Source organism: Microbacterium sp. UBA1097 (assembly GCF_002313585.1).
GTDB lineage: Bacteria > Actinomycetota > Actinomycetes > Actinomycetales > Microbacteriaceae > Microbacterium.
This window is the reverse complement of sequence record NZ_DCBW01000051.1, coordinates 1-46937: the sequence shown is the minus strand read 5'-3', so window position 1 is coordinate 46937 and position 46937 is coordinate 1. Positions and strand designations below refer to the sequence as shown.

Here is a 46937-nt window from a genome sequence, read left to right as displayed (position 1 = left end):
GCGCTCACGACTCCAAATACTCAGTGGCAGACCCGCCCGCTGGAGGCGTTGTATCCGGTGATCTATCTCGACGCGATCATCGTGAAGATCCGTGATGGCGGGCACGTGCGCAACAAGGCCGCGCATATCGCCGTGGGCGTCGACATGGACGGGATCAAGCACGTCCTCGGGATCTGGGTTCAGGCCACCGAGGGATCGAAGTTCTGGGCATCGGTTTGCGCGGAGCTTGCCAACCGCGGCGTCCGTGACGTGCTCATCGTCTGCACCGACGGGCTCACCGGATTCCCCGAGGCCGTCGCGGCGACCTGGCCGCAAGCGACCGTGCAGACCTGCGTGGTCCACCTGATCCGCGCAGCGATGCGGTTCGTGAGCTACAAAGACCGCAAAGCCGTCGCGGCCGCGCTGAAACCCATCTACACCGCGGTGAACGACGACGCCGCCCTGGAAGCGCTCGAGGCATTCAATGACTCCGACGTCGGCCGACGCTACCCCTCGGCGGTGAAGACGTTCCAGGACGCCTGGGACCGATTCACACCGTTTCTGGCGTTCCCGCCCGAGCTGCGCCGCGTGATCTATACCACCAACGCGATCGAGTCGCTGAACTATCAACTGCGGAAAGTCACGAAATCGCGGGGGCACTTCCCGAACGACGCCGCCGCGGTCAAGCTGCTCTGGCTGGCGATCTGCGACATCGAGGACAAACGCGCCCGAGAACGCGAGAAGGAACGCGGACGCCCCGCGAATCAGAGGAAAGCCTCCGGCCGGCTCATCGAGGGCAACACCACGACGAACTGGAAACAAGCCCTCGAACAACTCGCACTCGCCTACCCCGACCGCATCACCCCCTACCTCTAACCACCAACACCGAACCGCTTACACAGACAACTTGACAAGCCCGGTGCCGATCCAGATCCCGTCGACCAGCACAGCGTGGTAGATCGTTTCGACCGGCCCCAGCCGTGGGGTCAGATCCCAGCACCACGCGCTGTGACGGCGGAAGGAGCGTCCTGAGGCGGTCCCGTCGGTCTCGGCCTGCGTGTTCGTCCCAACCAGCCAGGTCACGAACCGGCGCAGCTGTTCACGGGCGGTGAGGTCCGGGCGGCGCCGGACCGACGACGCCCCGCATAACGGGCACCGCCACCGTTGCGTCCCCGACGGGTGCCGTCCGTTCTTGACGAGCTTCGTGCCGCATACCAGACAGGTGGTCGAGTTCGACGGAAGGCCCACGAGTAAGCCTCGCAGACCATACCAATCCCCGATTCACCACGTAATCACGCGGCTAGATCGAGACCTCATCCACTCTTTTTGGCCTATAACCCACCTTCTCTAGAACCAGGTGATGGGGATGATCACCGTCAGTCCGAGGCCGAGCAGGAAGATGCCGCTGCTCACGCCGATGAGGACCCACTGGGCGCGGCGGTTTTGGATCACCGCGGCAATACCGAGGAGGAACAGCGAGATCGCCATCAGGACCGTGTTCAACGTCAATCGATCGCTGTACTGATTGGCTTCGTCGCCTCGAGCGAGCAGAGTTTCAGCCTCGGCATCCGTCTCCGACCATCCTCCGAAGAGCGCTTCAAGGTAGTCCTCCGAACCCTGCGGGTCGGTGTAGGTCGTTGGGTCTGCCTCGTTCTCGGCCTGGGCCCACGTGATCGCGGCGTCCAGGTCGTCTGAGACGCTCGTGAAGTACAGCTGGTCGTACTTCTCCGATGCCGTGGCAGCGAGGTTCGGGTCTGCGCTGCCCATCTCGATCTGATACTCGAAGAGGCGTGTCAGGGTCTCGGCATCCTGCACGTACTGCTGGTTGGCTTCGAGGTAGAGCGACTCGGCCTCGGTCTGGGCTGCACCGCCACGCGAGTACGCGGCGGCTTGTTGGCCGCCGTACAACGCCGCTTGGAAAGAAACGTACGCAGTCGCTACCGAAACGACGCCGAGGAGGATGACGATCAGCAGTTGCAGATCGTCGAGAAACGATCGGCGGGGTGCCGGGATCGCATCGGGAGAGTCGGGCATGAGCGAGATCGTACTGCCTCTGGGAGGCCGCTCAGAATAGGCGGGTGGGGTGGCGAAACGCGCTCAGCTGTAGACCGAGGTAATGCCCAAATACTCCTCGAGCGACAGCCCGCTGTTGTACACCGCCGTCGCGGTGTCGACGCCGAGGTAGCGCAGGTGCCAGGGCTCCCAGATGTATCCGGTCACGCCCTCTTTGCCCTGCGGATAGCGCACGATGAAACCGAATCGGTGCGCGTTGGCGGCGACCCATTGACCCTCGGGTGTGTAGCCGAACGCTTCCGTGATGGTGTTCAGATCGAACGCGAGGCCCGACTGGTGCTCGCTGTGCCCGGGCCGCGCCGAATAGCGGTCAGCGGCAGCCGAACCGTCGCGGGACGCATAGCTGTTGTAGACCTTGACCTGCGTCGCGTACGAGCGGAACCCGCTCGCGATCCAGAGGTTGTGGCCCACGGATGCCGCTTCCGCCCGCATCCGCTCGAACGCGGCGAGCGTGTCGCCGGTGAGCCCGTTCCCGTACCAGCTGGGGAGGCGATAGGTCTTGTTGACGATCAGGATGCCGTTGATGTACGTGGGCTGAACGCCGTCGTCCCCGCCGCCACTGTTGCCCCGCGCCTGCGCAGCCTCAGCTGCGGCTTGCGAGTCTTGGACCGCGGTCCATGATTGCTGGTACGCCCCGATCCGCTGCGACGCGCTACCAGCCGCCGGGTCGCCGAGCGCGGCGACCGCGGCAGCGTACGCATCCTTGGTCTCCTGCGAGGCAAGACTCGGCACCTCGACCGCTGCGCCGTGAGCTGCTGCCGACGCGACGACGGCGTCGATGTCGGCCAACGCCGCAGTGGTGGCGGCTTCCAGCTCCGAGGTCGACCGCTCGGATGTCTCGGCGGTCTCGGACAGGTGGGCCGCGTCGTCGGTGAGCGATTGCGCCTGCGCGAGCTGAGCCTCTCGGCCGTCGGGTACGTCTGGCGTCGAGCGCGGGTCGGGTGCCGTTGTCGTAGCCGTCACCTCACCCGGCGCGGCGATGGTCAGCAGCCCCGCTGCGACCAGTGCATCCAACGATGCTCGCAGCGTGTCGAGCGTCGCCGAATCCTGCAGCATCTCGGCGTTCGTGACCTCGATGACCGTCGATGCTTCAGCTGCCGCAGCGATGGCTTCTGTCTGGGCAGCGCTGAACGCGGCGGACGATTCGTCTACCGCATCTGCGGAGGCCACCCACTCGGCGAGCGCGTCATCGAATGCAGCGCGGGCCTTGGCGTTGTCGGTCGTGATCGTCCCGACGACGCCAGCCGTCGTGAACACTGCCGCGAAGCCGAGGAACGTCCGGCGCGCGATCGCTCGGTCTTTGCGGCTTGCCCCCATGAAGACAAGGGTAGTGCGCGTGAGAGCGGGTACCGTGAACACGTGAGTTCGGCACGTCGCCATCGATTCCGCGGGGTACGCCGCGGAGAATCCACGGGCACGCTCGCGCCTGTGGCACGCACGGGTATCGCGACGGCAGCTGTGGCCTGCTTCGTGCTCGGCGGTCTCGGCCTCGCGTCCGCGGCAGATGCGTCGAGCTCGCCATCCGTGGCCGCGCAAGCGCCGGCAGGCGAGGTTGTCGTCGTCCCCGGTACAGCCGAGGGCGTCACCGCCCGAGCCACAGCGGCCGTTGCGGCGATGAGTCTCAGCGAGCGCGCCGCGAGCGTGATCATGGGGCACATCTCGACGACCGACCCCGGCGTGCTTCGCGACTACATGTCGACTACCGGCGTCGGCGGCTTCATCCTCATGGGTGCGAACATCCCGGGCTCCGAAGACCAATTACGAGGGATCACCGCGGCGCTCACGGTAGACCCGGCGGTTCCACCGTTACTGGGAATCGATCAGGAAGGTGGGGATGTGTCGCGCCTGCCGTGGGACGACTTCCCGTCGTCGATCACGCTCAAGAATGAGCCGCCAGAGGCTACGGAACTCGCGTTCGCCGGGCGCGGCGCACTCGTGCAGCGCGCGGGAATCTCGGTCAACTTCGGCATCGTCGCCGACATCACCGACGACACCAGCATGTTCATCTACCGCCGAGCGCTCGGGACAACGCCCGAAAGTGGCGCCTCACATGTTGGTGCTGCAGTGGTCGGCGAGGAACCTGAGTCGCTGTCGACCCTCAAGCACTTCCCGGGCCACGGCGCAGCCCCCGGAGATTCGCACCGCGGCATCCCGTCGACGACAAAGACATATGACCAGTGGCGTCAGACGGACGCCGTTCCCTTCGCGGCAGGCATCGACGCCGGCGCCCCGTTACTCATGTTCGGGCACCTCGCGTACACATCGGTCGACGAGAAGCCCGCGACCCTGTCGAGCGAATGGCACCGCATCGCGCGCGAAGAACTCGGCTTCGATGGCGTCGCCATCACGGATGACCTGGGGATGCTCGAGGCGTCGGGCCTGCGCGAGTACCAGGATCCCGTCGCCAACGCGGTAGCCGCGCTGGCCGCGGGGAACGACATGTTGCTCTCGGTGCTCGGAACCGACGCGCAGACCGCCGCACAGCTGACGGCGGGAATCGTCGCGGCGGTGGAATCCGGTGCACTTCCCGCGGCGCGGCTGGACGAAGCCGCCGTGCGGGTGATGACGATGCGACTGCAGGCGGCGGGTGCCGGTCGCGGGCTTGTGCCCTGCTCGTCGTGCGCGCCCGTGTCGTGATCCCCGTCGTCAGGGCAGCGGAGGCCCGGGAACGGGTTCGATCAGCGCGGGGGAGTTGTTCCGGACGTTGCCGACGTCGGCGCTGACGGGATACGCCTCCAGCGTGTCTGCCACCGTGGCTGCAGCATCGACTGCGGCATCCAAGATGTCTCGCGGATAGTCGACAGTGGGATCGAGCCAGGCATCGGCGTGATCGGGACCCATGAAGACGGGCATCCTGGCGTGGAGCGAGCCGAGTCCACCGGCGGAGGCGCGGGTGAGGATCGTGAACGAGAGCACCCACCGGTCGTCTGCGTCTTCGGCCTTTGACGGGTCCTTCCACCATTCGTAGAGCCCGGCGAACAGCAGCGGGGCGCCGTCGGCGGGGTGGATGAAGTACGGGGTCTTTCCGGCGTCAGTGCGATGCCACTCGTAGTAGCCGGTCACGGGGACGATCGCGCGTCGCTTCTCGAGGGCAGCGCGGAACATCGGCTTATCTTCGAGCTCCTCGGAGCGAGCATTGAACGCCCGCGCCCCGATCGAGAGGTCCTTCGCCCAGCCGGGAACGAGGCCCCAGCGCGCAGCTTCCAGCCGCCGAACCGGGGGTTCGGACTTCGCCGAATCGAGCACGACGGCAGCCTTGTCGGTGGGAGCGACGTTGAAGGACGGTCCGGGCAGGTTATCGCCGACGAGGTCGACCCGCAGCATCCCGACGAGTTCGGTTCCAACGCTTGCAACCACGAACCGTCCGCACATGCGGCAAGCCTACGCGGGGGATACCCCAGCGTCCTGGAGGCGATCGAGCAGGCCCGCACCGTCGGATGCCGTAACCCACGGTACTTCGGCAGCCGAGTGGTCGTTCACCGCGGTTCGGCCGCCAGCGAGCACGGCTTCGGCGGGGGAGAGGCGGCGGATCGCGACTGCTGCCACGTGGCCCGGGTTCTCGCTCGCGAAAGCCGTGTAGATCGCATCGTCGTGCTGCCCGTCGTCGCCCACGAGCAACCAGCGGATGTCGGGGAACTCCTCGGCGAGGCGCTGCAGACTGTGCTCCTTGTGGGCTCGTCCGCTTCGGAACCATCGGTCATGGGTGGGGCCCCAGTCCGTGAGCAGCAGCGCTCCTGGCGGGAAGAGGTGGCGTCGCATGAATCGCACCAGCGTCGGCGCGACGTTCCATGCCCCCGTCGACAGGTACACGACGGGAGAGCCGGGGTTCTCGCGCGCAAGCCGCTCGAGCAGCACCGCCATGCCCGGAACCGGCTGTCTGGCGTGTTCGTCGACGACGAAGGAGTTCCATGCCGCAAGAAGTGGACGCGGCAGTGCTGTGACCATCACGGTGTCGTCGACATCCGAGATGATGCCGAAGCGCGCGTCCGGTGCGACGACGAATACCCGTGATTCAACGGGAGCGCTGTCTTCGACCGTCATCGTGAACGTCTGCCAGCCCGGCGGAAGCGTGGCGTCGAGAACGACATCCACGACGCCGCCCCGGTCTGCTGCCACGGTGTGAGTCTTGCCTGCGACGGTTATCTGCACGCTGGCGAAGCCGACCGGAACCGCCAGAAAGCTGCGCCAACCTCGAACCGAGGCATACTCGCCGCCGCCGCGCGGTTTACGCGGCGGAACGATCAGTACTCGTCCGAGAACCCGGATCCAGCCATCGCCGCCGTACCCCGCGAACGGGGTCACCGTCGGCTTGTGGCCGCGCGCGCGGGCACGTCGCTCCCGCCAGGTGTGGAATCGTCGCTCAAGCCGTGCGAGCCACAGGATCTTGGGGGGCGCGGGGGTTTCCTCCGGTCCGGGCACCCGTTCAGTCTGTCATGCCATCGGCAGCCGGGTTCCGTGTGGCGTCGCCGACGGGACTGCTCTCGTCATCCGCATCCATGTGCCGCCGCTCGATGCGATGCAGCACCTTCTTGCCCAGGTAGATGGCCAGGATGAACAGCGCGATCGCTCCGACGAAGATGTACCCGGCGTAGTGGGCACTGTCGGCGAGGTCGCGGTAGGTTCCCGCCGCGGCCGACGAGACCGACACGTAGATCGTCGCCCACAGGATGCATGCCGGCGCTGTCCACGCGAGGAACCGCCGGTAGGGGTACCCGGTCATTCCGACCGTGAGTGGAACGAGAGAATGCAACACCGGGAGGAACCTACTGAGGAAGATCGCGATCCCGCCGCGTCGATTGACATACAGCTCGGCTCGGATCCACGCACGCTCGCCGATGCGGGCGCCGAGGCGGGAATATCGGATGCGCGGACCGAGGAAGCGCCCGAGCCAGAATCCGATGCTCTCGCCGATGAGGGCGCCGATCACGACGGCGACGCCGAGCGCGACACCCTCCCACGGGCCGGCGACGGCGGTCCCAGCAATGATCACGATCGTGTCGCCCGGAACGACAAGTCCGACCAAGACGCTGGTCTCGAGCATGATCGCAAGGCCAGCCACGAGTGTGCGCACTACCGGATCGACTGCCTGCACCGTATCCAGCAGCCATGTGAGCCACTCGTTCATTCTTGAAGCGTAGAGCCGCCGACAGCGTTTAGCCTGTGAGGCGTGACCACGCCGCAGTCGATCGTTCCGTTAGCGGCATGGCTCGACCCAGAGCGAGTCTTCTGTGGATGGGCTGATCGCTTCGAGAATGCGTTCTGGTTGGATGCCGGACCCGGTGCGACCTCAGCGCGGAGTTGGGTCGGTATCGGTGAGTCAGTCGCCTCAACCGTCGTCGAACAGGTGGTCGTGCGGGGAAGTGTTGCCGAAGACGATTCGCGCTCGGATGAGCGCGGTCCGAGGCCGGGCGGATGGGTCGGATGGTTCGCGTACGACGGCGGGGCCCGGCGAGCCGGCGCGCCGACTCTCTCGGACTCGGATGACGAGACCCGATGGATGCGGGTGCGCGCTGTCGTCGAGTTCGACCACGCGACGTCCCGCGCGACGGTATTCGCGGGAGGCGACGCTCGAGAACTCGCCACCGAACTCGCTGCACTGCCGCATCCGGGTGCTGTCGGGGAGCCGACGCCGGTCGTCGCGTCCTCGCGGCACGACGCGGCCACGTACGCGGCTCTGATTGAGCAGTGCCGCGAGCAGATCCGCCAGGGAAACGCGTACCAGCTGTGTCTCACGACGCGATTCGAGGTGGAAGGTGCCGTCGATGCGGTGGCAGCCTACCGACGCCTTCGACGGGGCGTCAGCGCTCACCATGGCGGTTTCGTGCGGATCGCCGACCGCGCGCTGCTGAGCGCGAGTCCCGAGCAGTTCCTCGACGTCGACCGCGGCCGGGTGCGCACTCACCCGATCAAGGGCACCCGTCCCCGCTCTGCCGACTCCGTGATCGATGCCGAACTCGCCGAAGACCTGCGCACCGACGTCAAAGAGCGCGCGGAGAACGTCATGATCGTCGATCTGATGCGCAACGACCTCTCGCGCATCTGTGAGATCGGAAGCGTGACTGTCGAGCGGCTCTTCGATGTCGAGTCCTACCCGGCAGTACATCAGCTCGTGAGCACGGTTGCCGGCAACCTGTTTCCGGGCCTGGAGGTGGGCGAACTCCTGGGCGCGACATTTCCTGCCGGCAGTATGACCGGCGCGCCGAAGCTCTCGGCGATGTCCATCCTGCAGCGGCTGGAGGGCGCGCCGCGTGGCATCTTCGCCGGATGCTTCGGATGGGTCTCACTCCAGGGGGATCTGGATCTGGCAATGGTCATTCGCTCAATCGTCGTTGAGAACGGCCGCGCGTACGTCGGAGCCGGCGGCGGTATCACCTGGCTGTCGCATCCGCCGTCCGAGGTTGCGGAGGTCGTCGTGAAAGCCCGCGGACCGCTGGCGGCTCTTGGCGCATCCGTGCCGTCCGGTTGGACGATGGTCGCCCCGGACGCGTGATTCCAGGCATCCGGTAGCCTGGATGCTGCGCTTTCGCGTGTCTTCCCTGCATCCCGATTGGTACCCGTTACGTGAGTCAAATGGCCCCTACCGACACCGTTGCCGCCCACGGTCCCGAAGGCGGGTATGACCCGCAGGCGGTCCAGGCCAAGTGGCAGGAGCGCTGGGCGGCGGCCGACCCGTTCCGCGCTGGTGGAGCCGACGACACGCGCCCGCGCAAGTACGTGCTCGCGATGTTCCCGTATCCGTCGGGTGACCTGCACATGGGCCACGCCGAGAACTACCTCTACTCCGACATCGTCGCCCGCAGCTGGCGGCACCGCGGCTACAACGTGCTCAACCCCATCGGGTGGGACTCGTTCGGTCTGCCGGCCGAGAACGCCGCGATCAAACGTGGCGCTGACCCGCGCGAGTGGACGTACGCGAACATCGACCAGCAGAAGGCAGGCTTCCGTTCCTACGGGGTCTCATTCGACTGGAACCGGGTGCTGCACACCAGCGACCCTGAGTACTACCAGTGGAACCAGTGGCTGTTCCAGCGGCTCTTCGAGCGCGGTCTGGCCTACCGCAAAGAGAGCCCGGTCAACTGGTGCCCGGTCGACCAGACGGTGCTGGCGAACGAGCAGGTCGTGGATGGCCACTGCGAGCGATGCGGCGCCGAGGTCATCAAGAAGAAGCTCACGCAGTGGTACTTCCGCATCACTGATTACGCCGATCGTCTGCTCGACGACCTGAACCAGCTTGAGGGCTTCTGGCCCCACAAGGTCATCCAGATGCAGCGCAACTGGATCGGCCGTTCAGTGGGCGCCGACATCGACTTCGAGATCGAGGGTCGCGACGAGAAGGTCACGGTCTTTTCCACGCGCCCCGACACGCTGTACGGCGCAACGTTCATGGTGGTCGCACCCGACAGCGATCTGGCTGCAGAGTTGGCATCCGGGTCGACGCCGGATGTGCAGAGCGCCTTCCGGGACTACCTCGAGACCGTGCAGAAGCAGACCGAGATCGAGCGTCAGAACACTGATCGCCCCAAGACCGGGGTTTTCTTGGACCGCTACGCCGTCAACCCGATCAACGGCGAGCGCCTGCCGATCTGGGCCGCCGACTACGTGCTGGCCGACTACGGCCACGGCGCGGTGATGGCCGTGCCGGCGCACGATCAGCGCGACCTCGACTTTGCACGGGAGTTCGGCCTACCCATCCGCGTTGTTGTGGACACGACCGCACCCGCCACGGGTGCCATCCCGGTCATCGGGGAGGACGGTCCGCTCTCGGAGGATGCCGATGACATCGAGTCCATCGATCCCGCGAAGACGGGGGTGGCGCTCAGCGGTGAAGGACGTCTGATCAACTCCGGGTCGCTGGATGGCCTGAGCAAGCGGAACGCCATCGCGCGGATCACCGAGATTCTTGAGACTGCGGGCACGGGGCGCGCCTCGAAGTCGTATCGCCTCCGCGACTGGCTCATCTCTCGCCAGCGCTTCTGGGGTACGCCGATCCCGATGGTGCACACCGAGGACGGTCGTATCGTCCCGGTCCCCGAGGACGAGCTGCCCGTCAGGCTCCCCGACGCTCACGGCCTCGACCTGGCGCCCAAGGGTACGTCCCCGCTCGGGGGCGCTTCCGAGTGGATGGCTACCACCGACCCTGAGACCGGTGATCCAGCCCTTCGCGACCCCGACACGATGGACACGTTCGTCGACAGCTCGTGGTACTTCCTGCGCTTCCTGTCACCGGGCAACGACTCGGTTGCTTTCGACCCCGCAGAGGCGCAGCGCTGGGCGCCGGTGGACTTCTACATCGGGGGTGTGGAGCACGCCATCCTGCACCTGCTGTACGCGCGCTTCATCACCAAGGTCCTGTTCGACATGGGACTCGTCGACTTCACCGAGCCGTTCTCGAGCCTGATCAATCAGGGCATGGTGATTCTCGGCGGCTCCAAGATGTCCAAGAGCAAGGGCAACCTCGTGCTCTTCCACGAGGAGCTCGCGACGCACGGTGCCGATGCGCTGCGCGTGGCTCTTGCCTTCGCGGGCCCCGTCGAGGACGACAAAGACTGGGCCGATGTCTCCACGACGGGTGCGCAGAAGTTCCTCTCTCGCGCGTGGCGCATCGCGCAAGAGGTCACGAGCGAGCCGGATGTCGTCTGGGCGGAGGGTGATGTCGCGTTGCGCCGAATCACCCACCGCCTCTGGGCGGAGGCTCCGGGCCTCGTCGAGCAGACGAAGTTCAATGTCGTCGTTGCGCGGCTGATGGAGCTGGTCAACGCGATCCGCAGAACCATCGACACCGGTGCGGGCCCCGCAGACCCGGCGGTGCGGGAAGCAGCCGAGGCTGTGGCGATGATCCTCGACCTGTTCGCCCCGCACACCGCTGAAGAGATGTGGGAAGCGCTCGGCTACGAGCCGTTCGTCGGGCTCGTCGGGTGGCGTCAGGCCGATCCGACGCTGCTGGTCGAAGACACGGTCACGGCGGTCGTGCAGATCGACGGCAAGGTACGTGCGACGCTCGAGGTCTCTGCCAAGATCGACGGCGCCGACCTGGAGGCTCTCGCTCGCGCCGACGAACGGGTGCTCCGCTCGCTCGCCGGACGCGACATCACACGGGCCATCGTTCGCGCTCCGAAGGTCGTCAGCTTCAGCACGAGCTGACGCCTTCCTCCCCACGGGAGGTCTGCGAGAGCTTCTGCACCGCTTCGGTCCCCCCGTCGCTCGGTGACTGAGTCATCGCCATAGCGTCGCGATGTGGGTGGGCTTGCGCGCGAGGAGCGACGTCGCTGGGGCGTCGGTGCTGTCGTCATCCTCGCCCTTGGCGGTCTTGCGATCGCGGTGATCGTGGGGATCGTTCGGGGTGCCGGATCCGCTCAGTCATTGGCCCCAGCGCCGGTGACGGTGGCCACGGCGTCCACCTCGCTCTATGTCCACGTCTCGGGAGCTGTGAACGCTCCAGGGCTGTACGTTCTGCACGCCGATGCGAGGGTCGTCGATGCGGTGGCTGCGGCAGGAGGACTCGCCGAGGATGCCGAGGCTACCGGGGTCAATCTTGCGCGCCCCGTATCGGATGGGGAGCAGGTGATCGTGCCGCGCGTGGGGGAGGCACCGGCAGCTGGACCTGCCGGTGTCACGGCCGACGGCCGGGTGAACCTGAACAGCGCGGATGAAGGAGCGCTCGACACGCTCCCGGGCGTGGGGCCAGCCATTGCCGGACGGATCATCGAGTGGCGGGAGGCGAACGGGCGGTTCGCGAGCGTCGATGATCTGTTGTCGGTCTCTGGGATCGGACCCAAGATGCTCGAGTCCCTTCGTGATCTCGTCACGGTGTGAGCGGGCCGCCCTGTGCTGAGCGGAGGGCGGCGATGGCGTGCCGCGCGGCTCGTGCCGGCCGCGGTGGTGGCATGGGCGACGGCTTTCGTGCTGGTGAACGCTCCTGCGCTCGCGCCGATGGCGGTCATGGCCCTGGCGGCGGCCGGCGTCGGTGGGGGAGTTGTGCTCGGTGCGATCTCGCGACCGCGCTCCTCGACCGTGGCCGCGGAGGCCGGCGGCGGCTATCGGCGCGCACCGGGGACGGTGGGCATTCTGTCTGTTGTCGTTGTGGCTGTCGCGGCGGGCGCTGCTGTCGGCATCCATGTTGCGTTGGCGCAGCCGGGGCGGGATGCCGCGCTCGAAGCCTTCGGAAGCGGCTCGCGTGTCGTCGAGGTCGAGGCGATCGTCAGCGGCAAGGTCGAGCCGCGCGCGGGCGGCCAGCGCGCGTTCGATGCGTCGATCCGACTCATCGGGGCTGATGGAGGTGCGATCTCCGGCTGGACTGACGCGGCAGTACGCGTGTCGGGCGAGCAGGTCAGCAGCGGGCTGGATGTGGGCGCACGTGCACGGATGAATGGAACGAGCAGGCCGGCGTATCCGGGAGATCGTGCCGTTGTTCAGATCCTGGCGCACGAGATAGAGGTCGTCGAACCACCCACCGGCATCCTGCGCATCGCAGCCGACCTCCGGCAGTCGCTGGTCCGAGCCGCCGCGGGTCTGCCCGGCGGCGGGGGAGAGCTCGTTCCTGGACTCGCGGTGGGTGATACCTCAGCGGTCAGCTCCCAGACGGATGCCGACATGAAGGCATCCTCGCTATCCCACCTCACCGCAGTGTCGGGCGCAAACTGTGCGCTCGTCGTGGGGATCGCATTCGTCGTTGCGGCTGGACTCGGGGCTGGGCGCCGGGTCCGCGTCGTTTCCGGTCTCGGTGCGCTTGTCGGCTTCGTCATCCTCGTCACGCCCGAGCCCAGCGTCGTCCGCGCCGCGATGATGGCCGGAATCGCCATGCTCGCCGTCCTGCTCGGTCGCGCTGGCGCGGGGGTCGCGCTGCTGAGCGCGGCCGTGGTCCTGCTCCTGCTCTTCGACCCCTGGTTGGCGGGCTCACTGGGGTTCGCGCTTTCCGTGGCTGCCACGGCGGCGCTTCTGACGCTGGCCCGACCGCTTGCATCGGGGCTGACGCGTGCCATGCCGGCACCGCTGGCGCTTGCCCTCTCCGTGCCGCTTGCCGCCCAGCTGGCGTGCGGACCGCTGCTGGTGCTGATCGACCCAACGGTGCCCCTCTGGGGTGTGCCGGCGAACCTTCTCGCCGCGCCCGCCGCCCCCGCAGCGACGGTGCTGGGGCTTGCCGCGTGCCTGGCCGCGCCGTTCCCGGTGCTGCAGAGCGGCCTGGCAGCACTCGCGTGGCTCCCGGCAGCCTGGATCGCCGGGATCGCGGATGTCGCGAGCGGGTTGCCCTTCGCACGCGTTCCTTGGGTGAGCGGACTCGTGGGCGCTCTCTCACTCGCTGTGGTGGGCGGACTCGTCGCCCTCGCGCTCGGCCTACCCGCACAGAGCCCCCGGTCCGCCCGCATCCGTCGTGGCTCGGCGCTGCTGCTCGCAGCTCTCGTCACCGTCTGGACCTCCACGACCGTTGTCACCACGATCACGCAGCGGTGGGGCATCCCCGGCGAGTGGTCGATTCTGATGTGTGATGTGGGCCAGGGAGACGCGGTGCTCGTGCGCAGCGAGGGCGCGACGGCGCTCATCGACACGGGTCACGACCCCGCGCTGGTGAGCGCATGCCTCGACCGGGTCGGCGTCACACGCCTCGACTTGCTCGTCCTGACGCACTTCGACAAAGACCACGTCGGCGGCACCGAGGCGGTGATCGGGCGCGCCGAAACCGTGCTGCACGGTCCGACCGACGGAAGCGCCGACGAACGGCTCTTGGAAGAGCTCGCGGCAGCTGGAGCGCAGGTGGTGTCGGGTCAAGCGGGGATGACGGGAACGCTCGGTGGCGCCCACTGGAGCGTGCTCTGGCCGCGTGCCACGGCGCTGTTCGCTGCGGGTAATGACTCGTCGGTGACCGTGAGTATCGAAGGCGGTGGCGTCCCACGATCGCTCTTCCTCGGCGATCTCTCCGCGGATCCGCAGCGGATGCTGCGCGCGAGTGTCAGCGGCGTCGTTGAGGTCGTCAAGGTGTCCCACCACGGCAGCGCTGATCAGGATCCTGGTCTCTACGAGCAGATCGCGCCGCGCGTCGCGCTCATCGGTGTGGGAGCCGACAACACCTACGGTCACCCCACCACGACGACGATCGCAATGCTGCAGGGCAGTGCCGTCGGGCGCACCGACCAGGACGGGATCGTGGCGGTCGTCGGAGAGGGCGACACCCTCGCTCTATGGCGGGAGCGGGCGGCGTCTGTCGTGGGTGGCGGCTAGGCTTTCGGCATGGCTGCACCCCGTCGCTCGAGTTCCTCGAAGTCGGCGATCCGGCAGGTACCGTGGCGTGATCCGCGTCCTGCTCCCATCGTGCTGGTCTCGGGTCCCGAAGACGTCTGCGCAGAGCGTGCGATTGCGGGTCTGCGTGACTACGTCCGCGCAGAGGACCCCGCCGTCGAGGTGACTGATCTGCGTGCCGACGACTACGTGGCGGGAACGCTGCTCACCGTCACGTCGCCGTCGCTGTTCGGTGAGCCTCGGCTCGTGCGCGTCTTCGGAGTCGAGAAGGCATCCGACTCGTTCCTCACCGAAGCCGTGGCCTACCTCGAGTCGCCCCAGGAAGGCGCAACCGTCGTTTTGCGCCACACGGGCGCGAGCGTGCGAGGCAAGAAGCTGCTCGACGCGATCCGGAGCGGAAAGGCTGATGCTGTCGAGATCGCCTGCCCCGCGGTCAAGCGCGATAGCGACCGCTACGACTTCGCCGCTGCCGAGTTCTCTTCCGCGAACAAGCGGATCGCGCCTGCCGCCCTCCGTGCGCTCGTCTCGGCGTTCTCCGACGACCTCACCGAGCTCGCCGCGGCATGCCAGCAACTCATCGCGGATGTCGATGGTGATGTGACCGACGAGATCGTGCGGCGCTATTACGGCGGACGCGTCGAAACCACAGCCTTTGCCGTGGCAGACACTGCCATCGCGGGACGCTACGGCGAGGCGCTCATTACGCTGCGGCACGCTTTGGCCAGCGGAGCTGACCCGGTGCCGCTTGTCGCGGCGATCGCGTCGAAGCTGCGGACGATGGCGCGTGTTGCCGGCCTGCGCGAGTCCTCTGCCGCGATCGCGGCCCGGATCGGGGTGAAGGACTGGCAGGTTGACCGTGCCCGCCGGGATCTCACCGGCTGGAACGAGGAATCTCTGGGCCGAGCCATCCAAGCTGCGGCGCGAGCGGATGCCGAGGTCAAGGGTGCCTCGCGTGACCCGATCTTCGCTCTTGAGCGACTCGTCACCGTGGTCGCGACGCGCAGCGAGTTCGGGAGCTGACGCCCAGAACGACAAAGCCCGCCCCGAAGGGCGGGCTTTGCATGAAGCGTGAGGCTTAGAGAGCCGCGACCTGCTTCGAGATCGCCGACTTGCGGTTTGCAGCCTGGTTGGCGTGGATGACGCCCTTGCTGACTGCCTTGTCGAGCTTCTTGGTCGCCGTGGCCAGAGCCTTCTCGGCGGCGGCCTTGTCGCCGGCGGCGATGGCCTCGCGGGTGCGACGCACCTCGGTCTTCAGAGCGCTCTTGACTGCCTTGTTGCGCTCGCGAGCCTTCTCGTTGGTCTTGTTGCGCTTGATCTGCGACTTGATGTTCGCCACGTGGAGACGTTCTTTCGTTCGAGTGATGGATGGACTGCCGGCGACGAGAGAGGGGCGTCCACCAGCGATCGTGAGGGTAAAACCCACACACAAGCCAATCAGCGAGTCTACCAGGTCTGTTCGAGGGTCGTGAGCGCAAGGTTCAGGACCGCGTTGAACACGCGAGGACGCATGGCCGTAACCAAGTGACTCGTCCGCGGCACAACGATCAGTTCGGCATCCGGCGCGACCCGCGTGAACAGTCGCTCGTTGACCCGCAACTGGTCGAACTGTCCGTTCACGAACCACAGGGGGACCTCGATCCGGCCGAGTGCAGACAGCAGATCCAGCACGGACAGACTTCGCAGTGCCGTGTCTTGCGCGTCGAGCGCATAGCCTCCGGCGCCGAAGTCTGCCCGTGTCTCGGGCGGAAGGGTGGCATCCAGCACCCGTTCGCTCAGCCACGCTCCGCGGTCCGGAAGCGAGTCAAACCCGCGGGCGAGAAGTCGATAGGTCTGCAGGGCGGTGCCGCGCGGAATCGCCGTGCAGGATGCAGCAATGAAGCCCGCGATCGGAGGGGGATTCTCCTGGCCGGCGTACTCGATCGAGAGCAGACCTCCCATGGAGTGGGCTGCCAGCAGCACCGTCCCGTGCTCATCCGCAGCCTGGCGCACGGCATCATCGATCGTCGCGAACGCGCCCTCGAGCGAGAACGTCTCGCTCATCCGAGACCCGTGCCCGGGGAGATCGACCGCCGTCACGGGGTTGCCGCGGTCGGTCAGGTACTGCTCTTGCGCCCGCCACATCGTGCGCGAGGTGCGGATGCCGTGCACGAGAACCACCGCGACCGCCATGGGTTCGAGGATACGGTGCGCCGTGTCGTCTCGCTTCGCTCGCTGGGCGAGCGCAACCCGTGCGCCCAGTAGGCGAAGGCGGGGGTACGCGCGCCGGTAGAATCGTGCGGATATGTCCCCCCGTGCCTCTACGCCGCTGCAGCCGGCAGCCACGCCGCCCGCGCAGATCCGCAACTTCTGCATCATCGCGCACATCGACCACGGCAAATCCACCCTGGCCGACCGCATGCTGCAGATCACGGGTGTCGTCTCCGATCGCGACATGCGCGCGCAGTACCTGGACCGCATGGACATCGAACGCGAGCGCGGAATCACCATCAAGAGCCAGGCGGTGCGGATGCCGTGGCAAACGGATGCCGGCACCTTCGCGCTCAACATGATCGACACTCCCGGTCACGTCGACTTCACCTACGAGGTGTCGCGTTCGCTCGCAGCGTGCGAGGGTGCGGTCCTGCTCGTGGATGCTGCGCAGGGCATCGAGGCGCAGACCCTGGCGAACCTTTATCTGGCGCTCGAGAACGATCTGCACATCATCCCCGTGCTCAACAAGATCGACCTGCCCGCCGCCGACCCCGAGAAGTACGCGGCAGAACTCGCCAGCCTCATCGGCGGCGACCCGGCCGATGTGCTCCGCGTCAGCGGCAAGACCGGTCAGGGCGTCGAAGAGCTGCTCGACCGGCTCGTCGCCGAAATTCCGGCACCCACCGGTGACGCCGATGCGCCGGCCCGCGCCATGATCTTCGACTCCGTGTACGACGCCTATCGAGGCGTCGTGACCTACGTGCGAATGGTCGACGGCAAGCTCGAGCCGCGTCAGCGCATCCAGATGATGTCAACGCGGGCGGCGCACGATCTGCTCGAGATCGGGGTCTCCAGCCCCGAGCCGACCCCGACCAAGGGTCTTGGCGTCGGGGAGGTCGGCTATCTGATCACGGGCGTGAAAGATGTCCGCCAGTCGAAGGTCGGCGACACAATCACGGACCAGCGAAAGCCGGCATCCGACGCACTCCCGGGCTACACCGACCCGAAGCCCATGGTCTTCTCTGGCATCTACCCGATCGACGGCAGCGACTACGCGGATCTGCGCGAAGCGCTCGACAAGCTCAAGCTCTCGGACGCTTCGCTGCAGTACGAGCCCGAGACCTCGGTGGCGCTGGGCTTTGGATTCCGTTGCGGATTCCTCGGCCTCCTGCACCTCGAAATCATCACCGAGCGTCTGTCCCGCGAGTTCGGCCTCGACCTCATCACCACGGCGCCGTCGGTGACCTACACGGTCACGACCGACACCGGAGAAACCGTGACGGTCACCAACCCCAGCGAATACCCCGACGGCCGTGTCGCCGAGGTTTCGGAACCGGTGGTGAAGGTCGGCATCCTGCTGCCCAAGGACTACGTGGGTACCGTCATGGAGCTGTGCCAGTCCCGACGCGGGTCGCTCCTCGGCATGGATTACCTCAGCGAGGACCGCGTCGAGCTGCGCTACAACATGCCGCTCGGTGAGATCGTCTTCGACTTCTTCGACCAGCTGAAGTCGAAGACGCAAGGCTACGCGAGCCTCGACTACGAGCCGGCTGGGTCGCAGACCGCCGACCTCGTCAAGGTCGACATCCTGCTACAGGGCGAGAAGGTCGACGCCTTCAGCTCGATCGTCCACCGCGACAAGGCGTACGGGTACGGCACGATGATGACCGAGCGCCTGCGCAAACTCATCCCGCGCCAGCAGTTCGAAGTGCCCATCCAGGCCGCCATCGGAGCGCGGATCATTGCTCGCGAGAACATCCGCGCGATCCGCAAGGACGTGCTGGCAAATTGCTACGGCGGTGACATCACCCGCAAGCGCAAGCTCCTCGAAAAGCAGAAAGAGGGTAAGAAGCGCATGAAGATGGTGGGTCGCGTCGAAGTGCCACAGGAGGCGTTCATCGCAGCCCTCTCGGGCGACGTCGAGGGCAAAGAGAAGTAGTCTGATCGCCATGCGCCGCGGAACCTTCCGGGACGAGACCGTCGATTATGCAGCAGTCGGGGCCACTCAGGCTCCCGACCTCATGCAGTACCCGCCGGAAAAGAGCATTCCCGCCGAAGAGTCCTGGCGGATCGGAAGCGGCCAGGCACGATTCGAGTCGGCGACCGAGTCACTCTTGGCGTGGGCGCCGCTGCGTGGCGCCGGGTTGTCGTTGGCAGACATCCGCCCGGCATCCGGGTCCGGCTACGCCGGGGTCGCGTACGACTCGGATGGCGCACCGATCGCGCCGTCGCGTCGCGAAGCCGAGCAGCGCTTTGATGCCGAGGGCACTCCGTATGTCAGTGCCGGCGCGACCGTGCACGTCACCGGCCGGCTCAGCGGATACCGCGCGGATGCCGAACTGCGTGTCATCCTGGCCGTCGAAGAACCCCGGCGCACGGCTTTCGCGCTCGGCACCGTTGGTGGCTCTGTCGTCAGCGGCGAGGAGCTGTTCCTGATCGAGTGGCGCGACAACGACGAGGTCTGGTTCACCGTGCGCGCATTCGATCGCCCCGTCTCGGCGCTCTACCGGCTCGTACCGCGCTTCGTTCGCGGGCGGCGGCGACGGCTCTTCCGGGCCTACCTGACGGCGGTATCGCCCTTGTTCGCTCCCTGATGGGCGCAGCGCTTCCCCTCGGCGATCCCGTTCCGCGCGACGGATCGCTCCCCGGTGCGGTCATCGACCCCGCCACGCCGCTGTCGGCCTACGTCCACATCCCGTTCTGTCGCGTTCGCTGCGGGTACTGCGACTTCAACACCTATACGGGCGAGGAGTTGCGTGGCGCGCGCCGCGAGGACTACGCAGGGACGCTCCTTCGCGAGATCGACCTTGCCTCGGGTGTGCTCTCCGCGCATCCGCGCCCGCTGAACACGGTCTTCTTCGGGGGCGGAACGCCGACCCTGCTTCCCGCCCGAGATCTGGCGGTCATCCTGTCAACCCTGCGGGATCGGTTCGGGCTCGAGCCGGATGCCGAGGTCACCGTCGAAGCAAACCCCGACACCGTGACTCCCGAGGTCACGGAGGAACTGGCCAGTGCGGGAGTCACGAGGTTGTCCATCGGAATGCAGTCGGCCGTGCCGGAGGTTCTTCGCACGCTCGATCGCACGCACCGGCCCGAGAACGTCGCAACGGCGGTGAGCGCGGCACGGCAGAGCGGACTGTCAGTGAGCGTCGACCTCATCTACGGCGCCCCGGAAGAGACGCTCGATCACTGGCGACGCAGCATCGAGGCCGCGCTCGCGTTGGAGACCGACCACATCTCGGCCTACGCGCTGATCGTCGAGGAGGGCACCGCTCTGGAGCGCCGCATCCGACGCGGAGAACTCAGCACACCCGACGACGACCTGCAGGCCGCCATGTACGAGCACGCCGACACCGCGTTCGAGGAAGCCGGCTACGGCTGGTACGAGGTATCCAACTGGGCGAAGACTCCCGCCGATCGCTCGCGGCACAACCTCGCCTACTGGCGCGGACACGACTGGTGGGGGTTCGGTCCCGGTGCTCACAGCCATGTCGGAGGGGTTCGATTCTGGAACGTCCGGCATCCTGCCGCCTACGCGCAGCGGCTGGCTGCCGGTGACTCGCCGGGGGCCGGTTCGGAGATCCCCGACGAGGATGCACGACTGCTTGAGCGGGTGATGCTGCGGGTGCGTACGGTCGAGGGCCTGCCCGTGTCGGAGCTGGCACCGGAAAGCCGACAAGCCGTCGCCGGTCTCGTCGCGGACGGACTCGTGGACGGCCGCGGGGCGGTTCGCGGGAACCTCGTACTCACACGCGCCGGACGATTGCTGGCCGACGCTGTCGTGCGCGCACTGACGTCGTGATCTGGGGCGCGGGGGAGAGGCATCCGCTAGAATTGGCACTCTGAGGATGTGAGTGCCAGTGCCACGTCGAGCCGCTCAGACGGCCGACGCCGGATGCGGAAGGAGGCGACATGGTCAGCGAGCGTGGGCTTCAGGTGCTCCGGGCGATCGTGCAGGACTACGTCGATACCCGCGAGCCCGTCGGAAGCAAGGCCATCGTCGAGCGCCACGCGTTCGGCGTATCAGCAGCCACCATCCGCAACGACATGGCGCTTCTCGAAGACGAAGAACTCATCGCGGCGCCCCACACCTCCTCGGGCCGCGTCCCGACCGACAAGGGGTACCGCGTCTTCGTCGACCACCTCGCCGAAATCCGGCCTCTTTCGCCCGCCCAGCGCGCCGCAATCGCGAGCTTCCTGCAGGGGCCCGGTGACCTCGATGATGCGCTGGCGCGAACCGTGCGGGCACTCACGCAGCTCACCGGTCAGGTGGCGATCGTGCAGTATCCCTCGTTTTCCAAGGCGACCATCACGCACGTCGAGCTCGTTGCGCTCGAGCCTTCCCGGGTGCTCGTCATCGTCGTGACTGACACCGGACGCGTGTCGCAGCGACTTGCGCTTCTGACCGTGGCCCTCGACGAGACGGATCTCGCACGCGTGCGCGCCGAGGTGTCGACACTGCTCGTTGGGCGAAGCGTGCGTCAGGGCGCGAAGCGCGTCGAGGAGCAAGCCGACAGCGACGCGCGAACCGCCCACCAGTCGGCGGTGACCGAGATTCTTCGGGTCGTCCAGGAGGAGCTCGACGAGTTTCGACAGGATCGGCTCGTCATGGCCGGCGCAGCAAATCTCGCCCGGCGCGAGAGCGACTTCCGGGGAAGCATCTACCCGCTCCTGGAGGCGATCGAAGAGCAGGTGACCATCCTTCGCCTGATGGGCGAAATGGTCGCCGACGACAACGGGCTGGCGGCCAGCATCGGACGCGAGAATGAGGCATTCGGGCTGTCTGAGGCATCTGTCATCGCGAGTGACTACGATGCGACGGGCGCCAGAGCCCGTGTTGGCCTGATGGGTCCGACCCGAATGGACTATCCCAGCAACCTTGCGGCGGTGCGGGCGGTAGCGCGCTACCTCACCGGACTGCTGGCTGAGGACGAGAAGGGCCGATGAGCCCGTACGAACTGCCCGCGACCACACGCGGGATGCAGAAAGGTGACCGTGGCTGACCACTACGAGGTCCTTGGCGTGTCGCGAGACGCGTCGCCCGAAGAGATCAAGAAGGCCTATCGACGCCTGGCGCGGGAGCTTCACCCCGACGTGAACCCGGGGGAAGAGGCTGCTGAGCGGTTCAAGCTCGTGACGCACGCCTACGACGTCCTCAGCGACCCGCAGCAGCGGCAGCGCTACGACATGGGCGGCGGCCAGAACGGCGGTTTCGGCGGTGCCGGCGACTTCGGCGGTTTCAGCGACATCTTCGAGAGCTTCTTCGGCGGCGGTGGCGCGGCCCGCGGCGGGCGCCCGCGGTCGCGGAAGGAGCGCGGGCAAGATGCGCTGGTTCGCGTCGACCTCGACCTCAAGGATGTGGTGTTCGGTGTGCATCGCGACATCGACGTCGACACCGCTGTCATGTGCGAGACCTGCAACGGCTCGTGCACGCAGCCTGGGACGACACCGGTTCGCTGCGATATCTGCCACGGCACGGGTCACATCCAGCGCACGGTTCGAAGCCTCCTTGGCAACGTCGTCACCTCCCAACCGTGCGGCACGTGCCAGGGGTACGGCACGACCATCCCGTACCCGTGCGCGACGTGCCAGGGGCAGGGCCGCGTTCGCGCTCGTCGCACCGTGTCGATCGATATCCCGGCCGGTGTTGACACGGGCCTGCGGCTTCAGCTTCCCGGATCGGGCGAAGTCGGCCCTGGCGGTGGGACGCGGGGCGACCTGTACATCGAGGTCTCCGTCGCGACGCATCCGGTATTCAGCCGCGAAGGTGACGACCTGCTCGCAACGCTCGAAGTGTCGATGCCGGATGCCGTTCTCGGCGCGGCTACGACGATCGAGGGCCTCGATGGGCCGGTGGACCTCGAGGTGCGTCCAGGAGTCCAGTCGGGCGATGTGCTGACCATCAAGGGTCGAGGCATCACACCGTTGCGCGGCAATCAGCGTGGTGACTTGCGCGTTGGCGTGCACGTGGTCACGCCCACGAAGCTCGACGCCAAGGAACGGGGCCTCATCGAGGAGTTCGCCAAGCGCACGAAGGCTCCCGCGCCTCACCTGGCGGAGTTCCATCAGGGTCTGTTCTCGAAGCTGCGCGATCGGTTCCGGAACGGCTGATCGTGCCGCTTCACTTCGTCGTCGACGAACCGCTGGATGCCGATACCGGCCAGACCGTGACCCTCACCGGCGCTGAGGCGCACCACGCCGCCACGGTGCGTCGGGTCCGCGTCGGAGAAACGGTCACGCTCGGTGACGGAGCCGGAGTGTGGCTCGAAGGCGCCTGCGAGCTCGTCGCAGCCCGCGAGGTCCTGGTTCGCGTCACGAACCGGGAGGAGGTACCGCGTCCATCCGTGCGGATCGAGCTCGTGCAGGCTCTTGCGAAAGGCGACCGCGACGAACTCGCGGTCCAAGCGTCGACCGAACTCGGCGTGGATGTCATCACGCCGTGGCAAGCTGCCCGCAGCGTTTCGCGGTGGGACGCGGCCAAGCGTGAGAAGGGTGTCACGCGCTGGCGTCAGATCGCGCGGGAAGCAGGCAAGCAGGCGCACCGTGCGTGGCTTCCAGAAGTCGGCGGCCCGCTGACGACTGCACAGTTGTGCGAGCGGGCCGCGGCGACCCGGATGCTCGTGTTGGAGCCGACAGCGGCGCTGCGTCTCAGCGAATGGATGCCTGACCCGACCGACTGCCGCGATATCGCTATCGTCGTCGGGCCCGAGGGCGGGATCGACGCAGGCGAGCTGACGTCCCTCGAAGCTGCGGGCGCGACGCTCGTGCGCCTGGGCGAGCATGTATTGCGTACTTCCACAGCGGGACCCGCGGCAATCGCTGTGCTCAGCAGCACGCTCGGCCGGTGGTGATCGTGCAAGTGGTAGCTGGGCCCGCCGGAGAGGCCGTCGGTAGACTGAGCGCATGAGCGAACCCTCCGTCTTCACCCGCATCCTGCGTGGCGAGATTCCCGCAGAGATCCTCAGCGAGACCGAGAACGTGTTCGTCATCCGGGATATCGCTCCGCAGGCGCCGCTGCACCTCTTGGTCATTCCGAAGACCGCCGAATACCGCGATGTCACCGAGCTTGCGGCGGGTGATCCTGCGTTGCTCGCCGAGATGGTGGCGGTGGCGGGGGATGTCGCCGCAGAGCATGGCAGCGGCGATTTCCGACTGGTCTTCAACACCGGTCCCGGCGCGGGGCAGACGGTCTTCCACGTGCATGCCCACGTGCTCGGCGGCGACCTTGCAGAAGGCAGTCTCGGTGGCTGATTCGGACAACAGTGCGGAATCCGGAGATCGCGTCACGGAGCGGTTGTTCGCCGACGGTGTAGCCATGGTCCAGCTTCTCGGGCCCCAAGACAGGCTGCTGCGCGTGGTCGAGCGGGAGCACCCGGATGTCGACGTGCACGTGCGCGGGAACGAGATCACTCTCGCGGGAAGCGCCGCAGCTGTGGCCGCGGCCCGAGAGCTCGTCGAGGAACTCCTGACGATGACGCGCACCGGTCACGATCTCGCGCCAGCTGACGTATCCAGCTCGAACCGTATCCTGCGAAGCGATGGCAACCCACGTCCGTCCGAGGTCCTGGGCGAAGCGATTCTCTCCAGCCGCGGTCGGGTGATTCGTCCGAAGACACTCGGGCAGAAGTCGTACGTGGATGCGATCGAGAACACCACGATCACGTTTGGCATCGGACCGGCGGGTACCGGCAAGACCTATCTGGCGATGGCCAAGGCGGTGCAGGCGCTGCAGCGTAAAGAGGTCAGCCGCATCATCCTGACCCGGCCCGCCGTCGAGGCGGGGGAGCGCCTCGGCTTTCTGCCGGGAACGCTGACGGACAAGATCGACCCGTACCTGCGTCCCCTGTACGACGCGCTGAACGAAATGATGGACCCGGAGATCGTTCCCAAGCTCATGGCGACAGGAACAATCGAGGTCGCGCCACTCGCCTACATGCGCGGGCGCACACTGAACGACTCGTTCGTCGTGCTCGACGAGGCCCAGAACACCACACCGGAACAAATGAAGATGTTCCTGACTCGCCTGGGTTTCAACACGAAGATGGTCGTGACAGGAGACATCACTCAGATCGACCTCCCGCAGGGGGCATCGGGTCTGCGCCTGGTCACGAAGGTGCTGAGCACGATCGACGACATCCACTTCGCGTATCTCACGAGCGACGACGTCGTGCGCCACTCGCTCGTCGGCAGGATCGTCGACGCCTACTCCGAGTACGACGAGCGGCGCCTGTCCGCGAAGCGAGAGCGCGACGAGGCGAGCGAGCTCAGCAATCGTGCCGAGCGCCGCGGGGCAAGCCGGCCCGCCGGACCACGCGATCACATGCCCAAACGAGGACGCCGATGACGATCGAAATCACCAACGAGTCCGGGATCGACGTCGACGAAACGGTCCTCCTGCGACTCACCGAGAACAACCTCGCCGAGTTGTTCGTGAGCCCGGATGCCGACCTCGCGATCCTTCTGGTCGACGAGGGCGCGATGGAGTCATTGCACGTCCAGTGGATGGACGAGCCTGGCCCAACGGATGTGCTGAGCTTTCCCATGGACGAACTGCGGCCGGGAACTGAAGATGCCCCGACGCCGGAAGGACTCCTGGGGGACATCGTGCTCTGCCCGCAGGTAGCTGAAAGCCAGGCTCAGGCTGCCGGTCACTCCACGATGGACGAGCTGATCCTGCTCACGACCCACGGTCTTCTGCATCTGCTCGGTTTCGACCACGCCGAGCCGGCGGAGGAACGCGAGATGTTTGCGCTCCAACGAGACCTCATCGTCCGATTCCACGCGGCCGAACGCCGCCGCCTCAAGCCGTGACCGCGGCCCTCCTGCTGGCCGCAGCTGCACTCCTGGTCGCCTTCGGCGGTCTGATGGCGGCGGTGGATGCAGCCCTCGGGGTGACCTCGCGGTCCGACCTCGAGGAAATGAGCCAGTCCGGACGCAATGCTGCGTTCCTTCGCGGCATCGCGGACGATCCGGCGGCCCATGCGAACGCCGCCGGGTTCATGCGCGTCCTGTCCGAGACCACCGCGGCGGTGCTGGTCACTGTCGCACTCACGATCCTGTTCGACAGCATCTGGTGGGCGATGCTCGCTGCCGCGATCATCATGACGGGGATCTCGTTCGTCGTGGTCGGCGCGAGCCCGCGCAGCGTCGGGCGCCTGCACGCCAAGGGGCTGCTCCGTGGCGCTGCGCCCGTCATCCGTGCGATGCGCATCGTGCTGGGCCCGCTCGCTCACGGCCTCGTCGCGCTCGGCGACCGGGTGACACCCGGCGTAGCCCGCGGCTCGTCGTTCGCCTCCGAAGAGCAGCTGCTCAGCATGGTGGATGAAGCCGCGTCACAAGACCTCATCGAAGAGGATGACCGCGAACTGATTCACTCCGTGTTCGACTTCACCGATACGTATGTGCGCGCGGTCATGATTCCGCGCACAGAGATGGTGACAGTCGAGGCAGACACGACGACGAAGGACGCGATGGAGCTGTTCCTCGACAAGGGCGTATCGCGCGTTCCGGTGGTCGACGACGAAGCCGATGACGTCATCGGGATGCTCTACCTCAAAGACCTGGTGCAGTTCGCGTATCGCGACGAGGCTGGCTGGCGTGCTGCTGCGATCTCGCAACTTGCGCGACCGGCCGTCTTTGTCCCCGAATCGATGCGAGCCGAGACCCTCTTGCAGCAGATGAAGCGCGAAGCCGTGCACGTGTGCATGGTGGTCGACGAGTACGGCGGGGTCTCGGGCCTTGTCACCCTCGAGGACCTGATCGAGGAGCTGGTGGGCGAGATCGCTGACGAGTTCGACCCGCGGGCCACCGAGATCGCCGAGGTCGCCGAGGGGCGCTACCGCGTCAGTGCCCGACTCGGCCTTGCCGAGGTCGGGGAGCTTTTCGACCTCGATCTCGAAGACGACGAGGTCGACTCGATCGGGGGACTGCTGGGCAAGCAGCTCGGCAAGGTGCCGCAGCCCGGAGCGGTCACAGACTTCGAGGGGCTGCGCATCACTGGCGGCGCATCCCGCGGCAAGGGTCGCGGCATCACCACCGTCTTTGTGGAGCGCATCCCCGTCCGGGCCGATGCCGCGGAGACCGAGGCCGCAGCTGAGGGCGATGGCTCAGTGTCGGCATCCGAGACATCATCTGAGCGGAAGGTGCGCTCGTGAGCGGCAGCGATTCTCGGTCCGGCTCTGATTTTCGGTCCGGCTTTGTGACCTTCGTGGGGCGCCCCAATGTCGGTAAGTCCACGCTCATGAACGCCCTCGTCGGCGAGAAGATCGCGATCACCAGCGACAAGCCGCAGACCACCCGGCGCGCCATTCGCGGCATCTTGAACCGCCCCGGCGGGCAGATCGTGATCGTCGACACCCCCGGTCTGCACCGCCCGCGCACCCTCCTCGGTCAGCGCCTGAACGATCTTGTCGAAGAGGTCCTCGGAGACGTTGATGTGATCGCGTTCTGCGCCCCCGCCACCGAGAAGGTCGGGCCCGGGGATCGACGGATCGCCGAATCGCTCGACGGGTACGCCTCGGCGAAGAAGATCGCCCTGGTGACCAAGACCGATGCCGCATCCCGCGATCAGATCACGGAGCGGCTCATGGAGGTCGACGCCCTGCGCGAGGACTGGGCGGCCGTCATTCCGCTCTCGGCGGTCACAGCCGATCAGCTCGGGGTTCTGGCTGACGAGATCCTGAAGATGCTCCCCGAAGGCCCGGCCCTCTACCCCGACGACGTCGTCACGGACGAGGCCGATGACGACCGGATCGCCGAGATCATTCGGGAGGCCGCGCTCGATGGCGTGCGCGATGAGTTGCCGCACTCCATCGCCGTCGTCGTTCAGGATGTCGAACCGCGCGAGGACTCCGACCTGATCGACGTCTACGCCGACATCGTGGTCGAACGCGACAGTCAGAAGGCGATCATCATCGGCAAGAAGGGCTCCCGACTCGCAAGCGTCGGTGCCGCTGCCCGCGAACAGATCGAGCAGCTGCTCGGATCCCGCGTCTTCCTGTCACTGCACGTCAAGGTAGCCAAGGACTGGCAGCGCGACCCGAAGCAGCTCGGTCGCCTCGGTTTCTGACCTCACGTGCAGATCCCGCCTCAGCCGATCGGTCTGAGAGCAGACTGGACGATGACGACGCCGTCGCCGTATTCGGCATCTGCGGCATCCTGCAGGGTGCCGTCATCCCAGATCACCTGCGCCCACACGTAGCCATCCTGCGTCCAGGTCGCAAGCAGCAGATCACCGAGCTCGGTCGGCAGCTCACGTGCGATCTCGTCGAGCTCTGCGACTGGCGTTTCGCCCGGGACTCCTCCCGTCGGGTCCTCTGGGCGAATCGGATCGTAGAGCGCAAGCATGATCGGCGGTTGGGTGGCGGTGAAGACCTCGCCGTCGAACGTTCCGAAGACGGCATAGGTGCCCCACCGCGTGTGGCCCGACTCCTCGAACCCGTCGACACCTTCCCAGCTCCAGCCCATGAGCGGCAACCCGTCGCACTGCGGCGGGTAGGACTCGGCGATCGGGCCGAGGCAGAGAGTCACATCCCCAGCGACATCCAGCACAGTTCCCGTGCCGACCACTTCGCCGTCCGGCGGGCTGATTTGTGTGGTCGACAGCGAGCCACCGGATGCACCGGACCCGCTGGCGCATCCGGTGGTGATCAGCAGGAGCGATGCAGCGGCGAGCGCGGCAGTACCGAGACGAGCAGTGATCCTCATACCCATACTGTGTCGAGCGCGAACCAAACGTCTCACGGATCAGGGGACGAATTGCTGATAACATCGCGGTATGCGTGCACTCTCGCTTCTTCTTAGCTGCCGCGGCGGGGCCAACTAGGGCCTACCTCGTCGCGGAGCTTCGTGTCGGCCCGTTCACCTCGAGCCAGAAGCAGGAAGAAGCGACACCATGAAGAACACTCAGCAGCCGTCGGGGATGCCGACGCACAAGTACGTTCCTTATCACGAGCAGATCCGCGTGTCGGTTCCTGACCGCACGTGGCCCGACGCGAAAATCACCCAGGCACCGCGCTGGTGCGCCGTAGACCTGCGCGATGGTAACCAGGCGCTCATCGACCCGATGAGCCCCGAGCGCAAGCGGATCATGTTCGATCTGCTGGTGAAGATGGGCTACAAAGAGATCGAGGTGGGCTTTCCGTCCGCGAGCCAGACGGACTTCGACTTCGTGCGTCACCTGATCGAAGACGACGTCATCCCCGACGACGTGACTATCCAGGTTCTGACGCAGGCGCGCGAGCACCTCATCGAGCGCACCTACGAATCGATCCGCGGCGCGAAGCGCGCGATCGTGCACCTCTACAACTCGACGAGCATCCTGCAGCGCGATGTCGTCTTCCGCACCGACAAGCAGGGGATCATCGACATCGCCCTCGAAGGTGCTCGCCTGTGCCGCAAGTTCGAGGCGACGGTTCCGGGCACGGAGGTGTTCTACGAGTACTCGCCTGAGAGCTACACCGGCACCGAGCTCGAGTTCGCCGTCGATGTGTGCAACCAGGTTCTCGAGATCTTCGAGCCGACGCCTGAGCGGAAGGTCATCATCAATCTGCCGGCGACGGTCGAGATGGCTACGCCGAACGTCTACGCTGACTCCATCGAATGGATGAGCCGCCACCTGAACCACCGCGAGAACGTCCTGATCTCGCTGCATCCGCATAACGATCGCGGCACGGCGATCGCGGCTGCCGAGCTCGGCTACATGGCCGGGGCCGACAGGATCGAGGGCTGCCTGTTCGGTAACGGCGAGCGCACCGGAAACGTCGACCTGGTCGCGTTGGGGATCAACCTGCTGACGCAGGGGGTCGACCCTCAGATCGACTTCAGCGACATCGACCAGGTCAAGCGCACCGTCGAGTACTGCAACCAGTTGCCCGTGCATGAGCGCAGTCCCTGGGCTGGCGACCTCGTCTTCACCGCCTTCAGCGGGTCGCACCAGGATGCGATCAAGAAGGGCTTCGAGTCGATGGATGCCGCCGCCGCGGCGCAGGGCGTCGGCGTCGATGAGTTGGTATGGGCTGTGCCCTACCTGCCGATCGATCCGAAGGATCTCGGCCGCTCGTACGAGGCCGTCATCCGCGTGAACTCGCAGTCCGGCAAGGGTGGCGTTGCGTACCTCTTGAAGACCGAGCACGCCCTGGACCTGCCGCGGAGACTGCAGATCGAGTTCTCGGGCGTCGTGCAGGCAAAGACGGATGCCGAGGGCGGCGAGGTCACCAGCGACCAGATCTGGTCGATCTTCACCGACGAATACCTGCCGAGCTCCGTCGCCGACGAGCGCTGGGGCCGTTTCGAACTGCTCTCCACCCGCACCGAAAGCGACATGACCGGTGACGTGGTCCTCGACGTGAAGCTCCGCGACGGCGACTCCGAGGTCTCGGCTCGCGGTAACGGCAACGGACCAGTCGCGGCGTTCCTGTCCGTGCTGCGCGAGCAGGGGTTCGATGTCACCGTCTACGACTACGTCGAGCACGCTCTCAGCGCCGGCGGCGATGCGCAAGCGGCTGCCTACGTCGAACTGCAGGTCGAGGGCGAGCGGCTGTGGGGTGTCGGAATCGACGGTGATATCTCGACGGCGTCGCTGAAGGCGATCGTCTCGGGCGTGAACCGCGCTATCCGCGTTCGCGAAGAGTCCGGAGTGCTCGCGGCCGTCTGACAGTCGAGCGCGCGCGGGGGTCGCCGGTCAGCCGGTTGCCCCCGCGTCGCCGTTGTCCGTTGCTAGCGGGGCGACGACAGTGATAGCTGATGTCTCGACGGCGACCTTCCGGCGGTAGAGGGCGCGTTGCTCGGGAAGCGAAATATCGAAGACGACGGCGAGGAGCCGGATGACCGTCGTCACGGCCACCGCGATGATCGCGGCGGCAGTCAACGGCGCCCCGAATGAGAACGAGACGGTGAGCACGACACACCCGGCGCCTGCAGCTACCGCGTAGAGCGATCCGACGTGCATGATGGCGACCGGTAGGCCCATCAGCACATCACGCAGGATGCCGCCACCGACTGCCGCGGCGACACCAACGAAGATCGCGGGCACTTCCGGAAGCCCGAGATACAGCGCCTTGCTCGTGCCGAACGCGCCGAACAGGCCGATGACGAGAGCGTCGAGTCCGACGATCAGCCAGCTGACGCGCTCGAGGATCGTTGCGAGCAGCATCCCCAGGAGCGCTGCCGCGACCGCGGTGAGCAGGTACCAGTTGGACTGCAACGTCGAAGGCGTGACGTTCAGCAGCAGGTCACGGATCAGACCGCCGCCCATCCCCATCACGATCCCGATGATCGCGACGCCGAGCAGGTCAAGGCGCCGCTGGCCACGGAATCCCGAGGCAAACAGAGCTCCCTGGAGGCCACCGAGCGCCACGGCGGAAAGATCCGCCCAGAGCGGGATCACGAAGAGCGGCTCGTTCACCCGTCCATTGTCGCTCGATGCCGGGATAATCGAGGGGTGCCCACCTACCGTGACGAAGTCGTGGTTCTGCGCACCCACAAACTGGGTGAAGCGGACCGGATCGTCACGCTACTGAGCAGGCGCCACGGCAAGGTTCGCGCCGTGGCGAAGGGCGTACGCCGCACATCGTCGCGGTTCGGCGCTCGCCTCGAGCCCTTCATGGTTGCCGATGTACTGCTGTACCAGGGGCGCTCGCTCGATATCGTGCAGCAGGCTGACAGCCTCGGCGCCTACGGCGCTGACATCGCGCTCCACTACGACAGGTACACGGCCGCGCACGCGATGGTCGAGGCCGCGGACCGGCTGACGGAGTCCGAGGCGACGACGCAGCAGTATCTTCTGCTGCTCGGCGGCCTTCGAGCGCTGGCTCGGGGCGAGCACGCGTCGCGCAGCATTCTCGACTCGTACCTGCTTCGCGTGATGGCTCTGTCGGGATGGGCGCCCGGGCTGGATGCGTGTGCGCGCTGCGGGCGCGTCGGGGAGCACACCTCCTTCGTCGCCCAGCTCGGCGGGATGGTGTGTTCCGAGTGCTCGCCGGTTGGCTCGGCGCGGGTGGATGCCGAGACCCTCGGAGTGTTGCGCGCGCTCATGACGGGGGAGTGGGACATCGTGGACGCGGCATCCGGTGGGGCAAACGGGGCGGCATCTGGCCTGATCGCGGCGTACACCCAGTGGCACCTCGAGCGCGGCATCCGTTCGCTCGAACACCTTGGCACCTTTGCGCCGCCTCCACAGCAGCCAGCAGCCGTTCAGACGATGGAACCCACTCCATGAGCCCCAAGCCCTACACCCACCGTGACGCCGTTCCCTACCGGCTGATCGATTGGACAGGTCTCTATCCGCCCGAGTTTCCCGCGGGCTCGGTACCGAACCATGTCGCCATCGTCATGGACGGAAACGGACGCTGGGCCAATCGGCAGGGTCTCACCCGTGTCGAGGGTCACAAGGCCGGCGAAGCGGCACTTCTCGATGTCGTGGCTGGCGCCATCCAAGCTGGCGTGAAGCACCTGTCGGTATATGCCTTTTCGACCGAGAACTGGTCGCGCTCACCCGACGAGGTCCGGTTCCTGATGGGCTTTAACCGCGATGTGCTGCACCGGCGTCGTGATCAGCTCAATGAGTGGGGTGTTCGGGTTCGCTGGGCTGGCCGCAAGCCTCGGCTGTGGTCGAGCGTGATCAAGGAACTGCAGTTCGCCGAGCAGCTGACCGCAGGCAATGACGTCCTGACGCTCACGATGTGCGTCAACTATGGGGGTCGTGTCGAGCTCGTCGACGCGGTGCGCTCCATCGCCGATGACGTGGCGGCGGGTCGCCTGCGAGCGTCGGCTGTGAGCGAGAAGCTCATCGCTCGACGGCTCTATCAGCCGGACATGCCGGATGTCGACCTGTTCATTCGATCAAGCGGAGAACAGCGCACATCGAACTTCCTTCTCTGGGAGTCGGCGTACGCGGAGTTCGTGTTCCTCGACACGCTATGGCCCGACTTTTCCCGAACAGACCTCTGGCGCGCGATCGACCTCTATCTCGGCCGCGACCGCCGGTTCGGTGGTGCCGTCGACACTCCGGAGGCGCCCGCTCTCTAGGCTGCTCGCTGGTAGGCGTCCACGCCTGATTCGGCTCGCCGGTGGTGAGCCTCGGTGCGTGCTGAAAGACTCGGTACAGACCCGAGGGAGATGCCATGCTGCACGAACGCGACACCATCCGTGACGAGATCTTCGACGAGGTTTTCGCCTCGACAGAGCTCTCGGCGAGCTTGCCGAAGTTCCAGATGCCCCAGAGCGAGCAGCTCGCGCGGCACGCATATCGGCTCGTTTCCGACGAGTTGATCCTCGACGGCAATTCGCGTCAGAACCTTGCGACGTTTTGCCAGACCTGGCTGGAGCCCGAAGTTCGGGACCTCATGCGCGAGACACTCGATAAGAACATGGTCGACAAGGACGAGTATCCGCAGACCGCGGCGATTGAGGCGCGGTGTGTCCACATCCTCGCCGACCTCTGGAACTCTCCCGAGGCGGAGAACACCCTCGGCACATCGACGACCGGCTCGAGCGAGGCGGCGATGCTCGGCGGTATGGCCCTGCTGTGGAAATGGCGCGAGCGCCGGCGGGCAGCTGGTCTGTCGACGGACAAACCAAACCTCATCTGCGGGCCCGTTCAGGTGTGTTGGCACAAGTTCGCCCGCTACTGGGACATCGAGCTGCGCGAAATCCCCATGGAACATGACCGGCTGATCATGACGCCGGATGCGGTTCTTTCTCGCGCCGATGAGAACACGATCGGCGTGCTACCCACGTTGGGTGTTACCTTCACCGGCCAGTACGAGCCAGTGCAAGCAGTCAGTGCGGCACTGGATGACCTCCAGGCACGTACCGGACTCGTCACTTCGAGCTCATCAACGATGGCAGTCCAGAGCACGGCATTCCGGCTATCTCGTGGAAACTCGTCGAGGGAGCCGAGCACGGATTCACCCTGTTTGATCTTGCCGACCGGCTGCGCACACGGGGCTGGCAGGTCCCGGCCTACACTATGCCCGCCGACCGGCAGGACTTGGCCGTACAGCGCATCCTCGTGCGCGCCGGCTTCAGCCGCGATGAGGCAAGCCTGCTGATGGATGACTACCGCGATGCCATTGCGCACTTCGACAAGCACCCCGTCTCGGTGCCGATGAGCGAGGAAGAGGCGGGCAGCTTCCACCACTGACCGGTGGTGAAGGCCTCGCGAGATCAGCGGGGGAGTGAGTCTTCGATCACCGCAACGATCGACGGATCGTCGGGCTTGGTCGTCGGGCGGAACCGGTGGACGGTGCCGTCGGGGGTGAGCAAGAACTTCTCGAAGTTCCAGAGCACCGGACCCCGCTTGCCCTCGGCATCCTTCGCCTTCTTGAGCGCCTTGTAGAGCGGCGCGGCGTGAGAGCCGTTGACTTTGACTTTCTCGGCGATCGGAAACGACACACCCCAGGTGGTCGAGCAGTAGTCGAGGATTTCGTCCATGCTGCCCGGCTCCTGACCCATGAACTGGTTGCAGGGGAACCCGACCACGGTGAATCCGCGATCACCGTAGGTCTTCTGAAGCTGCTCGAGCTGCGCATACTGCGGTGTCAGACCGCACTTTGAGGCGACATTGACCACCAGTACAACACCGTCGCCGTAGTCCCCGAGCGTCGCGGTCTGGCCGTCGGCGGTCACGAAGGGGATGTCACGAAGAGAAAGCTGCTGCACGTCGGTCATGGTTTCAGGCTACCGGCGGCTGCGGGGGAGGGCGCGGCACGTCGAGGCGCAGGTCTGGGAGAATGGGTGGATGCCGTCAACACCGTCAGCCACGTCTGTCGCGCCGTTGCGCATCGGCCCGATCACGGTCGACGCGCCGGTCGTGCTCGCGCCGATGGCCGGCATCACCAACACCGCGTTTCGGCGGTTGTGTCGCGAGTACGGCGCCGGTCTCTATGTCAGCGAGATGATCACGTCACGGGCACTCGTCGAGCGCAACGACACGACGATGCGGTTGATCACCCATCACGAGTCCGAAACGCCGCGATCGATTCAGCTCTACGGTGTGGATCCCGCCACGGTGGAGGGTGCGGTTCGGGTACTGGTCGAGGAAGACCGGGCAGATCACATCGACATGAACTTCGGATGCCCCGTCCCGAAAGTCACGCGCAAGGGCGGCGGCGCCGCCCTGCCGTGGAAGCTCGGCCTCTTCCGTGAGATCGTGACGCGCGCCGTACTCGCGGCGGGGCCCATCCCCGTGACGGTAAAGATGCGTAAGGGAATCGACGACGACCATCTCACCTATCTCCAAGCCGGCAGAATCGCCGAGGATGCCGGGGTCTCAGCCGTCGCGCTTCACGCTCGCACCGCCGCCCAGTTCTACTCCGGGGAAGCTGACTGGGAGGCGATCGCCCGACTCAAGGAGCACGTCACGTCAGTTCCGGTGCTCGGCAACGGCGACATCTGGGCCGCCGAGGACGCGACGCGGATGATGGCCGAGACCGGGTGTGATGGGGTCGTCGTGGGTCGGGGATGCCTTGGGCGGCCCTGGCTGTTCGGAGAGCTGGCGCGGGCGTTCGATGTGGATGCCGGCCCGACCGTGGACGCGAACCTCGGGTTCGTCGCGCAGGCGTTTCGCCGGCATGCCGAGCTCCTCGTCGAGTTCTTCGAGGACGAGGGCCGCGGCTGTCGCGACATCCGTAAGCACGTCGCCTGGTACTTCAAGGGCTACCCGGTAGGCGGTGATCTGCGTGCTCGGCTCGCGACGGCATCCTCGCTCGCCGAGATCGACGAGCTTCTCGCGGAGCTGGACCTGGACGCCCCCTATCCCGGCGCCGCCGCCGAGGGCCAGCGTGGGCGCGCAGGGAGCCCGAAGCGACCCGCCCTGCCCGACCGGTGGCTTGAGTCGCAGGAGATCGACGGCGTGGAATCGTGCGCGCTGGCCGAGGCCGAACTGGATCACAGCGGTGGCTGAGCGGGGCATTCCGGTGCATCCGGGATATACGGATGCCGATGCCGAGCGATTCTACGCTGAGCACCACCGATCGCAGCGCGACGGCTTCGCACGGGATCGGGCGCGCGTGCTGCATTCGGCTGCGCTTCGTCGACTTGCCGCAAAGACCCAAGTCTTGAGCCCGGCAAGTCCTGCGGACTTCGCTCGCAACCGCTTGACGCACTCGCTCGAGGTCGCGCAGGTCGGGCGCGAGCTTGCGACGGCGCTGCAGCTCGCACCTGACGTGGTCGATACCGCGTGCCTGAGTCACGACCTGGGGCATCCTCCCTTCGGCCATAACGGCGAGCGCGCCCTGAACGACTGGGCAGAAGACATCGGCGGGTTCGAGGGGAACGCGCAGACCCTGCGCATCCTGTCGCGCCTGGAGCCCAAGGTGATCGACGCCACCGGCCGAAGCCACGGCCTCAACCTCACGCGCGCGAGCCTGGATGCCACCTGCAAGTACCCGTGGACTTCCGCGCATCCGCTTCCTGATCCCGGTGGCCGGCTCAAGTACGGGGTATACGACGAGGATGAGGCGGTCTTCACGTGGATGCGCGAGGGCGCTCCCGGCCGCGTTCGCTGCATCGAGGCCGAGGTCATGGATCTCTCCGACGACATCGCCTATTCCGTACACGATTTCGAGGACGCCATCGTCAACGGGTACCTCGACCCCGCGCGCCTGGCCGACCCTGCCGAGCATGACGCGCTCATCCAGGCCATCCAGACCTGGGTGGGATACGACTTTGCGCGGGACGAGCTCGAGGACGCCCTCTATCGCCTCATGCGGATGCCGGAATGGGTTGCCAGTTTCTCGGGAACGCGCTCCGACCTCGCGCGGTTGAAGAACCTGACCAGCGACCTCATTGGACGCTTCGCGCGTGCCGCCGTGACGGCGACCCGGGCAGCAGCCGGAGGTCCGGAACTGACGCGTTTTCACGCACACGTCGTGGTGCCTCGTGTCATCGAGGCCGAGATGGGGGTGCTCAAGGGCATCATTGGTGCTGTGGTGGTGAGTATCGACGGCCGCAAGGCGCTGTACAAAGAGCAGCGGCGCCTGCTCAAGCGCCTGGCCACAGCGCTGTGGGAGAACCCGCATGAGCTGGATGCTGTGCACCGTGAAGACTTCGATCACGCCACGACCGACCGCGAACGGCGCCGCACCATCGTCGATCAAGTCGCAAGCCTGACCGATCAGCACGCGATCTCGTGGCACGGCCGCCTCGTTGGCGAGGTCGATGTCGCATCCCTCGGCATCTGGGTGCCCGGCGCGCCGATGCGGGCCCGGTAGGGCGGCCTGATGCCAGGACGGATCGCGCAGGCCGACATCGACGAGGTGAAGGCGCGGACGAACATCGCCGATGTGATCGGCGAGCGTGTAGCCCTCAAGCCCGCCGGTGTCGGTTCGCTGAAGGGACTGTGCCCCTTCCACGATGAGCGCAGCCCGAGCTTCCATGTGCGACCGCAGGTCGGCTTCTATCACTGCTTCGGGTGTGGCGAGTCCGGCGATGTGTACTCGTTCCTGCGCAAGATGGACCACCTGAGCTTCACCGAGGCTGTCGAGCGGTTGGCCGGGCGGATCGGCTACACCCTGCACTTCGAGGAGGGCGGCGCGGCACCGGAGAACTCGGGACGTAGTCGCCTCTACGCGGCAAACGCTGCAGCTGCCGAGTACTTTCGAGCCCAGCTTCTGACGCCCGAGGCCGAGGTCGGACGCCGGTTTCTGGGTGAGCGAGGGTTCGACGCTGCTGCCGCTGCGCACTTCGGGGTGGGCTTTGCGCCCAAGGGCTGGTCAAACCTCTCAGACGCTCTCGCTGGGCAAGGGTTCACGCGCGAGGAGCTGTTGGCTGCGGGGCTGCTCTCGCAGGGCCAGCGCGGCACGTACGACCGCTTTCGTGGCCGCCTCATCTGGCCGATCCGAGATGTGACCAGCCAAGTCGTCGGGTTCGGGGCGCGACGGCTGCTCGAGGATGACCAGGGGCCGAAGTACCTGAACACCCCAGAGACCTCGATCTACCGGAAGTCGCAGGTACTGTACGGCCTCGACCTTGCCAAGCGAGACATTTCCCGGGAGCATCGCGTCGTGGTCGTCGAGGGCTATACCGATGTCATGGCGTGTCATCTCGCCGGCATCACGACGGCGATCGCAACCTGTGGAACGGCGTTCGGCAGCGATCACATCACGGTGCTCAGGCGCGTCATGGGCGACGATTCGAGCGGGGGAGAGGTCGTCTTCACCTTCGACCCGGATGCCGCGGGTCAGAAGGCGGCGCTCCGGGCCTTCGCCGACGAGAAGCGCTTTTCGGCACAGACGTACGTGGCCGTGGCGCCGGACGGGCTAGACCCGTGCGATCTGCGGCTCGCTCGTGGTGACGACGCCGTGCGCGCCCTCATGACAACGAAGGCGCCGATGTTCGAGTTCGTCATCGACCAGCGACTTTCGCAGTACGACCTCGGCACTGTGGAGGGGCGCGCCGCAGCGCTCCGCGCAGCCGCACCTGTTGTCGCCGACATCCGAGACCCGTCGTTGCGACCCGGGTACGTCCGCGTCCTCGCGCGCCGGATCGGTCTGGATCTCGACGAGGTGAGCGCAGCGGTATCGCGAGCTTCCCGTTCGCGTGACACGGGCGGGTCGCTGCAGCGGCGTGGGCGCGATGACGCGCCGCCGGCTGAGCGCCAGCATCCGGATGACGGAGCCGCCGCCTCCGCACCGGTGCTGATCCCGACGATCGCGTCGCTTCCTCGTACCCGCGATGTCGTGATCGAGCGTGACGCGCTCATGGCGGCTCTGCAATTCGGGCACCGCCTCGACGATGCGACGGTCCGTCGCGCCCTGGGAGCGGCGTTCCAGCACCCCGCGCTCGATGCCGTTCGTGCCGCCGTGGTCGAGGCGCCCGATTACACGCGAGCGGGATGGGCAGTGCAGGCCGTTGACACCATCCGCGAGCCCTACCGCGCGCTCGGCTCGGAGCTGCTCATGTCTGCGTTCCCGGCCCTCGGCGAGGCGGATGCCGCAGCCTCGGCATCCGATTTGATGCGTCGATTGATCGTGCGACGCGTCGATTCGGAGAAGGCGGAACTGGTTCGCGCAGTCCAGCGCGTGCCTCCGGACTCCGAGGAGGGGCGTCGGATTCGCCTGCAGCTGCGCGAGCTCGATCTGGAGCGGCAGCGCTGGACAGGCGACACCGAACGCTGATCGACCGGGACTCTGGACTGGATCCCAGCGCAACGGCACGGCAGGATGAGGGTATGTCTCCTCGTCGCAGAGCCACCGAAGCGGCGATCGTGTGCTCGGACCTCTCGATCAGTCACACCGGTCGCGGCGAGACCGACAAGCTCATCGACGGGATCACCTTCACTGTCGCTCGCGGCTCGGTTCTTGCGCTCATGGGTCCTACCGGCGCCGGAAAATCGAGCCTCCTTTCGGTGCTTGCTGGTCGCGCGCACGAAGGCGTGTCGGTCACCGGGGGAGACGCGCTCGTCGATGGCATCTCGGTCCGGCGCCCCGGCAGGGCGATCCGCGAACTGACATATTTCGCCGGCTACCTGCCTCAATCAGCCGGCGCACACTTGCCCTCCCGGCTGACGGTCTCGGAGGTCATCGCCGAGCCGATCACCTCGAGGGAGCGGCGAATCAACCAGAAGGCCCTCGCGATCCGCGTCGCGGGCCTGCTCGATGAGCTCATGCTTCCCCTGGGCGTTGCGAACAAGTTCCCCTACGAGCTTTCGGCGGGGATGCGCCAGCGTGTGGCGCTCGCCCGAGGCCTCGTCGTCGACCCGCGGATTCTCGTGGCCGACGAACCGTTCGCGAATCTCGATGTCGAAGTCCGCAAAGCCGCGCGCGAGGCCATCACGCGGCGACGAGATGACACCGGCATGGCAGCTGTCGTCTCCACGCATGACCCCGAAGCCGTGAAGGAACTCGACGCGAACGTGCTCGTGCTGCGCGGTGGGCACGTCGTCGCCTTCGGCCACGGTACGAACGATCTGATCTGGACGCCGAGCGCAGAAGCAGACCGCCGCTTCGTCGTGTCCTGACGGCGCGACGAGGGCCTGGCTCGCGTCGTTGAAACCCCGTCGGCTTTGCTAAGATAGTGGGGTTGCCCGCTGCGGCGGGCATTTTCCTCGGTAGCTCAATTGGCAGAGCAATCGGCTGTTAACCGATAGGTTCTTGGTTCGAGTCCAAGCCGGGGAGCCATTACTCCATACCCTCGTCTTCCGTTCAGGCGTCGAGGTCGTCGACTCCTGGCATCCACGACTTCCCTGGTGTGCCCCAGCCCTGTTTGCGGGAGATCTTCTGGGCGGTGCGCCAGTCGCGGTCACCGAGCCGGTCCAGGTAGAGCACACCGTCGAGGTGGTCGAATTCGTGTTGCAGGATGCGGGCACGCCATCCGTCGACCTCGATGTCGACGGGCTGGCCGTCGAGATCGATCCCGGTGACCCGGGCACGCTCGGAGCGGCGCAGCGGGAACCGCTCACCCGGGAACGAGAGGCATCCCTCCGACTCCTCATCGGGATCGGGCTCGCCCGGTTCCAGGGGAGTGATCCACAGCTCCGGGTTGATGACCACGCCTCGCCACGGTGCACCGTCGTCATCGGTGTAGCTGTAGGTGAAGATCCGAAGCCCTACGCCTACCTGCGGGGCCGCCAGGCCGACGCCAGGAGCGGCATCCATCGTCTCGTACATGTCAGCGACGAGCTGACGGATGTCATCGCTGATCTCCGCGACGGCAGTGGCGGGAGCGTGGAGGACGGGATCGCCCATGATGCGGATCGGGAGAACAGCCATGCGACAAGCCTATTGAGACACACGGCGTCTGGCCGACGCCGGGATAGGGTCGAATCGTGCTCCTCCTGACCGTGTCGGCAAGCGTGACCGACCAGATCACTGAGGCGTTCCGCGACCCCGCGATCCTCGCCGGGATTCCCCTTGCGCTGCTCGGCGCCATCTTCATGTCGTTCGGTGCCCAGTATCAGTACCGGGGCGTCCAGAAGGTTGAGAAGCTCACCGGCCGCTCTGGCGGGAACGGGCTCGATCGCAATCATCTTCTGAACTTGCTGCGGCGGCCATCGTGGCTGGCGGGCACCATCATGTTGGGGCTCGCGATCGTCTGCCAGCTCGCGGCGCTTTCGGTGGCGCCGCTGATCCTGGTGCAACCGCTCGGAGCCGTCTCGCTGGTCATCACCACCCTGCTCAACGCCCGCATCAGTGGGCATCGCCCCACGCGCCAGTCGATTCGATCGATCATCGCGGCAGTGGGCGGGATCTTCATCTTCGTGACGATCGCCGCGTTCTTTGCCACCGAGCGCCCCGTCACGCAGGCGCAGCTGCTGGTCATCCTCGGTCTGCTGGCGGTGACCATCGTCATTTTCGCCGTTCTCTGGCTCGTGTTCCGCAAGCACGGTCTAGCGCTGTTCTACATCGTCGCCTCAGGCGTTCTCTACGGCTTCGTGGCGACACTCGCGAAGGTGGTCCTGAGCCGGATCCGGGACCAGAACTTCGACTGGCTCACTCTGCTGTGCGTCGTCGCCCTGTTGGCGGCGGTGGCGGTCGGTGCGTACTTCGTCCAGACGGCGTACAGCCTCGGGCCACCCGATCTCGTGATCGCGGGCCTGACGGTGATCGACCCGATCGTGGCGGTGGTCATCGGGCTCGTCGTGCTGCAGGAAGCCGAGACTGCGCCGCTGTGGGCCTTCATCGGGTTCGGGGTCGCCGGCGCCCTCGCCGTATACGGAGTGATCAGCCTGGCGCGCAACCACCCCCAGGTGATCAGCGACAGCCTCGAGCTACCGTTCACGCGCGGAAGCTCCTCGGACGATTGATCGGCAGACGGTTCGAAGTCCGCGTCGTGAGCGCACGCCCGGTACGCTGATCTGGCAGGGGGCGGTGGCCAAGCTGGTCAAGGCAGCGGGCTCATAACCCGACGATCGTGGGTTCAAGTCCCACCCGCCCTACGAACAGAGCCCCGCCGTCTGGCGGGGTTCTGTTCGTTGTCGGGGGTGTTGCCGCGAACGCACCTTGTGGGTGGGCCCCATTCGCCGGAGGCTCCGCGGATCGCGTAGCGAGCCGTGGAGGGGCGAAAGGGACAAGTCCCACCCGCCCTACGAGCAGAGCCCCGCCGTCTGGCGGGGTTCTGTTCGTTGTCGGGGGTGTTGCCGAGAGCGCGCCTGGGGGTGGGCGGGTGTTGCCGCCGAACGCTATTCCGCCTTCGGCTTGGTTGTGCGCCGGGAGGTGGCTACTTGCACGGGTTCGCTCGCGGCGGCATCCGCCATACCGGAGCCGAAGGCACGGCCGACGGCCTGCCCCTGGATGATGGTGGCGAGGTCAATGCCGGTTGCCGCCTGAACACTGTCGAAAACCGACTTCATGGCTGTCGCGCTGTCGGCCCCGATGACGCGGGATGCGCCCTCCTCGCCGGATCCGCCACCGACGATCGAGACGTTGCCGATGGCGGAGTAGCCCTTCGCGAACTCCGCCATGATCGAGGGGAGCACATCGAGCACGCGCTGAGACAGAATCGCCTCCTGGTTCGAAGCGATGGCTTCGGCCTCGGTTTCGATCGACTCGGCACGCGCCTGACCTTCGGCCCGGATCGCGTCGGCCTCGGCCTCTGCGCGCAGGCGCCGCGCGGTGGCTTCTGCGTCCGCGAGGGCGCGCAGTGCGCTGGCCTCACCGGCGGCGCGCGCCTCGGCAGCGGCTGCCTCACCGGCGGCGCGGGCCCGATCCGCTTCAGCCTGCTGCTCGGCGATTCGGGTGCGAGCCTCAGCTTCTTTGATCTTCTCGATCGCGGCAGCCTCTGCGGCACGTTCGCGAGTGTAGAGCTCGGCCTGAGCACGCGTCTCAGCCTCGTATCGCTGAGCGTCGGCGACGCGCTTGACGTCGGCATCCAGCTGTGCCTGCCGGTTCTCGGCCTGCTGCTGCAGAACCGCCTGCTCAGCCTGGGCTCTCGCGAGTTGCTCAGCCTGTTCGGCCTCGGCGCGGGCGCGACCGATACCGGCATTCGCATTGGCGGTATTGGTGTCCAGCGCCGTCTGCTCGATCAGGTTCGCTTCTTGGTTCGCGATGTTCTTCTGATTGATCGCGCGGTCGGCGTTGGTCTGCGCAATCTCGGCGGCCTGGCGTTTGGCCTGGATCTCGGGTGCGCCGAGCGACTGGATGTAGCCCATCGCGTCAGTGATTCCCTTGATCTGGAACGAGTCGAGGATGAGGCCCTGCTCGGCGAGCTCCTGAGAGACATCGGCGGCGATCTGATCCGAGAACTTCTTGCGCTCGCGCATGAGTTCGACGACCGACAGCGTCGCAACGATTCCGCGCAGCGCTCCCTCAAGCTGCTCCGTGGTGAACTGTTCGATCGCCTTGTCCTGTGACGCGAAACGCTCGGCGGCACGGCGGACGAACACCGGGTCGGACCCGATCTTGACGATCGCAACGCCATCGACGTTGAGCGTCACATTGTCGAGCGACTGCGCCTCGGCGTTCAACGACACCTGGCGAGAACGCAGGGAGATGATCTCGTGACGCTGCGTGATGGGGTTGACCAGTGACTTGCCGTTGACGATCACGGTGACCGGGGATTCGGACATCTCCGATCGGCTCGTGCCGTCGGCATCCATCACCGTGGTCTGCACTCGCTGCTTGCGGCCCGAGATGACAAGGGCCTCGTCCGCGCGAGCGACCTTGATCCACGCCTTCGCCAACAGGAGGCCGATGAGCGCGATGATGATCGCCGCAACGACTGCTATCCCGATGATGATCAGAATGCCGACAAAACCGGCTGCCTCCATGGATGTCTTCTTTTGGTTCAGGCGCGCGCTCGAACAAGCGCGCGCCGAGAGCCGCATGTTGCCCCCGGGTTCAGCCTTTCAGACGGACGGGCTCCGGCAAAGCCCGAATATCGCGCCCTGCACCGGTGAATCACAGGCTTGTGATTCGGGTCGCCCCGGGCGATAATGGGCCCAATAACAGAACAGCCACAGATCTCCTGAGGACGTTGGGGAAGACGCACCTCAGAACGGAGATCAATATGGCTACATCAATGACGCGCGGTGTGGTGATGATTCACTCCGCGCCGCGGGCGTTGTGCCCCCACCTGGAGTGGGCGGTGGGACGCGCGCTCGGTCGCGCGGTGAGCTTCGACTGGGCCGACCAGCCGGTATTGCCCGGCGCGCGGCGCGCTGAGTACTTCTGGTCAGGACCTGTCGGCACGGGAGCTGCGATTACGTCAGCCATGCACGGTTGGGAGCACCTGCGTTTCGAGGTGACCGAAGATCCGTCGGCCGCCTCAGACGGCGCTCGGTGGATGCACACGCCGGACCTCGGCATCCATCATGCGCAGACGGATGCCGCAGGCAACGTGGTCGTCGGGGAAGACCGCGTCCGGTACGCGCTGGAACTGGCGATACGGGACGTTCATGACATGCAGCGCGAACTGCAGGTCGCGCTCGGTTCGGCATGGGATGACGAACTCGAGCCGTTTCGTCACGCCAGTGACGACGCGCCAGTGGTGTGGCTTCACAAGGTGGGGTAGCAGGCTTCGCGTGCAGCGCGCGTGCGTACCGGATGTCGGATGAGTCGATTCCCGGCGCTGGGAGAGCGTGGCAGCACGTGACGATGAGAACGGGTTCCTCCGGGCAGAGTTGCGGAGGGGCCCGTTCTGCGTTTGGCTTCAGCAGTTCGGCGGCGTCGGATGACCAGCCGGCGGGCGCCCCTGGATCTCGCCCCAGGCGTATCCGCTGACCGCGTTGCCGTCGAGTGTGCCGGAGTACGAGAACAGCCCCTCGTAGACGGCGCGCCCGAGTGCGTTCAGCTCCTGGTCTTGGGCGGTGGCGTTGAAGACGAGGTCGGCCGCGGGTCGCGATGCCGAGGCATCCAGCTTCACGGCGTAGGACAGCTCATAGACGTAGCAGCTATGCGGCGAGGTCCACGTGCTCGTCGGATCCGGCGTGATGTGGATCGCGCCCTGCGGCCAGTTGGCGGTCGGCTGAAGGGTGCCATTGCCTGACTGGGAAGATCCGGCTCCGCCGAGCATGGCGTAGTAGAGGTTCCCAACGTCCTGCTGGCCGGTCACCGCGATCAGCATGCCCTGGTCGGTGTCGGGTAGTTGGACCGAGAACTCCGTCCATGCGTACCCGTTGCTGACGATGTACTTGGCGGAATCGTTGTACGTCTCGGTGAGATCGTCGAAGAACAGCACGCCTCCGGTGCCGCCTCCCGCGTAGGTCGATCCGATCTGAATCGACCACGACTCGACCTCGACGAGCGGCATCGAGTAGTAGTGCGAGCCCTGGCCGGTCATCGGGTCGCCTGTGGCGGCGAGGTAGCTTCCGATGTCCCCGCCGTAGTCGTTCATGATCCGGGTGCGCTGGTCGGCGGTCGCGATCGGGCCACCGGATGCCGGGAGCGGCATCCCATCGAACATCCACAGCGGGAAGAACCCGTTGGGTCCGTATCCCCACTGGATGATCCCTGTCGTGTCACGCGCGCGGATGGTCAGGGAGGTCGGCTCGCTGACGCCGGATTGGTAAATTCCGGTGTCGACCGAGACGGTGAGCTCGTAGATCGCGCCGACGGCGCCGATGGATCCGGAAACGACCCGCATGTCGACCGTCTGAGGCGGCTCGCCGTGATTCTGCTGCTCGACGTGGATGCTCCACGGCTGGTAGGTGATGCTCGTGGGAACCGTGATGTCGGCGAGTCCGTCGATTCCACCGAACGCGGGTCCGCTGTTCTGGTCGAGCCGGTTGAAGATGAGCCCTGATTCTTCAATGGTGAGGAGGGGAACCTGAAGGCCGGGGATGACCGAGTTTCCCTGCGACATCAACGCGATCGCGTTGATGCTCCCGTCGTCACCGACGAGGTGCCCGAAGAACTCGTAGGACTGCGAGTCGTACTGGGGGAGACCGGTTGACAGGTAGGCCCGGAATCCGGTGCAGTCCCGACCCTGTGCGAGCGGCACCGGTGAGTACTGGGCGATGGAGCCGAACGCGAGAACGGGATCCGCGGGTGGTGTGTTGCTGGTGGGGCACGCCGGCGGGATCGTGGGTGTCGGCGTCGGCGTCGGTGTCGGCGAGGGCGCCGGGTCGGGGTTCGAGGTCGGTTGCGGTGTTGGACGACCGGAGCCGCCCGTGCCGCCGCCGTGACCTGGATCGATCGGTGCTGGCGGAGCGGGCGTCGGACGAGAGGTCGGAGTGGCAGTGGGGGTAGCGGTCGGCGTCGATTGACGCCCCTGGATGGTTGCCGAGGGCGACGAGGAGGGGGACGCTGAGGTCTCCGGTGCGGCAGTGGGAGGTCCGAAGGTGCACCCACTCAGCCCGAGGAAGGACAGCGCCATGACCGGAGCCAGCACCATCGCACGAACAGAACCCACAGGTTGAGTCTGCCACACGGGGTCAGCCCGGCTGAGCGTCCCTAGATGTGATGCCCAGGGAGGTTGTTGAGTCTGCTGATGGGTGCGGCGCCGATTGCGGAGTGTCGCCTGTGGTGATTGTAGAAGTGGATCCAGCCCGGCAGCGCGTTTCGGCGCTCGGTTTCTGACGGGTAGAAGCGGGCGTAGGCCCAACCGTCGGCGAGGGTCCGGTGGAATCTCTCGATCTTTCCGTTCGTCTGCGGCCGGTAGGGGCGAGTGTGCTTTGGGTGGATGTCGAGTTGCGCGCAGGCGTCGCGCCAGGCGTGGGACTTGTATGCCGAGCCGTTGTCGGACAGGACTCGCTCGACCGTGACGTTGCGGTCTTTGAACCAGGCGACGGCGCGGCGGAGCACTCCGATCGCGGTGTCAGCCTTCTCGTCGGCGCAGATCTCGACGTAGGCGACGCGGGAGTAGTCGTCGACGACGGTGTGGAGGAACGCGGTGCCCAACAGTGGGCCACGCCATTTTGAGCGTGGCGCGCCGGTGCGTTCGACGGTCGCGGACCGGTTCCGATCGCCTTGCTGTTTACCGACGTAGCGCCAGCCGCCGCCATCGGGGATGTTGCCGAACTTGGTGACATCGACGTGGATGAGCGATCCGGGGTGGTCGTGCTCGTAGCGGCGGATCGGTTCCCCGGTGACTCGGTCGATGCGGCTCAGCCGGTTGATGCGGCAGCGAGTGAGCACCGCGTGGACGGTCGAGGCCGGGACGCCCAGCTCACCGGCGATTTGCACCGGACCGAGCCGGCGGCGCCACCGCAGTCGGACGATCTGACGGACGAGCTCGGGCGGTGTCTTGGACGGCATCGTGTGCGGGCGGCTGGACCGGTCGATCATCCCGGCCGGCCCTTCGGTGCGATACCGGGTCGCCCATTTGCGTGCGGTGATCGGCGAGACCATGAACATCTTCGCCGCGACGGTGACCGGCCAGCGCTCGTCGACGATGAGTCTGGCCAGCCGTAACCGAGCGCGTGGGGTGAGTGCAGCGTTAGCGTGGGACACGAAGGCCTCCTGTTGCGTGAAGCGGTTCCTTAGACAGCTCCACTTCACAACGGGAGGCCTTCCCGTGTCAGCAGATCAGGAGTGATTCACGAAGCAACGTCCCTGGGCATCACACCTGATATGTAGTGCCTTGTT

Annotated in this window: 43 protein-coding genes and 2 tRNA genes; 30 read left to right on the top strand and 15 right to left on the bottom strand. The window is 66.4% G+C overall.

Translation table 11 applies throughout. The features are described from left to right. A partial coding sequence (locus B4F19_RS12800; protein ID WP_292735497.1) for an IS256 family transposase occupies positions 1–855 on the top strand: 855 nt, incomplete at its 5' end. Between the two features lie 18 nt (positions 856–873). Here B4F19_RS12800 and B4F19_RS15935 read toward each other — a convergent pair. From B4F19_RS15935 to B4F19_RS12790, 3 genes are all read right to left on the bottom strand, one after another. Continuing rightward, entirely contained in the window at positions 874–1227 is a 354-nt protein-coding gene (locus tag B4F19_RS15935; RefSeq protein ID WP_422662294.1) for a transposase-like zinc-binding domain-containing protein, read from the bottom strand. A gap of 99 nt (positions 1228–1326) precedes the next feature. Beyond that, the gene (locus tag B4F19_RS12795; protein ID WP_292735494.1) at positions 1327–2013 is read right to left on the bottom strand and encodes a hypothetical protein; all 687 of its coding nucleotides are present in this window, start codon (positions 2011–2013) and stop codon (positions 1327–1329) included. A gap of 63 nt (positions 2014–2076) precedes the next feature. Next, entirely contained in the window at positions 2077–3369 is a 1293-nt protein-coding gene (locus B4F19_RS12790; RefSeq protein ID WP_292735491.1) for a M15 family metallopeptidase, read from the bottom strand. 42 nt (positions 3370–3411) lie between these two features. Between B4F19_RS12790 and B4F19_RS12785 the strand changes: the two genes are divergently transcribed. Continuing rightward, a complete protein-coding gene (locus tag B4F19_RS12785) occupies positions 3412–4689 on the top strand; it encodes a glycoside hydrolase family 3 N-terminal domain-containing protein (protein WP_292735488.1) in 1278 nt (425 codons plus the stop codon). Between the two features lie 9 nt (positions 4690–4698). Here the strand turns inward: B4F19_RS12785 and B4F19_RS12780 are convergent, their stop codons facing one another. Genes B4F19_RS12780 through B4F19_RS12770 form a run of 3 tightly spaced genes read right to left on the bottom strand, consistent with a single transcriptional unit; the run spans position 4699 to position 7177 of the window. Continuing rightward, entirely contained in the window at positions 4699–5424 is a 726-nt protein-coding gene (locus B4F19_RS12780; RefSeq protein ID WP_292726929.1) for an SOS response-associated peptidase, read from the bottom strand. Positions 5425–5433: 9 nt separating this feature from the next. After that, entirely contained in the window at positions 5434–6471 is a 1038-nt protein-coding gene (locus B4F19_RS12775) for an App1 family protein (protein ID WP_292726927.1), read from the bottom strand. A gap of 4 nt (positions 6472–6475) precedes the next feature. Beyond that, the gene (locus B4F19_RS12770; RefSeq protein ID WP_292726925.1) at positions 6476–7177 is read right to left on the bottom strand and encodes a DedA family protein; all 702 of its coding nucleotides are present in this window, start codon (positions 7175–7177) and stop codon (positions 6476–6478) included. 42 nt (positions 7178–7219) lie between these two features. Here B4F19_RS12770 and B4F19_RS12765 point away from each other — a divergent pair, with 42 nt between their 5' ends. The 5 genes from B4F19_RS12765 (at position 7220) to holA (ending at position 15303) form a co-directional block, all read left to right on the top strand. Then, positions 7220–8542, top strand: coding sequence for an anthranilate synthase component I family protein (locus B4F19_RS12765; RefSeq protein ID WP_292735485.1), 1323 nt, complete (start codon positions 7220–7222; stop codon positions 8540–8542). Between the two features lie 80 nt (positions 8543–8622). Then, positions 8623–11193: a leucine--tRNA ligase gene (gene leuS, locus B4F19_RS12760; RefSeq protein WP_292735482.1), complete on the top strand. Its 2571-nt coding sequence runs from the start codon at positions 8623–8625 to the stop codon at positions 11191–11193. 93 nt (positions 11194–11286) lie between these two features. After that, positions 11287–11865 (top strand): ComEA family DNA-binding protein, encoded by a 579-nt coding sequence (locus tag B4F19_RS12755; RefSeq protein WP_292735479.1) that lies wholly within the window; start codon positions 11287–11289, stop codon positions 11863–11865. A 51-nt stretch (positions 11866–11916) separates the two neighbouring features. Beyond that, positions 11917–14265, top strand: coding sequence for a ComEC/Rec2 family competence protein (locus B4F19_RS12750; RefSeq protein WP_292735476.1), 2349 nt, complete (start codon positions 11917–11919; stop codon positions 14263–14265). Between the two features lie 9 nt (positions 14266–14274). Beyond that, the gene (holA, locus tag B4F19_RS12745; protein WP_292729430.1) at positions 14275–15303 is read left to right on the top strand and encodes a DNA polymerase III subunit delta; all 1029 of its coding nucleotides are present in this window, start codon (positions 14275–14277) and stop codon (positions 15301–15303) included. A gap of 55 nt (positions 15304–15358) precedes the next feature. On the opposite strand, the gene rpsT is transcribed toward holA, so the two are convergent. Together rpsT and B4F19_RS12735 are read right to left on the bottom strand one after the other, a co-directional pair. Next, the gene (gene rpsT / locus B4F19_RS12740; protein ID WP_292729427.1) at positions 15359–15619 is read right to left on the bottom strand and encodes a 30S ribosomal protein S20; all 261 of its coding nucleotides are present in this window, start codon (positions 15617–15619) and stop codon (positions 15359–15361) included. Between the two features lie 107 nt (positions 15620–15726). Then, positions 15727–16452 carry an alpha/beta fold hydrolase gene (locus B4F19_RS12735; protein WP_292729424.1) on the bottom strand — a complete coding sequence of 242 codons (726 nt, stop codon included), beginning with the start codon at positions 16450–16452 and terminating at the stop codon, positions 15727–15729. A gap of 112 nt (positions 16453–16564) precedes the next feature. On the opposite strand from B4F19_RS12735, the gene lepA reads away from it, so the two are divergent. The 11 genes from lepA to era all read left to right on the top strand — a co-directional run bounded on the left by lepA (position 16565) and on the right by era (position 27541). Continuing rightward, positions 16565–18412 (top strand): translation elongation factor 4, encoded by a 1848-nt coding sequence (gene lepA / locus B4F19_RS12730; protein ID WP_292735473.1) that lies wholly within the window; start codon positions 16565–16567, stop codon positions 18410–18412. A gap of 10 nt (positions 18413–18422) precedes the next feature. Next, a complete protein-coding gene (locus tag B4F19_RS12725; RefSeq protein WP_228178933.1) occupies positions 18423–19067 on the top strand; it encodes a DUF1990 family protein in 645 nt (214 codons plus the stop codon). Then, a complete protein-coding gene (hemW, locus tag B4F19_RS12720) occupies positions 19067–20275 on the top strand; it encodes a radical SAM family heme chaperone HemW (RefSeq protein WP_228178932.1) in 1209 nt (402 codons plus the stop codon). Before B4F19_RS12725 ends, hemW begins: the two co-directional genes overlap by 1 nt. Before the next feature lie 110 nt (positions 20276–20385). Continuing rightward, on the top strand, positions 20386–21420 hold the full coding sequence (hrcA, locus tag B4F19_RS12715) for a heat-inducible transcriptional repressor HrcA (RefSeq protein ID WP_228178931.1): 1035 nt from the start codon (positions 20386–20388) through the stop codon (positions 21418–21420). Between the two features lie 48 nt (positions 21421–21468). Next, positions 21469–22584: a molecular chaperone DnaJ gene (gene dnaJ, locus B4F19_RS12710; RefSeq protein ID WP_228178930.1), complete on the top strand. Its 1116-nt coding sequence runs from the start codon at positions 21469–21471 to the stop codon at positions 22582–22584. A 2-nt stretch (positions 22585–22586) separates the two neighbouring features. Beyond that, positions 22587–23324 (top strand): 16S rRNA (uracil(1498)-N(3))-methyltransferase, encoded by a 738-nt coding sequence (locus B4F19_RS12705; protein ID WP_228178929.1) that lies wholly within the window; start codon positions 22587–22589, stop codon positions 23322–23324. A gap of 52 nt (positions 23325–23376) precedes the next feature. Beyond that, complete coding sequence (locus B4F19_RS12700) at positions 23377–23724, top strand: HIT domain-containing protein (protein WP_228178928.1); 348 nt, start codon at positions 23377–23379, stop codon at positions 23722–23724. A 64-nt stretch (positions 23725–23788) separates the two neighbouring features. Then, positions 23789–24817: a PhoH family protein gene (locus B4F19_RS12695; RefSeq protein ID WP_228178983.1), complete on the top strand. Its 1029-nt coding sequence runs from the start codon at positions 23789–23791 to the stop codon at positions 24815–24817. Further along, the gene (gene ybeY, locus B4F19_RS12690) at positions 24814–25284 is read left to right on the top strand and encodes an rRNA maturation RNase YbeY (protein ID WP_228178927.1); all 471 of its coding nucleotides are present in this window, start codon (positions 24814–24816) and stop codon (positions 25282–25284) included. The genes B4F19_RS12695 and ybeY overlap by 4 nt, the downstream gene beginning before the upstream one ends. After that, the gene (locus B4F19_RS12685) at positions 25281–26627 is read left to right on the top strand and encodes a hemolysin family protein (protein WP_292735466.1); all 1347 of its coding nucleotides are present in this window, start codon (positions 25281–25283) and stop codon (positions 26625–26627) included. Before ybeY ends, B4F19_RS12685 begins: the two co-directional genes overlap by 4 nt. After that, positions 26624–27541, top strand: a complete 918-nt coding sequence (gene era, locus B4F19_RS12680; protein ID WP_292735463.1) for a GTPase Era — start codon at positions 26624–26626, stop codon at positions 27539–27541. The genes B4F19_RS12685 and era overlap by 4 nt, the downstream gene beginning before the upstream one ends. Positions 27542–27561: 20 nt before the next feature. On the opposite strand, the gene B4F19_RS12675 is transcribed toward era, so the two are convergent. Then, on the bottom strand, positions 27562–28179 hold the full coding sequence (locus tag B4F19_RS12675) for a hypothetical protein (RefSeq protein WP_292735460.1): 618 nt from the start codon (positions 28177–28179) through the stop codon (positions 27562–27564). A gap of 187 nt (positions 28180–28366) precedes the next feature. Between B4F19_RS12675 and leuA the strand changes: the two genes are divergently transcribed. Beyond that, positions 28367–30127: a 2-isopropylmalate synthase gene (gene leuA, locus B4F19_RS12670; RefSeq protein ID WP_292735457.1), complete on the top strand. Its 1761-nt coding sequence runs from the start codon at positions 28367–28369 to the stop codon at positions 30125–30127. Positions 30128–30154: 27 nt separating this feature from the next. Here leuA and B4F19_RS12665 read toward each other — a convergent pair whose 3' ends face one another. Next, positions 30155–30877: a trimeric intracellular cation channel family protein gene (locus tag B4F19_RS12665; RefSeq protein WP_228178908.1), complete on the bottom strand. Its 723-nt coding sequence runs from the start codon at positions 30875–30877 to the stop codon at positions 30155–30157. Between the two features lie 36 nt (positions 30878–30913). Here B4F19_RS12665 and recO point away from each other — a divergent pair, with 36 nt between their 5' ends. The 3 genes from recO to B4F19_RS12650 all read left to right on the top strand — a co-directional run bounded on the left by recO (position 30914) and on the right by B4F19_RS12650 (position 33524). Further along, entirely contained in the window at positions 30914–31690 is a 777-nt protein-coding gene (gene recO / locus B4F19_RS12660) for a DNA repair protein RecO (protein ID WP_228178906.1), read from the top strand. Continuing rightward, positions 31687–32499, top strand: a complete 813-nt coding sequence (locus B4F19_RS12655) for an isoprenyl transferase (RefSeq protein WP_292735454.1) — start codon at positions 31687–31689, stop codon at positions 32497–32499. The genes recO and B4F19_RS12655 overlap by 4 nt, the downstream gene beginning before the upstream one ends. Before the next feature lie 95 nt (positions 32500–32594). Then, complete coding sequence (locus B4F19_RS12650; protein WP_292735451.1) at positions 32595–33524, top strand: pyridoxal-dependent decarboxylase; 930 nt, start codon at positions 32595–32597, stop codon at positions 33522–33524. A gap of 115 nt (positions 33525–33639) precedes the next feature. Here B4F19_RS12650 and B4F19_RS12645 read toward each other — a convergent pair whose 3' ends face one another. Then, entirely contained in the window at positions 33640–34143 is a 504-nt protein-coding gene (locus tag B4F19_RS12645) for a glutathione peroxidase (RefSeq protein ID WP_292729390.1), read from the bottom strand. A 70-nt stretch (positions 34144–34213) separates the two neighbouring features. On the opposite strand from B4F19_RS12645, the gene dusB reads away from it, so the two are divergent. The 5 genes from dusB (at position 34214) to B4F19_RS12620 (ending at position 39593) form a co-directional block, all read left to right on the top strand. After that, positions 34214–35377 carry a tRNA dihydrouridine synthase DusB gene (gene dusB / locus B4F19_RS12640; RefSeq protein WP_292729388.1) on the top strand — a complete coding sequence of 388 codons (1164 nt, stop codon included), beginning with the start codon at positions 34214–34216 and terminating at the stop codon, positions 35375–35377. Continuing rightward, complete coding sequence (locus B4F19_RS12635) at positions 35370–36686, top strand: deoxyguanosinetriphosphate triphosphohydrolase (RefSeq protein WP_292729386.1); 1317 nt, start codon at positions 35370–35372, stop codon at positions 36684–36686. The genes dusB and B4F19_RS12635 overlap by 8 nt, the downstream gene beginning before the upstream one ends. 9 nt (positions 36687–36695) lie before the next feature. Beyond that, positions 36696–38591, top strand: coding sequence for a DNA primase (dnaG, locus tag B4F19_RS12630; RefSeq protein ID WP_292735448.1), 1896 nt, complete (start codon positions 36696–36698; stop codon positions 38589–38591). A gap of 53 nt (positions 38592–38644) precedes the next feature. After that, positions 38645–39433, top strand: coding sequence for an ATP-binding cassette domain-containing protein (locus B4F19_RS12625; protein WP_292729380.1), 789 nt, complete (start codon positions 38645–38647; stop codon positions 39431–39433). Between the two features lie 84 nt (positions 39434–39517). After that, positions 39518–39593 (top strand) — tRNA-Asn (locus B4F19_RS12620). 24 nt (positions 39594–39617) lie between these two features. On the opposite strand, the gene def is transcribed toward B4F19_RS12620, so the two are convergent. Next, positions 39618–40184, bottom strand: a complete 567-nt coding sequence (gene def / locus B4F19_RS12615) for a peptide deformylase (protein ID WP_292735445.1) — start codon at positions 40182–40184, stop codon at positions 39618–39620. A 56-nt stretch (positions 40185–40240) separates the two neighbouring features. On the opposite strand from def, the gene B4F19_RS12610 reads away from it, so the two are divergent. Beyond that, positions 40241–41218 (top strand): DMT family transporter, encoded by a 978-nt coding sequence (locus B4F19_RS12610; RefSeq protein WP_292735442.1) that lies wholly within the window; start codon positions 40241–40243, stop codon positions 41216–41218. A gap of 58 nt (positions 41219–41276) precedes the next feature. Beyond that, a tRNA-Ile gene (locus B4F19_RS12605) sits at positions 41277–41350 on the top strand. A gap of 243 nt (positions 41351–41593) precedes the next feature. Here the strand turns inward: B4F19_RS12605 and B4F19_RS12600 are convergent. Beyond that, entirely contained in the window at positions 41594–43180 is a 1587-nt protein-coding gene (locus B4F19_RS12600; protein ID WP_292729371.1) for an SPFH domain-containing protein, read from the bottom strand. Between the two features lie 239 nt (positions 43181–43419). Here B4F19_RS12600 and B4F19_RS12595 point away from each other — a divergent pair, with 239 nt between their 5' ends. Beyond that, positions 43420–43923: a DUF3145 domain-containing protein gene (locus B4F19_RS12595; protein WP_292729368.1), complete on the top strand. Its 504-nt coding sequence runs from the start codon at positions 43420–43422 to the stop codon at positions 43921–43923. Positions 43924–44061: 138 nt separating this feature from the next. Here B4F19_RS12595 and B4F19_RS12590 read toward each other — a convergent pair whose 3' ends face one another. After that, positions 44062–45762 carry a lipocalin family protein gene (locus B4F19_RS12590; RefSeq protein ID WP_292735439.1) on the bottom strand — a complete coding sequence of 567 codons (1701 nt, stop codon included), beginning with the start codon at positions 45760–45762 and terminating at the stop codon, positions 44062–44064. Positions 45763–45803: 41 nt separating this feature from the next. Next, complete coding sequence (locus B4F19_RS12585; RefSeq protein WP_228176925.1) at positions 45804–46802, bottom strand: IS481 family transposase; 999 nt, start codon at positions 46800–46802, stop codon at positions 45804–45806. Positions 46803–46937 lie beyond the last annotated feature (135 nt).

Excerpts from the sequence above, each read along its gene's own strand:
- B4F19_RS12795 (WP_292735494.1), bottom strand. The coding sequence starts at position 2,013 with ATGCCCGACTCTCCCGATGCGATCCCGGCACCCCGCCGATCGTTTCTC.
- B4F19_RS12790 (WP_292735491.1), bottom strand. The coding sequence starts at position 3,369 with ATGGGGGCAAGCCGCAAAGACCGAGCGATCGCGCGCCGGACGTTCCTC.
- B4F19_RS12780 (WP_292726929.1), bottom strand. The coding sequence starts at position 5,424 with ATGTGCGGACGGTTCGTGGTTGCAAGCGTTGGAACCGAACTCGTCGGG.
- B4F19_RS12770 (WP_292726925.1), bottom strand. The coding sequence starts at position 7,177 with ATGAACGAGTGGCTCACATGGCTGCTGGATACGGTGCAGGCAGTCGAT.
- leuS (WP_292735482.1), top strand. The coding sequence starts at position 8,623 with ATGGCCCCTACCGACACCGTTGCCGCCCACGGTCCCGAAGGCGGGTAT.
- holA (WP_292729430.1), top strand. The coding sequence starts at position 14,275 with ATGGCTGCACCCCGTCGCTCGAGTTCCTCGAAGTCGGCGATCCGGCAG.
- B4F19_RS12735 (WP_292729424.1), bottom strand. The coding sequence starts at position 16,452 with ATGGCGGTCGCGGTGGTTCTCGTGCACGGCATCCGCACCTCGCGCACG.
- lepA (WP_292735473.1), top strand. The coding sequence starts at position 16,565 with ATGTCCCCCCGTGCCTCTACGCCGCTGCAGCCGGCAGCCACGCCGCCC.
- B4F19_RS12725 (WP_228178933.1), top strand. The coding sequence starts at position 18,423 with ATGCGCCGCGGAACCTTCCGGGACGAGACCGTCGATTATGCAGCAGTC.
- hemW (WP_228178932.1), top strand. The coding sequence starts at position 19,067 with ATGGGCGCAGCGCTTCCCCTCGGCGATCCCGTTCCGCGCGACGGATCG.
- hrcA (WP_228178931.1), top strand. The coding sequence starts at position 20,386 with ATGGTCAGCGAGCGTGGGCTTCAGGTGCTCCGGGCGATCGTGCAGGAC.
- B4F19_RS12700 (WP_228178928.1), top strand. The coding sequence starts at position 23,377 with ATGAGCGAACCCTCCGTCTTCACCCGCATCCTGCGTGGCGAGATTCCC.
- B4F19_RS12695 (WP_228178983.1), top strand. The coding sequence starts at position 23,789 with ATGGTCCAGCTTCTCGGGCCCCAAGACAGGCTGCTGCGCGTGGTCGAG.
- ybeY (WP_228178927.1), top strand. The coding sequence starts at position 24,814 with ATGACGATCGAAATCACCAACGAGTCCGGGATCGACGTCGACGAAACG.
- B4F19_RS12675 (WP_292735460.1), bottom strand. The coding sequence starts at position 28,179 with ATGAGGATCACTGCTCGTCTCGGTACTGCCGCGCTCGCCGCTGCATCG.
- leuA (WP_292735457.1), top strand. The coding sequence starts at position 28,367 with ATGAAGAACACTCAGCAGCCGTCGGGGATGCCGACGCACAAGTACGTT.
- B4F19_RS12655 (WP_292735454.1), top strand. The coding sequence starts at position 31,687 with ATGAGCCCCAAGCCCTACACCCACCGTGACGCCGTTCCCTACCGGCTG.
- B4F19_RS12650 (WP_292735451.1), top strand. The coding sequence starts at position 32,595 with ATGCTGCACGAACGCGACACCATCCGTGACGAGATCTTCGACGAGGTT.
- B4F19_RS12645 (WP_292729390.1), bottom strand. The coding sequence starts at position 34,143 with ATGACCGACGTGCAGCAGCTTTCTCTTCGTGACATCCCCTTCGTGACC.
- dusB (WP_292729388.1), top strand. The coding sequence starts at position 34,214 with ATGCCGTCAACACCGTCAGCCACGTCTGTCGCGCCGTTGCGCATCGGC.
- dnaG (WP_292735448.1), top strand. The coding sequence starts at position 36,696 with ATGCCAGGACGGATCGCGCAGGCCGACATCGACGAGGTGAAGGCGCGG.
- B4F19_RS12625 (WP_292729380.1), top strand. The coding sequence starts at position 38,645 with ATGTCTCCTCGTCGCAGAGCCACCGAAGCGGCGATCGTGTGCTCGGAC.
- def (WP_292735445.1), bottom strand. The coding sequence starts at position 40,184 with ATGGCTGTTCTCCCGATCCGCATCATGGGCGATCCCGTCCTCCACGCT.
- B4F19_RS12600 (WP_292729371.1), bottom strand. The coding sequence starts at position 43,180 with ATGGAGGCAGCCGGTTTTGTCGGCATTCTGATCATCATCGGGATAGCA.
- B4F19_RS12595 (WP_292729368.1), top strand. The coding sequence starts at position 43,420 with ATGGCTACATCAATGACGCGCGGTGTGGTGATGATTCACTCCGCGCCG.